General features: G+C 58.8%; 52 protein-coding genes and 3 tRNA genes (2 of these 55 only partly in view). 41 read left to right on the forward strand and 14 right to left on the reverse strand.

What is annotated here, in order from left to right; translation table 11 throughout:
- Nucleotides 1–466: the beginning of a Fe(3+) ABC transporter substrate-binding protein gene (locus ACQUTG_RS06140; protein ID WP_428918566.1), read on the reverse strand. It extends 551 nt beyond the left edge of the window; the window shows 466 of its 1,017 coding nt (coding positions 1–466); its start codon is at nt 464–466; the stop codon falls past the left edge of the window.
- Between the two features lie 209 nt (nt 467–675).
- Here ACQUTG_RS06140 and ACQUTG_RS06145 point away from each other — a divergent pair, with 209 nt between their 5' ends.
- Together ACQUTG_RS06145 and ACQUTG_RS06150 are read left to right on the forward strand one after the other, a co-directional pair.
- Nucleotides 676–1,251 (forward strand): hypothetical protein, encoded by a 576-nt coding sequence (locus tag ACQUTG_RS06145; RefSeq protein ID WP_428918567.1) that lies wholly within the window; start codon nt 676–678, stop codon nt 1,249–1,251.
- Between the two features lie 157 nt (nt 1,252–1,408).
- Nucleotides 1,409–2,722, forward strand: a complete 1,314-nt coding sequence (locus ACQUTG_RS06150) for an HD-GYP domain-containing protein (protein WP_428918568.1) — start codon at nt 1,409–1,411, stop codon at nt 2,720–2,722.
- On the opposite strand, the gene ACQUTG_RS06155 is transcribed toward ACQUTG_RS06150, so the two are convergent.
- Nucleotides 2,712–3,830: an organic solvent ABC transporter permease gene (locus ACQUTG_RS06155; protein WP_428918569.1), complete on the reverse strand. Its 1,119-nt coding sequence runs from the start codon at nt 3,828–3,830 to the stop codon at nt 2,712–2,714. The two genes, ACQUTG_RS06150 and ACQUTG_RS06155, sit on opposite strands and share 11 nt — an antisense overlap.
- A gap of 249 nt (nt 3,831–4,079) precedes the next feature.
- Between ACQUTG_RS06155 and ACQUTG_RS06160 the strand changes: the two genes are divergently transcribed.
- The 3 genes from ACQUTG_RS06160 to queF are packed head-to-tail and all read left to right on the forward strand — an operon-like array spanning nt 4,080 to nt 6,639.
- Entirely contained in the window at nt 4,080–5,030 is a 951-nt protein-coding gene (locus ACQUTG_RS06160) for an ABC transporter ATP-binding protein (RefSeq protein ID WP_428918570.1), read from the forward strand.
- On the forward strand, nt 5,027–5,800 hold the full coding sequence (locus tag ACQUTG_RS06165; protein WP_428918571.1) for an ABC transporter permease: 774 nt from the start codon (nt 5,027–5,029) through the stop codon (nt 5,798–5,800). Before ACQUTG_RS06160 ends, ACQUTG_RS06165 begins: the two co-directional genes overlap by 4 nt.
- 14 nt (nt 5,801–5,814) lie before the next feature.
- A complete protein-coding gene (gene queF / locus ACQUTG_RS06170; RefSeq protein WP_428918572.1) occupies nt 5,815–6,639 on the forward strand; it encodes an NADPH-dependent 7-cyano-7-deazaguanine reductase QueF in 825 nt (274 codons plus the stop codon).
- Between the two features lie 15 nt (nt 6,640–6,654).
- On the opposite strand, the gene ACQUTG_RS06175 is transcribed toward queF, so the two are convergent.
- Together ACQUTG_RS06175 and ACQUTG_RS06180 are read right to left on the reverse strand one after the other, a co-directional pair.
- Nucleotides 6,655–8,112, reverse strand: coding sequence for an adenylate/guanylate cyclase domain-containing protein (locus ACQUTG_RS06175; RefSeq protein WP_428918573.1), 1,458 nt, complete (start codon nt 8,110–8,112; stop codon nt 6,655–6,657).
- Between the two features lies 1 nt (nt 8,113).
- Nucleotides 8,114–8,425 (reverse strand): Mpo1-like protein, encoded by a 312-nt coding sequence (locus ACQUTG_RS06180; protein ID WP_428918574.1) that lies wholly within the window; start codon nt 8,423–8,425, stop codon nt 8,114–8,116.
- 139 nt (nt 8,426–8,564) lie between these two features.
- Here ACQUTG_RS06180 and ACQUTG_RS06185 point away from each other — a divergent pair, with 139 nt between their 5' ends.
- From ACQUTG_RS06185 to secF, 7 genes are all read left to right on the forward strand, one after another.
- A complete protein-coding gene (locus tag ACQUTG_RS06185) occupies nt 8,565–9,128 on the forward strand; it encodes a nitroreductase family protein (protein ID WP_428918575.1) in 564 nt (187 codons plus the stop codon).
- A 50-nt stretch (nt 9,129–9,178) separates the two neighbouring features.
- Nucleotides 9,179–9,265, forward strand: a tRNA-Leu gene (locus ACQUTG_RS06190).
- Between the two features lie 35 nt (nt 9,266–9,300).
- Nucleotides 9,301–10,404 (forward strand): tRNA preQ1(34) S-adenosylmethionine ribosyltransferase-isomerase QueA, encoded by a 1,104-nt coding sequence (queA, locus tag ACQUTG_RS06195; RefSeq protein WP_428918576.1) that lies wholly within the window; start codon nt 9,301–9,303, stop codon nt 10,402–10,404.
- 14 nt (nt 10,405–10,418) lie between these two features.
- Nucleotides 10,419–11,540 (forward strand): tRNA guanosine(34) transglycosylase Tgt, encoded by a 1,122-nt coding sequence (tgt, locus tag ACQUTG_RS06200; protein ID WP_428919246.1) that lies wholly within the window; start codon nt 10,419–10,421, stop codon nt 11,538–11,540.
- A gap of 29 nt (nt 11,541–11,569) precedes the next feature.
- On the forward strand, nt 11,570–11,932 hold the full coding sequence (gene yajC, locus ACQUTG_RS06205; protein WP_410330692.1) for a preprotein translocase subunit YajC: 363 nt from the start codon (nt 11,570–11,572) through the stop codon (nt 11,930–11,932).
- Nucleotides 11,933–12,023: 91 nt separating this feature from the next.
- Nucleotides 12,024–13,901: a protein translocase subunit SecD gene (gene secD / locus ACQUTG_RS06210; RefSeq protein ID WP_428918577.1), complete on the forward strand. Its 1,878-nt coding sequence runs from the start codon at nt 12,024–12,026 to the stop codon at nt 13,899–13,901.
- Nucleotides 13,894–14,847, forward strand: coding sequence for a protein translocase subunit SecF (secF, locus tag ACQUTG_RS06215; protein WP_428918578.1), 954 nt, complete (start codon nt 13,894–13,896; stop codon nt 14,845–14,847). The genes secD and secF overlap by 8 nt, the downstream gene beginning before the upstream one ends.
- Before the next feature lie 72 nt (nt 14,848–14,919).
- Here the strand turns inward: secF and ACQUTG_RS06220 are convergent, their stop codons facing one another.
- On the reverse strand, nt 14,920–15,720 hold the full coding sequence (locus ACQUTG_RS06220; protein WP_428918579.1) for an inositol monophosphatase family protein: 801 nt from the start codon (nt 15,718–15,720) through the stop codon (nt 14,920–14,922).
- 181 nt (nt 15,721–15,901) lie between these two features.
- Here ACQUTG_RS06220 and trmJ point away from each other — a divergent pair, with 181 nt between their 5' ends.
- From trmJ to der, 13 genes are all read left to right on the forward strand, one after another.
- On the forward strand, nt 15,902–16,768 hold the full coding sequence (gene trmJ, locus ACQUTG_RS06225; protein ID WP_428918580.1) for a tRNA (cytosine(32)/uridine(32)-2'-O)-methyltransferase TrmJ: 867 nt from the start codon (nt 15,902–15,904) through the stop codon (nt 16,766–16,768).
- Nucleotides 16,761–17,534: a serine O-acetyltransferase gene (cysE, locus tag ACQUTG_RS06230; RefSeq protein WP_428918581.1), complete on the forward strand. Its 774-nt coding sequence runs from the start codon at nt 16,761–16,763 to the stop codon at nt 17,532–17,534. Before trmJ ends, cysE begins: the two co-directional genes overlap by 8 nt.
- Nucleotides 17,535–17,611: 77 nt before the next feature.
- On the forward strand, nt 17,612–18,109 hold the full coding sequence (gene iscR, locus ACQUTG_RS06235; protein ID WP_428918582.1) for a Fe-S cluster assembly transcriptional regulator IscR: 498 nt from the start codon (nt 17,612–17,614) through the stop codon (nt 18,107–18,109).
- Between the two features lie 21 nt (nt 18,110–18,130).
- Entirely contained in the window at nt 18,131–19,279 is a 1,149-nt protein-coding gene (locus ACQUTG_RS06240; RefSeq protein WP_428918583.1) for an IscS subfamily cysteine desulfurase, read from the forward strand.
- 68 nt (nt 19,280–19,347) lie between these two features.
- Nucleotides 19,348–19,776 carry a nucleoside-diphosphate kinase gene (ndk, locus tag ACQUTG_RS06245; RefSeq protein WP_092002506.1) on the forward strand — a complete coding sequence of 143 codons (429 nt, stop codon included), beginning with the start codon at nt 19,348–19,350 and terminating at the stop codon, nt 19,774–19,776.
- A gap of 60 nt (nt 19,777–19,836) precedes the next feature.
- Nucleotides 19,837–20,949, forward strand: a complete 1,113-nt coding sequence (rlmN, locus tag ACQUTG_RS06250) for a 23S rRNA (adenine(2503)-C(2))-methyltransferase RlmN (RefSeq protein ID WP_428918584.1) — start codon at nt 19,837–19,839, stop codon at nt 20,947–20,949.
- Between the two features lie 76 nt (nt 20,950–21,025).
- Complete coding sequence (pilW, locus tag ACQUTG_RS06255; RefSeq protein WP_428918585.1) at nt 21,026–21,787, forward strand: type IV pilus biogenesis/stability protein PilW; 762 nt, start codon at nt 21,026–21,028, stop codon at nt 21,785–21,787.
- A complete protein-coding gene (locus ACQUTG_RS06260) occupies nt 21,777–22,772 on the forward strand; it encodes a RodZ domain-containing protein (protein WP_428918586.1) in 996 nt (331 codons plus the stop codon). The genes pilW and ACQUTG_RS06260 overlap by 11 nt, the downstream gene beginning before the upstream one ends.
- Nucleotides 22,773–22,807: 35 nt before the next feature.
- Nucleotides 22,808–23,926, forward strand: coding sequence for a flavodoxin-dependent (E)-4-hydroxy-3-methylbut-2-enyl-diphosphate synthase (ispG, locus tag ACQUTG_RS06265; RefSeq protein ID WP_428918587.1), 1,119 nt, complete (start codon nt 22,808–22,810; stop codon nt 23,924–23,926).
- 49 nt (nt 23,927–23,975) lie between these two features.
- On the forward strand, nt 23,976–25,256 hold the full coding sequence (gene hisS, locus ACQUTG_RS06270) for a histidine--tRNA ligase (RefSeq protein WP_428918588.1): 1,281 nt from the start codon (nt 23,976–23,978) through the stop codon (nt 25,254–25,256).
- Between the two features lie 41 nt (nt 25,257–25,297).
- On the forward strand, nt 25,298–25,954 hold the full coding sequence (locus ACQUTG_RS06275; RefSeq protein WP_428918589.1) for a YfgM family protein: 657 nt from the start codon (nt 25,298–25,300) through the stop codon (nt 25,952–25,954).
- Nucleotides 25,954–27,126, forward strand: a complete 1,173-nt coding sequence (bamB, locus tag ACQUTG_RS06280; protein WP_428918590.1) for an outer membrane protein assembly factor BamB — start codon at nt 25,954–25,956, stop codon at nt 27,124–27,126. Before ACQUTG_RS06275 ends, bamB begins: the two co-directional genes overlap by 1 nt.
- Nucleotides 27,127–27,135: 9 nt before the next feature.
- Nucleotides 27,136–28,557, forward strand: coding sequence for a ribosome biogenesis GTPase Der (gene der, locus ACQUTG_RS06285; protein ID WP_428918591.1), 1,422 nt, complete (start codon nt 27,136–27,138; stop codon nt 28,555–28,557).
- Between the two features lie 10 nt (nt 28,558–28,567).
- On the opposite strand, the gene pta is transcribed toward der, so the two are convergent.
- Genes pta through ACQUTG_RS06300 form a run of 3 tightly spaced genes read right to left on the reverse strand, consistent with a single transcriptional unit; the run spans nt 28,568 to nt 34,371 of the window.
- Nucleotides 28,568–30,718, reverse strand: coding sequence for a phosphate acetyltransferase (pta, locus tag ACQUTG_RS06290; protein WP_428918592.1), 2,151 nt, complete (start codon nt 30,716–30,718; stop codon nt 28,568–28,570).
- Between the two features lie 5 nt (nt 30,719–30,723).
- Nucleotides 30,724–31,935 carry an acetate/propionate family kinase gene (locus ACQUTG_RS06295; protein ID WP_428918593.1) on the reverse strand — a complete coding sequence of 404 codons (1,212 nt, stop codon included), beginning with the start codon at nt 31,933–31,935 and terminating at the stop codon, nt 30,724–30,726.
- An 18-nt stretch (nt 31,936–31,953) separates the two neighbouring features.
- Nucleotides 31,954–34,371, reverse strand: a complete 2,418-nt coding sequence (locus tag ACQUTG_RS06300) for an EAL domain-containing protein (protein ID WP_428918594.1) — start codon at nt 34,369–34,371, stop codon at nt 31,954–31,956.
- A 239-nt stretch (nt 34,372–34,610) separates the two neighbouring features.
- Between ACQUTG_RS06300 and ccoM the strand changes: the two genes are divergently transcribed.
- Entirely contained in the window at nt 34,611–34,766 is a 156-nt protein-coding gene (gene ccoM / locus ACQUTG_RS06305) for a cytochrome c oxidase subunit CcoM (protein ID WP_428918595.1), read from the forward strand.
- A gap of 56 nt (nt 34,767–34,822) precedes the next feature.
- On the opposite strand, the gene ACQUTG_RS06310 is transcribed toward ccoM, so the two are convergent.
- From ACQUTG_RS06310 to ACQUTG_RS06320, 3 genes are all read right to left on the reverse strand, one after another.
- A tRNA-Glu gene (locus tag ACQUTG_RS06310) sits at nt 34,823–34,898 on the reverse strand.
- Nucleotides 34,899–35,021: 123 nt separating this feature from the next.
- Nucleotides 35,022–35,930: a TIGR01777 family oxidoreductase gene (locus ACQUTG_RS06315; RefSeq protein ID WP_428918596.1), complete on the reverse strand. Its 909-nt coding sequence runs from the start codon at nt 35,928–35,930 to the stop codon at nt 35,022–35,024.
- Nucleotides 35,931–35,971: 41 nt separating this feature from the next.
- The gene (locus ACQUTG_RS06320) at nt 35,972–36,358 is read right to left on the reverse strand and encodes a sirohydrochlorin chelatase (RefSeq protein WP_428918597.1); all 387 of its coding nucleotides are present in this window, start codon (nt 36,356–36,358) and stop codon (nt 35,972–35,974) included.
- A gap of 97 nt (nt 36,359–36,455) precedes the next feature.
- On the opposite strand from ACQUTG_RS06320, the gene ACQUTG_RS06325 reads away from it, so the two are divergent.
- From ACQUTG_RS06325 to ACQUTG_RS06345, 5 genes are all read left to right on the forward strand, one after another.
- On the forward strand, nt 36,456–37,058 hold the full coding sequence (locus ACQUTG_RS06325; RefSeq protein WP_428918598.1) for a DUF924 family protein: 603 nt from the start codon (nt 36,456–36,458) through the stop codon (nt 37,056–37,058).
- A 159-nt stretch (nt 37,059–37,217) separates the two neighbouring features.
- Nucleotides 37,218–37,940, forward strand: a complete 723-nt coding sequence (locus ACQUTG_RS06330) for a murein L,D-transpeptidase catalytic domain family protein (RefSeq protein WP_428918599.1) — start codon at nt 37,218–37,220, stop codon at nt 37,938–37,940.
- Nucleotides 37,941–38,082: 142 nt separating this feature from the next.
- Nucleotides 38,083–38,158: transfer RNA gene (locus tag ACQUTG_RS06335), tRNA-Gly, on the forward strand.
- 133 nt (nt 38,159–38,291) lie between these two features.
- A complete protein-coding gene (locus tag ACQUTG_RS06340) occupies nt 38,292–39,092 on the forward strand; it encodes an MOSC domain-containing protein (RefSeq protein WP_428918600.1) in 801 nt (266 codons plus the stop codon).
- Nucleotides 39,093–39,094: 2 nt separating this feature from the next.
- Complete coding sequence (locus tag ACQUTG_RS06345; protein ID WP_428918601.1) at nt 39,095–41,038, forward strand: ATP-binding cassette domain-containing protein; 1,944 nt, start codon at nt 39,095–39,097, stop codon at nt 41,036–41,038.
- A gap of 52 nt (nt 41,039–41,090) precedes the next feature.
- Here the strand turns inward: ACQUTG_RS06345 and ACQUTG_RS06350 are convergent, their stop codons facing one another.
- Together ACQUTG_RS06350 and ACQUTG_RS06355 are read right to left on the reverse strand one after the other, a co-directional pair.
- On the reverse strand, nt 41,091–41,522 hold the full coding sequence (locus ACQUTG_RS06350) for a universal stress protein (protein ID WP_428918602.1): 432 nt from the start codon (nt 41,520–41,522) through the stop codon (nt 41,091–41,093).
- Between the two features lie 150 nt (nt 41,523–41,672).
- Nucleotides 41,673–42,494, reverse strand: a complete 822-nt coding sequence (locus ACQUTG_RS06355; protein WP_428918603.1) for a hypothetical protein — start codon at nt 42,492–42,494, stop codon at nt 41,673–41,675.
- A gap of 315 nt (nt 42,495–42,809) precedes the next feature.
- Between ACQUTG_RS06355 and fadB the strand changes: the two genes are divergently transcribed.
- From fadB to topA, 3 genes are all read left to right on the forward strand, one after another.
- Nucleotides 42,810–44,957: a fatty acid oxidation complex subunit alpha FadB gene (gene fadB, locus ACQUTG_RS06360; protein WP_428918604.1), complete on the forward strand. Its 2,148-nt coding sequence runs from the start codon at nt 42,810–42,812 to the stop codon at nt 44,955–44,957.
- Nucleotides 44,958–44,989: 32 nt separating this feature from the next.
- Entirely contained in the window at nt 44,990–46,165 is a 1,176-nt protein-coding gene (gene fadA / locus ACQUTG_RS06365) for an acetyl-CoA C-acyltransferase FadA (RefSeq protein WP_428918605.1), read from the forward strand.
- A 249-nt stretch (nt 46,166–46,414) separates the two neighbouring features.
- The gene (gene topA / locus ACQUTG_RS06370; protein ID WP_428918606.1) at nt 46,415–49,054 is read left to right on the forward strand and encodes a type I DNA topoisomerase; all 2,640 of its coding nucleotides are present in this window, start codon (nt 46,415–46,417) and stop codon (nt 49,052–49,054) included.
- Nucleotides 49,055–49,327: 273 nt separating this feature from the next.
- Here topA and ACQUTG_RS06375 read toward each other — a convergent pair whose 3' ends face one another.
- A complete protein-coding gene (locus ACQUTG_RS06375; RefSeq protein WP_428918607.1) occupies nt 49,328–50,203 on the reverse strand; it encodes an NAD(P)-dependent oxidoreductase in 876 nt (291 codons plus the stop codon).
- A 286-nt stretch (nt 50,204–50,489) separates the two neighbouring features.
- On the opposite strand from ACQUTG_RS06375, the gene ACQUTG_RS06380 reads away from it, so the two are divergent.
- The 7 genes in view from ACQUTG_RS06380 to ACQUTG_RS06410 are tightly spaced (each overlapping or abutting the next) and all read left to right on the forward strand, a layout consistent with a single transcriptional unit that may run on beyond the window.
- On the forward strand, nt 50,490–51,680 hold the full coding sequence (locus ACQUTG_RS06380; protein ID WP_428918608.1) for a type II secretion system F family protein: 1,191 nt from the start codon (nt 50,490–50,492) through the stop codon (nt 51,678–51,680).
- Nucleotides 51,677–53,386 (forward strand): GspE/PulE family protein, encoded by a 1,710-nt coding sequence (locus ACQUTG_RS06385; RefSeq protein ID WP_428918609.1) that lies wholly within the window; start codon nt 51,677–51,679, stop codon nt 53,384–53,386. The genes ACQUTG_RS06380 and ACQUTG_RS06385 overlap by 4 nt, the downstream gene beginning before the upstream one ends.
- Entirely contained in the window at nt 53,383–54,246 is an 864-nt protein-coding gene (locus ACQUTG_RS06390) for a hypothetical protein (RefSeq protein WP_428918610.1), read from the forward strand. Before ACQUTG_RS06385 ends, ACQUTG_RS06390 begins: the two co-directional genes overlap by 4 nt.
- Nucleotides 54,243–54,764, forward strand: a complete 522-nt coding sequence (locus ACQUTG_RS06395; RefSeq protein ID WP_428918611.1) for a hypothetical protein — start codon at nt 54,243–54,245, stop codon at nt 54,762–54,764. Before ACQUTG_RS06390 ends, ACQUTG_RS06395 begins: the two co-directional genes overlap by 4 nt.
- Complete coding sequence (locus ACQUTG_RS06400; protein ID WP_428918612.1) at nt 54,765–55,316, forward strand: hypothetical protein; 552 nt, start codon at nt 54,765–54,767, stop codon at nt 55,314–55,316.
- Nucleotides 55,313–55,783 (forward strand): hypothetical protein, encoded by a 471-nt coding sequence (locus tag ACQUTG_RS06405; protein WP_428918613.1) that lies wholly within the window; start codon nt 55,313–55,315, stop codon nt 55,781–55,783. The genes ACQUTG_RS06400 and ACQUTG_RS06405 overlap by 4 nt, the downstream gene beginning before the upstream one ends.
- A protein-coding gene (locus tag ACQUTG_RS06410; protein WP_428918614.1) for a secretin N-terminal domain-containing protein crosses the window boundary here: on the forward strand, nt 55,780–56,437 show its beginning. 1,601 nt of this gene lie beyond the right edge of the window; only the first 658 of its 2,259 coding nucleotides appear in the window; its start codon is at nt 55,780–55,782; its stop codon lies off the right edge, out of view. Before ACQUTG_RS06405 ends, ACQUTG_RS06410 begins: the two co-directional genes overlap by 4 nt.

The following is a 56,437-nucleotide window of genomic DNA, read 5'->3' on the forward strand; positions in this document are numbered from 1 at the left end:
TGCAGATGCGGTCGTTCCACTTGTCGTCGGCCAGTTCTTCGTAGGTGGTGATTTCACCTTCGTCCACACGTTCTTTGGATGTGAAGATCAGACGGCCGCGGGTGGTCAGGGCAAACCACTTGCCCTCCGGGTGGCGCAGGTTTTCAGGGATGTTGCTGTTCAGCACATCGCTGTCCACGCCCTGGACCAGGTCACGCTCGACCAGTTCGTTGATGCGGGAGATGTCCACGGTCATGACCACGTCCGCCGGGCTGTTGCGGCCTTCGCGCTCCAGGCGCTCGGCAAGGCCCTGTTTGGCGAAAACCACGTTGGACTCGATGCCGGTTTCTTTCTCGAAAGCGTTGAGCAGCGGCTCAAGCAGGTATGCCTGGCGGTATGAGTAGATGTTGACTTCGCCTTCGGCGGATGCGGAGAGTGGCATGGCCGCCAGGGCCATTGCTGCACTTGCTGCCAGTTTCATGCGCATGTTGGTGTTACCTCTGCCTGATATGAGTTTGTTTCGCTTGTAAGAGTCGCAAGCATGTAAAAACAGAAACCATTCTCATTTGGATTGGCGGCAGAGTCAATATCACCTTTGGAATATTTCAGGCAAAATGGTGGTATTCTTCAGAACACACTAAAAAGCTTGGACTTTTTCGGAATACAGGGACTTTCAGAATGGCTGGTAGTGCAGGGATGATACGCAGAGTCTTCTTTCTCTTTATTATACCGGTGGCGGTCCTGTTACCTGGCTGCGCCAGTTATTACAGCCATTTCGCCATGTTTCCCGCAGAGAACTCGCAGGGTGAGGCCCGCCAGGTGCGGGTGTCCTGGGACTCGGCGGAGTACCCGGACTGGTGGATTCTGGATGACCGCTCCACCGCCATGAAAGTGGAAACCCAGTGCAGCGCGCGGATATGGCGCCTGCGCGACGACTCCCATGACCAGGCGGGCGCCTGCGGCAATGGAATCCGGGCCTGTGCGGAGACTGGCGTGGATCGGGTGGTGGTCACCGGTGGGCATCTGGATCCGTCCGCATGTCTCGTGGTGAATCCGGATGACAATAATGCCCGGATTGCCGACATCGATGGCCGGCTGGAATTGCTGGTGGTCTGTGAGCCGGTGGTTCCCGGATTCGAGCGGGAGGGTGAGGTGATCAATATGGACTACCTTCGTGCCTCGTCTGTTCCCTACACCGTCTATACTCGAAAAGTGCCACGTGGATCCTTGCGAGCCAGCCTTCCGTCCTTTGAGGAGTCTGTTTGTGAGTAAGGATGACGACCGGTGTGAAACAGATCACGGAGTTACAGTCTGTTTACCTTCGGTTACTTTCTGGATCTTTTGCGGTACGAAACTGTAATGGACTCTTGTGTATGCTGGGTCAGAATGTCAAATATCTAAAAATGAATAATTTTCAGGGGTGACTCTCGTGGGCGTCCAACAGAGAAAAGTTGCGGTTCATGACTTGGAAGTGGGCATGTTTGTGTCCGATCTGGACCGGCCCTGGCACCAGACACCGTTTCCGATCCAGGGGTTCTACATCCGCTCCGAGGATGACATCCGGGCGCTGAAATCCCATTGCCGGTGGGTGATGATCGATGTAGCCGAAATCCGGGAGACCCGGGATTTCGACAAGGGCGATATCAAGCCGGCTTTCGGGCGCCGGACCCTCAAGCGTGGCGGTGACCGTGAGGAGCTCAAGCTACCGCCCCTGGCGATCCAGGAACCGGTCGAGTACGAAACCAGCACCACCCTGAAAAAAGAGATCAAAGTATCCCGTCGTCTTCTGGACGACGCCGAGCTTGCCCTCGAACGCGCATTCGAATCCCTGCAGGAGGGCGGTAGCGCCGACCTGCGGCCCGTTGCCGAAATTACCCGCAAGATGGTTGCCAGCGTGATTCGTCACCCCGACGCACTGCTGTGGCTCAGCCGGATTCGTTCCCACGACGACTATATCTACCGCCACTCGCTCAACACGTCGATCTGGGCGTTGGTATGTGGTCGTCATCTTGGCCTTAATGAAGGATTGCTGAATCATCTGGGCATGGGTTGCCTGTTGTCACAGGTGGGTAAAACCGTGCTGCCCCGTTCCCTGCTGAATCACGAGGGCCAGTTCAGTGCCGAGGATTACGCCCGTTACAGGACTTATGTCGAGAAAGGTCTCGCCATGCTCGAGGGCACCGGTGTATCCCGGGCAGTGCTCAGCGTGGTAGGTGGGCACCGGGAGCGTCACAATGGCTCCGGTTTCCCCCAGGGTGTCCGCGGTACCCGGATCCCGCTGATGGCGAAAGTGGCGGGTATTGCCGAGTATTTCGAATCCCTGATCGGCCCCCGGGAAGGCGGGGACGATCCCTTGACGCCAGCCAAGGCAGTGAGCCTCCTCTACGAGATGAGAAACATTGAATTCCAGGAAGACCTGGTGGAGAACTTCATCCAGGCGATCGGTGTCTATCCGACGGGCAGCCTGGTGGAACTCAGCGATGGCCAGCGTGGCATCGTGGTCTCCCACTCTCCGGAGCGCCGCCTGTGGCCGAAGGTGATGGTGATGACCGACCAGGAGCACCAGCCCCTGAAGTCCGCACACATCATTGATCTTGCCAAGTACAACGAAAGCCGGGATGTCAACGAAGCCCTGATCGTCAAGGAGTGCCTGCCGCACGGCTCCGAAGGTCTGGACCCCTCGCAGTATGACGTTACCGGCGCGGAATCCCGCTGGAGCCTTGGTCGTCTGATCAGCGGATAATCACCCGCAGGCTCTTGCGTACCCAGCGGTAGGTGTTTTCGGGGCGGAAGCTCATCACCAGCTCTGATTCACCGCCGCTTTCCCCACTGATGAAATAGTCCACCTCGGCGCTCTGCCAGTTCCACGCGTGTATGGTGACATCCTCCGGGCGGGTGCTGATGGCCTCGATCTTCGCAAGTGCGGTATCGTCTCCGATGCGTTGAACCCGCACGCTCTTGATTCCGGTGTCGCTGGCCGGGTGGCTGGCGACGTCCTCATCGAGGTAATAGCCATTGCTGACGTCGGTGGTGATATCCTGCAGCTCCCGGCGCAGGTACATTCGCGCATCTTCGTTGTCAATTTCATCCATGGTCCGGATAGCGTCGAGGATGCGATCACGTTTGGCCTGCAGGTCTTGACGGTATTCGAAGTCCGGGTCCCAGTCCTCCTCATTTTCCGGCCGTTCCGGGGCATTCTGGATCTGCTCAGGGGTAGGAGGTGACTCACAGAGCTCGTCGCCTTCAGGATGAAAGCAGATTCGGGCCAGCAGCTGGTTGGCGGGTGAGGGTGTCGTGCCTGTGGCGGTAAATTCCGTGGTGGGCACATTGAAGTCAATGGGGGTATCCAGTAAGGGCAGAGCCGCGTTCAGCTGGTCGATCACCCTCTGGCGGATTTCGATGCCTTCGTCTTCCTGCACACCCTGGGTCCAGTCCAGTGACATCAGGAGGCGGGTCATGTTCATCAGAGCGCCGTTGTCCAGCAGGTTCAGCTCTGTGCGGGTATGGGTGCGCAGCCCTTCGTCGTCGACTGTCGGCGTTTGCAGTGCCCCCCGAATGTCGGGAAAGAATTCCAGCAGGGTGACATGGGGTTTGGCCGGAACATCCTCTGCCAGGACCAGGTCGCCGACCTGAAAGGTCAGGGTCTCGCCGGGATAATAGCTGAACCCGCCATCGGCGCGGGTGGTGCCGCTCTGGCTTGCGGTCCGGAAGCTCAGGCCGCTGAAACCGTTATAGTTGAGTTGCCCGGTGTCCACGGCGGTGCCGCCGCTGTCATCACTGCCGAGGCAGCCGGTCAGGGCAAGGAGGCTCAGGAGGACGGTCAGGTGCGCAGTTCGGTGAACGGATTTCATGGTTCGGCGTACATCCCGGTCTTGAGGGCCGGCAGCAGAGATTCCGACCTGGTTTTGTAAGTTGTTGTAACCGCATTATAGGGATGCCAGTTGGTGGATATCGCGATTCCTGTCGCAGTTTGGCGGTTTTGCCGGGGCTCCAGGCATACCCTTGAATTTCACGAGGTTGCCACAATGAATAGCACTCTACTTTTTGACGTGCGCGGCTGTGCAGGCTGCTACCGAAATCCATCGGATCCGGGATGAGCTATGACCAATGCACTGGAAATTGAGGGCCTCACCAAGACCTATGGTGACGGCTTCCAGGCCCTGAAGGGGATTGATCTTCATGTCAGGGAAGGGGATTTCTTCGCGTTGCTGGGCCCCAATGGTGCCGGCAAATCCACGACCCTGGGCATCGTCTGCTCACTGGTGAACAAGACCGCCGGCAAGGTCCGGGTGTTCGGCCATGACATCGACACCAACCTGGCGGATGCGAAGCTGAATCTCGGGGTTGTGCCCCAGGAGTTCAACTTCAACCAGTTCGAGAAGGTGTTCGACATCGTGACCACCCAGGCGGGCTATTACGGGATTCCCCTCAATCGGGCCTCCGTGTCCGCCGAGAAATACCTCAAGAAACTGGGTCTCTGGGACAAGCGCAATACCCCGGCCCGTATGCTCTCCGGTGGTATGAAGCGCCGCCTGATGATCGCCCGGGCACTGGTGCATGAGCCCAAACTGCTGATTCTCGACGAGCCCACCGCCGGTGTGGATATCGAGCTGCGCCGTTCCATGTGGACCTTCCTCGAGGAAATGAACCGGGAAGGCACCACCATCATCCTGACCACGCATTATCTGGAAGAGGCAGAAGCCCTGTGTCGGAATATTGCCATCATCGACCATGGCAAGATTCTCAAGCACACCAGCAAGCGTGAGTTGCTGCAGCAGCTGAGCGTGGAAACCTTCGTGCTGGACACCGAGAAAGAGCTCTCCGGTGCACCGGAGCTGGAAGGCGTCAGCTGCCGGATCAATGACGAGGGCGCGCTGGAAGTGGATGTGGAAAAAGGTCAGGGGCTCAATGCAGTTTTTGCCCAGCTGGACCAGCTCGGTATCAAGGTGGTCAGCATGCGCACCAAAGCCAACCGGCTTGAGGAGCTGTTTATCCGGATGGTGGAAGAGAATGCCGCCGAAACCCGCAAGAACGTGGAGGGCGCGGCATGAGGCTTGATGCATTGTGGGTCGCGTTCTATACCATTGTACTTCGCGAGGTCCGCCGGTTTACCCGGATCTGGCCGCAGACGTTGTTGCCGCCGGCGGTCACCATGACCCTCTACTTCATTATCTTCGGCAATCTGATCGGTTCCAGGATCGGTGAGATGGGCGGTTTCAACTACATGCAGTTCATCGTGCCCGGTCTGATCATGATGGCGGTGATCACCAATTCCTACGCCAACGTGGTGTCGTCGTTCTTCTCCATGAAGTTCCAGCGCAGTATCGAGGAGCTGCTGGTGTCACCAGTGCCGAACTGGGTGATCCTTGCCGGCTATGTGACCGGCGGTATGGCCCGTGGCCTGGGTATCGGCGTGATTGTCACGGCGTTGTCCCTGGCGTTCACCCAGTTGTCGATCCACAGTTTGCCGATGGTGGTGGTAACGGTGTTTCTGACCTCCGCGCTCTTTGCCCTGGGTGGGTTTATCAATGCCATGCTGGCAACCAAGTTCGATGACATCTCGATTGTGCCCACCTTCGTGCTGACACCGTTGACCTACCTGGGCGGCGTGTTCTACAGCATCGACCTGTTGCCGGGGTTCTGGCAGGGCGTATCCATGGCGAACCCGATCCTGTACATGGTAAACGGCTTCCGCTTCGGCATACTGGGAGTTTCGGACGTTAATCCGTTCGTGTCTCTTGGTATGATTCTGGTCTTCATCGTTGTACTGGCGTTCATTGCCCTGCGCATGCTCGAGCGTGGCAAGGGCATCCGCCACTGATTTCAGGAACAAATATGGCTTTGCATAACGCGCCGCTGGGTAAATCCAGCGAATACCCGGATTCTTACGACCCGAACCTGCTGTTTCCGGTGGCGCGCGAGGAAAACCGCCGCCGGATCGGGCTGGAGGATGGTCGCTGGCCCTGGTTCGGTGAGGACCTCTGGCAGGCCTGGGAAGTGTCCTGGCTCAGGCCTGGTGGTGTGCCTGCGGTCGCCTGGGCAGAGATCGTCGTGCCGGCGGCATCGCCGTCCATTATCGAATCCAAGTCCCTGAAGCTGTATCTCAATTCGCTGAACCAGCATGTGTTTTCCACGCCGGAGCAACTGGTGGAGACGGTCGTCAGCGATCTCTCCAGCGCCTGTGGCGCCGCGGTCCGGGTGAACCTGCACAGTGTCGATGAGAGCGGGCAAGCGATCGGTCGCCCCGAGGGTTACCAGTTGATTGATGACGAGCCGGTCTCGGACGTGGTGTACCGGTACGCGCCGGAATCCCTGGCGGTCGAACCCGGGGCAGAGGTGGTGACCGAGCGGTTGTGTTCACACCTGCTCAAGAGTAACTGCCCGGTGACCGGGCAGCCGGACTGGGGCACGCTCCTGATCCGTTACACCGGGCCGAAGTTCGACCGTTCGGCTTTGCTGCGTTACATCGTCAGCTTCCGGAACAAGCAGGATTTCCACGAGCATTGTGTGGAGACTGTCTTCACCGATCTGATGGAGCATTGCCAGCCAGCGGAACTGGCCGTGTGCGCCCGCTACACCCGCCGTGGCGGTCTGGACATCAATCCGTGGCGGAGCACGCAGGCAGAGGGGAATGCGGGCCCGAGGCTGATCCGGCAGTAAGGGCACCGGCCCGGTTCAGCCGAGTTTGCCGGAATCGGGCAGTTCTTCTTCGGAGCGCAGGCGATCAGCGGCATCCTCAAGAGCCTCCAGGATGGCCTTGCGCTCCTTCTCTGTGATCTTGTCGGAGTCGAGGTACATGGCAAAGCCGCTGTGTTCATGCTCCAGGAAGCTGCGGTTCGGGCCCATGTCCCGTCGGAAGTCCACCACTTCGTAAATCGGGACCGGTTTGGCAAAGCCCTTGACCGTGATCTCGCCCTTGTCACGACACATGATCCTGTCCTTGATCAGAGAGAAGGTTTCATAGGACACCAGGATCTCTCCGGGCTCTGCCAGGGATTCGAGCCGGCTGGCGAGGTTCACTTCCTTGCCGATGATGGTGTAGTCCATGCGGTTTTCGGCACCGAAGTTGCCCACCGTGGTGTAGCCGGTGCTGATGCCCATACGGATCTGCAGGGGCGTCTTGATGCCCTGGCTGCGCCACTTCTGGCGCATGATTTTCATGTGCTTGCGCATTTCGATGGCCATGGATACGCAGGCAAAGGCGTCTTCTTTCTGGCCGCGGCTGGTGGGGTCCCCGAAGAACACCATGATGGAATCACCCACGAACTTGTCGATGGTGCCGCCGTATCTCAGTGCCACTTCGGACATGCCGTTGAAGTAGTGATTCAGCAGTTCGGTCAGCGCCTCCGGCTCCATCTCTTCGGAGAGCTCCGTGAAGCCTTTGATGTCGGAGAAGAAGACCGCGAGTTTCTTGCGCTGGGTTTCCAGCCGGACATCCCGTTCACCGGTAAAGATTGACTGCCAGACCTGGGGCGACAGGTACTTGGACAGCTTGTGGGAGAGGGCAATGGATTGTTCCCGCTGGTTCTGGATCTGGGTTTTGGCCAGCATCAGAGCCCGTGCCTGCTGGTGTGAATAGAAGGCGGTGACGCAAATATAGATGCCGGTGGCCAGGACGGCGCTGATGCTGGTCAGCAGCGGTGACTGGAAGGACTCGGCCGGCCCGGCAAAGGCGACGCCGGCAGCAATCGCGGATGCCATCAGGGTGGTGCCCAGCAGCCATTGGCGGATGCCACCGATGATCAGGCAGCTGAACATCATCATCAGTGCCACAGAAACTGCAGGAACCGCGACCAGGCCGGTGAGGCCGATGAATGTGCCACCGAACACGCAGTCCACCAACAGCATCTTCTGGCGGATTCGTGGGGAGCGGTTCAGGAAGGTTCTGCGGGTGAGGACATGGGCGATGTGCGGCCAGAGCAGGGCGCCGGCAACGAGCCACAGCAGCCATTGTTCAAATGCGCTCTGCAGGACGCCGATGACAATGATGACGGCAGTGACCGTGTAAGCAAGGATGCGCCCGCTGTAATCCGGCATCGGGGGGACAGCCGTAGAACTGCTGCCCTGCTCGTGGGGCAGCGCGTTACCGGCGCTGCTGCTCGCGTTTCGCAAGTCCACAGGGGCGCTCATCATCTCAGAAACGGATCCTGCCAATCAGCATGTCTCGGAACATCACCCAATCTCCCATGAGGCTGTACAGTGGGTATTTGAAGGTCGCCGGCCGGTTTTTCTCGAACTTGAAATGGCCCACCCAGGCAAAGCCATATCCGATAACCGGGAGTGCCAGCAACCACAACAAGTTGCCCGATGTGATCGCCCAGATTGCAACGATCAGGACCAGCAGGCTGCCGGCGAAATGCAGGCGCCGGCAGGTTACATCGCTGTGCTCTTCCAGATAGTAAGGATAGAATTCTGAAAAGTTGCGAAATTCGTTCTGGTCATTCATGGTGCTGCCACTTCATTTATAGTTGTTAACATGGGCCAACCAGAGTTGAAGGTTACCAGTATTACGTATAGGCCACAATTCGCGTGTGGCCTTCTAAACAAGGCTTTTTGAACACATTTTTTCCTGACAGCGAGTCGATATGACGTCCGTTACCGAGTTCCTTCTCAATCGCAGTTCCGAACCGCGCCTCACCGCGCCCGCCCCGGACCGGAAAACCCTGGAGCGCGCCTTTGCCTGCGCCGCGCGGGCACCGGATCACGCCCTGTTGCGGCCCTGGCGTTACCTGGTGGTCGAAGGCGAGGGATTGGAGCAGTTGGGTGAGCTGTTTGCGTCCACCTGTCCCAACAATGCCGACGAGCAGGACATTGAGAAGTTGCGCCGTGCGCCACTGCGGGCGCCGATGATCATTGTCGGCATCGCGTCTCCGAGCGAGCATCCCAAGGTTCCGGAGGTGGAGCAGTTGTTATCCGCGGGCGTCGGTTTGAGCTTTCTGGAGCTGGCGCTTCAGGAGGCCGGGTACGGAGCAATGTGGCGTACTGGCACGATGGCCTACCACCCGGCAGTCAGGGAAGGTCTGGGCCTGTCAGAGCAGGAATCCATCATTGGCTTTCTGTATACCGGCACAGTCGCTACGGAGAAGCCAAAGATACCCCGGCCGGAGGTTGCGGAGTTTGTCTCGGACTGGCCACCGGAACGCCGGTAATGTTATTGCTTTCGAAAATAACGTCAGTATAATCCCCCACACTCTCCGATGGCGGCGTGGTGAAATTGGTAGACACGACGGATTCAAAATCCGTTGGGGTAAAACCCGTGGCGGTTCGAGTCCGCCCGCCGCTACCATCATCTTTCCTGCAGTGTCGTAACCAGTCCATCCCATGAACGTCTCCGACTTTTATTTCGATCTCCCGGACGAGCTGATTGCCCGGTACCCGCTCAAGGAGCGCAGCGCCTCCCGTCTGCTGCACCTGGAGGGTCTGACCGGCAAGGTTGGCCATCTCCGGTTTACGGACCTGCAGGACCTGGCCCAGGAAGGCGACCTGCTGGTGTTCAATGACACCCGGGTAATCCCTGCGCGGTTGTTCGGCCGGAAGGAAACAGGTGGCCAGGTGGAAGTGCTGGTCGAGCGGGTAACCGGTGAACACGAAATCCTCGCCCATGTCCGTGCCTCCAAAGCCCTCAAAGCCGATCAGAAGGTTATTCTGGAAGATGGCAGCGTGTTGCGCATGGTCGAGCGCGAGGATGCGCTGTTCCGGCTGATGGCCGAAACCGCCGAGCCTGTTCTCGAAGTGCTCGAGCGTATTGGCCACATGCCGCTGCCTCCCTATGTCGATCGTCCTGACGAATCCTCTGACCGGGAGCGTTATCAGACGGTTTATGCCCGGGAAGCCGGAGCTGTGGCAGCTCCGACCGCAGGATTGCATTTTGACGAGGCGATGCTGGAGCAGCTTCGCGCGAAAGGTGTCGAAACCACCTTTGTAACGCTGCATGTGGGGGCCGGCACGTTCCAGCCGGTGCGTGTGGAGCGTATCGAGGACCACGTGATGCACAGCGAGGTTGCCCATGTGCCGGAGGAAACCGTCGAGGCTATCGAACGGACCCGGGCGCGCGGCGGTCGGGTCATCGCAGTGGGTACCACCTCGGTGCGTTCTCTGGAGTCGGCGAGTCGGGGTGGCCGTGTGCGGCCGTTCCGGGGGGAGACCGACATCTTTATCCATCCGGGTTACCGCTTCCAGACCGTCGATGCCCTGATCACCAATTTCCACCTGCCGGAATCGACCCTGATCATGCTGGTCAGTGCCTTTGCCGGTTACGACAATGTGATGGCGGCGTACCGGGAAGCCGTGGCCGAGCGCTACCGTTTCTTCAGTTATGGTGATGCCATGTTTATCACCGGCCAGGAACCCAGCCGGGGCATGCTTCTGGGTGCATCGACCAGCGCTGCCACTACCGAATCCGACGAGTCCGGAGAATCATCGTGACCAATTCCTGCTTCATGTCCTTCGAGAAAATTACTGAAGACGGTCGTGCCCGGCGCGGCCGCCTGACGTTTCCCCGGGGCGTGGTCGAGACGCCGGCATTCATGCCGGTGGGCACCTACGGAACCGTCAAGGGTATGCTGCCCCGTGATATTCATGAGATCGGTGCCCAGATTATCCTTGGCAATACCTTTCACCTGATGCTCAGGCCGGGCACCGAGGTGGTCAAGGCCCACGGTGATCTGCATGACTTTACCCAGTGGCAGGGCCCGATCCTGACTGACTCCGGCGGTTTCCAGGTGTTCAGCCTGGGCGAGATGCGCAAGATCACGGAAGAGGGCGTGACCTTCCGGTCACCGGTGGACGGCTCGAAAGTGGAGCTGTCGCCGGAAATCGCGATCCGGGTTCAGCGCGACCTGGGTTCGGATATCGTCATGATCTTTGACGAGTGCACGCCTTACCCGGCAACCGAGAAGCAGGCCAGCGAATCCATGCAACTGTCTCTGCGCTGGGCGGAACGAAGCAAAAACGCCCATGAAGGCAATCCGGCGGCATTGTTCGGTATTGTCCAGGGTGGCATGTACGAAGGGCTGCGTGACCAGTCCCTGGCCGGGCTTACGGAGATCGGTTTTGACGGCTACGCCATCGGCGGGCTGTCAGTGGGGGAGCCGAAGGAAGACATGATCCGGATTCTGGATCACCTGCCGCCGAAAATGCCCGAAGACAAGCCGCGCTATCTGATGGGTGTCGGTCGGCCAGAGGATATCGTCGAGGCGGTCCGCCGGGGTGTCGATATGTTCGACTGCGTGATGCCGACACGGAATGCCCGTAATGGGTACCTGTTCACATCCACCGGCATCATCAAGATCCGCAACGCCCGTCATCGCCATGATACCGGTCCGCTGGACGAGCGCTGTGACTGTTACACGTGCCAGAAATTTTCGAGAAGTTATCTGCATCATCTGGATAAATGTGGAGAAATGCTTGGCGCCCAGCTTAATACGATCCACAACCTGCGGTTCTACCAGAACCTTATGGCCGGATTGCGTGGGGCCATTGAAGCAGGTACATTGTCGGACTTTATTAGCGACTTCTACGCCCTTCGCGGCGAATCGGTGCCGCCTCTGGCCGGTGCCTGAACGAATTGCCAAACCAACGGAGATAATAAATGAAATCAATGAAGTTTCTTGTTGCTGGACTGATGGCTCTGATGCCGGCGCTGGCTATGGCTCAGGATCCCGCAGCCCAGGGCATGGGTGTGATGGGCCAGGTGATCTTTTTCGCCGGCTTTATCCTGATTTTCTACTTCCTGATCTGGCGCCCCCAGTCCAAGCGCGCCAAGGAGCACAAGGCGCTGATGTCCGGCCTGAACAAGGGTGATGAGGTTGTCACCTCCGGTGGTGTCGCCGGCAAGATCACGAAGGTGACTGATGACTTTATCGTGATCGAAGTCGCCGACAACGTTGAAGTCAAGGTTCAGAAGGTTGCCGTTGCCGCAGCGCTGCCGAAAGGTACCCTGAAGGATATCTGATCCAGGCTTTTCGCCTTCCCAGAACCTGCCTGTCTGATTCTTTCTGGCTGACAACCAAGGCCGGCCTCAGGGCCGGCTATTAAGGGAACCCATGCTGAACAAGTATCCGCTCTGGAAAAACCTGGTTATCCTGGTCGCGCTCGTGATCGGGTTTATCTACGCTCTGCCCAACCTTTTCCCCGATGATTTCGCCATCCAGATTACCGGCGCCCGCAGCAGCACCGAAGTGAACGAGCGTGTGCTGGAACGTGCGGTCCAGGCACTGGAATCCGAAGGCATCACGGTGAAGAGCAGCTCTCTGCAAGAGCGTGATGCCCTGATTCGCCTGACCAGCTCCGATGACCAGCTCAAGGCCCGCCCGACCGTCCAGCAGGCGCTGGGCAACGAATACCTGGTGGCATTGAACATGGCCGCGTCCACCCCGGACTGGCTGAAAGCCGTCGGTGCCGGACCCATGAAACTGGGTCTGGATTTGCGAGGTGGTGTGCACTTCCTGCTGGAAGTGGACATGGATACGGCGCTGCAGCAGCGTCTGGAAGCCTTGTCCAGCCAGATCAAGCGGGAGCTGCGTGAAGAGCGGGTTCGGTATCGTGGCGGTGATGTTGATGCCGGTGACCGCCAGATTGTGCTGAGCTTCCGGGACGAGGAGTCTCGTGCCGAGGCCTTTGACCTGGTCCGCAACCAGTACAATCAGTTCCTGATGGACGAGCAGATGCAGGGTGACGAGTTCCAGTTGGTGCTGTCCCTTTCCGAAGCGGAAGTGAAGTCGATCCAGGAGTATGCCCTCGAGCAAAACCTGACGACCATCCGTAACCGTGTCAACGAACTGGGCGTGGCTGAGCCGCTCGTTCAGCGTCAGGGCACGGACCGGATCATCGTGGAGCTGCCGGGCGTTCAGGATACCGCCCAGGCTAAGCGGGTACTGGGTGCTACCGCGAACCTGGAGTTCCGCCTCGAAGCAAGGCAGGACGCACCGGCCAGCGAAACGGAGGAGTACAGCTTCCGGGATAATCCCCAGCGCACTGCGCGCCTTGAGCGCGATGTGATTACCACTGGTAACAATGTGGCCAACGCCCAGCAGGCGTTTGACGAGAACGGCCAGCCACAGGTCAACATCACCATGGACTCCGTGGGCGGTGATCTGATGAACCGTGCCACCCGCAACGCCATTGGTCGCCGGATGGCCGTGTTGTTCATCGAATACCGTACCGAAACCGAAAGCCGGATGGTGGACGGTGAGCCCACCATGGTCGAGAAGCGGGTGGTAGAGAAAGGTATTATCAGCCTTGCCACCATTCAGTCGGCTCTGGGCAGCAGCTTCCGGATTACTGGCCTGGATTCCATTCCGGAAGCTTCCGAGCTGGCCCTGTTGCTGCGTGCCGGTGCCCTGGCGGCGCCCATGTACTTTGTTCAGGAGCGGACCATCGGTCCGAGCCTGGGTCAGAAAAACATCGATGCCGGCGTGATGTCGGTGGCGCTCGGTTTCGGCCTGGTCCTGCTGTACATGATTGTCTATTACCGTGGGTTCGGACTGATTGCCAACGTCTCGCTGACCCTCAACCTGATGTTGCTTATTGCCTGCATGTCCATCCTGTCGGCAACGCTCACCCTCCCGGGCATTGCCGGTATCGTGCTGACCGTTGGTATGGCCGTGGATGCGAACGTGCTGATCTTCGAGCGAATACGTGAAGAGCTGAAAGCAGGGGTGGCGCCACAACTGGCCATTAATGCCGGCTATTCGCGGGCGTTCGTTTCGATCTTTGATGCCAACATCACCACGCTGTTGGTCGCGGTGATCCTGTTCGCCATGGGCTCCGGCCCGGTCAAGGGCTTCGCCGTCACCCTGTGCATCGGTATTCTTACCTCGATGTTCTCCGGGCTGATGGTCAGTCGCAGCATCGTTAACCTTGTGTATGGCGGTCGGAAGATCGAAAAGCTGTCGATTGGAGGGAAGCTGGCAAATGTCTGAGCAGGAGAAGAAACCGTTTGATTTTATGGGGTTCCGGAAGGCTGCTTCCGTCGTCTCCATCGCGCTGATCATTGTCTCGATTGCCTTGCTGGCAGTTCGTGGCCTGAACCTGGGCATGGACTTTACCGGGGGCACCTCCGTCGAATTCGAATATGCGGAAGCGCCGTCCCTGGACAATATCCGTGGTCAGCTTGACGAAGCCGGCTTCGAGAAGTTTGTGGTCCAGAATTTTGGTTCCGATACCACGATCCTGATCCGTCTGGCGGAAGCAGGTAATGATGAGCTTGCCGTCGAAGTCGCCGACGCCCTTCAGAAGGGTGGTGCGCAGTTCGAGCTGATCAGTTCCGAGTTCATCGGTTCCCAGGTGGGTGAGCAGCTCAAGGAAGACAGTGGTCTGGGCCTGTTGCTGGCCCTGGCGGTGGTGCTCATTTATGTGGGGATGCGCTTCCAGTTCAAGTTCGGTATCGCCTCGGTGATTCCGCTGGCCCATGATGTGATCATTGTTCTGGGTGTGTTTGCCCTGTTCCAGTGGACCTTCGATCTGACCGTACTGGCTGCCCTGCTGGCGGTAATCGGTTATTCCCTGAATGACACCATCGTAGTCGCGGACCGTATCCGGGAAAATTTCCGCAAGATGCGGGTCGGGGATGCCTGGGACATCATCAACACCTCGATTCATCAGACCATCAGCCGGACCATCAATACATCCGGTACTACATTGGTGGTGCTGTTTGCGCTCTATCTGTTCGGCGGTGAGGCGATCAACAACTTCGCCCTGGCGCTGATTATCGGCGTGCTGGTTGGTACCTATTCCTCCATCTATGTCTCTGCCAACCTGTTGATCGCGCTGGGCGTGTCCCGGGAGGACATGATGCTCCCGGTCAAAGAGGGTGCGGCCGGGCAGGAAGAGGAAGAAGAACCACCGGAATGGCTCAACCGGATGTAAGCCCTCCGGGCATAAAAAAAACCGCCACTCCGAGGAGTTGGCGGTTTTTTTATGGCTTGCCGAAGCTGTTGATCAGCGCGGCAGGCGGCCCCGGAAGGGGTGCAGGGTTTTCAGAACTTCCCGGAACAGCTTGGGATTGGCCACGACCAGTTGCCGGGCGTTACCGGTAGACGGGTTGCCGGAGAAGTCACCGGTCAGTGCGCCGGATTCCATGGCCAGGGTCACGCCCAGGTCCAGATCGGCCGCTTCCGGGCGGAAGATGACGGCAGCATCAAGGCTGCCCGAGGCAACCCGGGCAATATCCAGCACTACGCAGCCGGAACTGCGAAACATGGCTGAATCGTGGGCGATGACCGCGGCCATTTCACCCCACAGCTGTGAGTTATCGCTCTTGCGCGCCTGATCCAGCAGGTTGGTGGCAATGGCGGCCTTGTCGAAATGCCTGATTTCCGAAGTGCGTACCCGCCGGCTGTTGAGGGCTGCGCCGTGACCCCGGGACGCGGAATATTCTTCGCCGGTAATCGGGTTCACGATCAGCAGGTTTTCAGTGCGGTTGTTCCGCTTCTGGGACAGGGCCAGAACGAAATCCGGAATCCCGCGGAGAAAGTTTTCGCGGCCCAGAACCGGAAAGATATGCCAGCTCTTCTCGCTGGTGCCGGCGCTGGCCTCGTTCAACGGAGCAATCTCGTGGTCCTTATAGGACTTCTCGAGCTGCTCCTTGAAGTTGTCATAGATGGACTGTTCAACCCGATCCAGCTGGCGGCGACGTTCGCTCTCGTCCTTGCCGTTGGGTTCCTGGCGCTCGAAATGGGCTTTCAGGTAGTCGGACCCCTGACGCGCAACGCGCAGGGCCATTTTGATTGCTGGTTGCATCTGAGTGTTCATTATCCAGGTGTGTGGAGGCCGGGTATGATAGCAAAAGATCACCTCCCTTGTATGTTTTTTGACTCCGGAAAACCACGGATGACGGCTATTCCGGAGAGGTCGGAGGAGCGTGGTTCTGCTATCATGTCGCGCTTGGTTCACTCTGCACACAGAAACGGGCTTTTTGATCATGCACAAACCCGCGCTCCCTATGGAAGGCTCGGACACCTATAACGACCGGATCCGCATTGTTCTGGTGGAAACTTCCCATTCGGGAAACATTGGCGCGGTTGCCCGGGCCATGAAGAACATGGGACTGGGGAACCTGTGGCTGGTCAATCCGAAATCCTTTCCGGACGAAGCATCCTATGCCCGCGCCGCCGGTGCCTCGGATGTGCTCGACCGTGCACAGGTAGTCGCCAGCCTGGAAGAAGCCATTGACGATTGCGTGCTGGTGATGGGCACCAGTGCCCGCGGCCGCAAGGTGCCCTGGCCGGTGATGCCGCCCCCCGAATCGGCCAGGGCTGCAGCGGAAGCGTCTGCCGGTGGTAGCGTTGCGCTGGTGTTCGGGCGCGAGAGCAACGGTCTGAGTAATGATGAGCTCCAGCATTGTCACCACCACATTCATATCCCGTCCAACCCGGAATACAGCTCCCTGAATCTGGCCATGGCGGTACAGGTGATGTGTTACGAGTTGCGGATGCTTTATCTTCGTAACCTTGAAGGTGGCGAAGGTAGCCCATACCTCAAGCCCATGTCGGCACCGGGCGATGCCGGCTGGGATGTGTCTCCGGCTTCGGTCAGGGATGTGGAAGGGTTCTTCGGACATCTGGAACAGATGCTTGTGGACGTGGAGTTTCACCGCCGTGAGAATCCGCGCCAGCTGATGATCCGCTTGCGGAGGCTTTTCCAGCGGGCCAGACTTGATCAGATGGAAGTCAACATTCTCCGTGGCATCCTGACGGCGGCCCAGAAGGCTGCCGGCAAGGCACCAAATCAACGCCGATCCACTGATGGTGAGCCATCGGCGACGGGACAGGAAAATGGCCATGTTTGAACAATTGCGGGAAGACATTAACAGTGTTTTTCACCGGGATCCGGCGGCGCGGAACACGTTCGAGGTTCTCACCAATTACCCGGGCCTCCATGCTTTGCTGTTTCACCGGTTTGCCCACTGGCTCTGGAAGCTGGGGCTGAAATGGCTGGCCCGCACGGTATCAACCCTGGCCCGCTGGTTCACCGGCATCGAGATCCATCCGGGAGCAACCATCGGCCGACGATTCTTTATCGACCACGGCATGGGTGTGGTAATTGGTGAGACTACGGTTATCGGTGATGATGTGACCCTCTACCAGGGCGTGACTCTTGGGGGCACCAGTTGGAACAAGGGCAAGCGCCATCCGACCATCGGAGATGGTGTTGTCGTCGGCGCAGGTGCCAAGATCCTCGGGCCGTTTGAAGTGGGTGAGGGTGCCAAGATAGGTTCCAACTCTGTCGTGACCAAGGCGGTACCCGCCGGCGCCACGGTGGTTGGCATACCGGGGCGGGTGATCGTCAAACGCAAATCCGAAGACGATGTCCGCCGCAAAGAGATGGAAGAGCGCATGGGTTTCGATGCTTACGGGGTGACCGAGGAAATGCCGGACCCGGTGGCACGGGCCATGCGTGCACTGCTTGATCACATGCATGCGGTCGATGACCGCATCGAGAACATGTGCAAAGCGATCCGCAAGGTTAACAGTGAATACCAGAATGGCGAGCTGCCGCCGCTGGATGAGGAGGACTTTGACTGTGTCCGGGATGACACGGATACGCGGGGTTGAATACTTGACTGAAATACTGGGTCAATTCATACTCGCATCTGTTAATCGAGATTCATTCCCGTCGCGGGGCTGACGCCATGAAACTGACCACCAAAGGCCGCTATGCTGTTACGGCGATGTTGGACCTGGCCCTTCACGGGGATCAGGGGCCGGTCAGTCTGGCGGATATATCATCCCGGCAGGAAATCTCGTTATCCTACCTGGAACAGCTTTTCTCCCGTCTGCGCCGGCAGAAACTGGTTGTCAGTATCCGTGGCCCGGGTGGTGGTTACCGCCTGAGCCGTGATGCTGATCGTGTCTACATCGCCGAGGTGGTGGATGCGGTCAGTGAGTCCCTGGATACCACCCGCTGTGGTAACAAGGGTGACTGCCAGAATGGGGAGAAGTGCCTTACCCACCATCTCTGGTCTGATCTGAGCGATCAGATTCATCAGTTTCTCAGCGAGATAAGTCTCGGGGATCTGATGAAGAAGCATGAAATCCGTCAGGTTGCGGATCGCCAGAACCGTCTCCAGGGCGGCAAGGATTCTGAAACCATCAACACCGACCGTCTGACCGACCAGGCGCCGGCCTGATACAGAACGTTCTTACATATCATGAAAAAGCCCGTATATCTGGATTACGCGGCCACGACGCCCGTTGATCCCGTCGTTGCCGGTGAAATGGCCAAATACCTCACGCTGGATGGTGTGTTCGGGAACCCCGCTTCCCGTTCCCATGCCTATGGCTGGCAGGCCGAGGCGGCGGTTGAGGCTGCCCGCCGGCAGGTTGCCGACCTGATTTCCGCCGATCCCAGGGAGATTGTCTGGACCTCCGGCGCTACCGAGTCCGATAACCTTGCGATCAAGGGCGCGGTGGGCGATCGCAGGGGTGTCCATATCATTACCTCGAAAATCGAGCACAAGGCAGTTATCGATACCTGCAAATGGCTAGAAGATCGCGGCGTGGAAGTCACCTGGCTGGACCCCGATCCGGAGGGGCGGATTCCTCCGGGCCGGGTCATCGAGGCGCTCCGGGAGAACACGGTCCTGGTGAGCCTGATGCTGGTGAACAACGAACTGGGCTGCGTTACTGATATTGCGTCGATTGGCAGTGAACTCCGTGAGCGGGGTGTTCTGTTCCATGTGGACGCTGCCCAGGCTGCCGGCAAGATGCCCATTGACCTGAACCGGACCCCGGTAGACCTGTTGTCTTTGTCCGGACACAAGGTCTACGGACCCAAGGGTATTGGTGCGCTTTATGTGCGCCGGTCCCCGGATGTGCGGATCGAGGCCCAGATGCACGGCGGAGGCCACGAGCGGGGAATGCGTTCCGGGACCCTGCCGACTCACCAGATTGTTGGGATGGGCAAGGCCTTTGCGATTGCCGCGGATGGGCTTGAAGCGGAGATGGCCAGGCTCGAATCCCTGCGTACCGCTTTCCTGAAAGGCCTGGAGGGTCTTGAAGGTGTAACCGTGAACGGCAGCGAGTCCCATCGCGTACCGGGTCTGGTCAATCTTTCGTTTGACGGAGTGGAAGCGGAATCGCTGATGCTCGGCCTGCGGGATCTGGCGGTTTCCTCCGGCTCTGCCTGTTCGTCCGCAACCATCGAGCCTTCTTTCGTGTTGCGCGGCATCGGCCTGAGCGACGAGCAGGCGCACCGGGCGCTGCGGTTCTCCATGGGGCGTTTCACCACTGAGGAAGAAGTGGCCTTTGCCAGTTCGCAAATCGTTGATGTTGTTAGGCGCCTGCGCGCAGTGCGGTAGGCAGTAGCCCCCGGACTGCGTATAATCGCAGGCCAGAATTTTAACCTGAACCATACTGGAGACTTACCATGGCAAATGAGCGCACGCTCTCTATCATCAAACCCGACGCAGTCGCCAAGAACGTGATTGGCGAAATCTACAGCCGTTTCGAGAAGGCTGGCCTGCAGATTGTTGCCGCCAAGATGATGCACCTGACCCAGGAGCAGGCTGAAGGCTTCTACGCTGAGCACAAAGAGCGTCCGTTCTTCAATGATCTGGTAGCGTTCATGACCTCTGGTCCGGTTGTGGTTCAGGTTCTGGAAGGCGAAGGCGCCATTCTGAAGAACCGTGACCTGATGGGTGCCACCAACCCGAAGGAAGCCGAAGCTGGCACCATCCGCGCCGATTTCGCATCTTCCATCGATGCCAACGCCGTTCACGGCTCTGATTCCGCGGCCTCTGCCGAGCGCGAAATCGCCTATTTCTTTAATGACAACGAGATCTGCCCGCGCGGCTGATCCGGTTGTAAGGGGCAGTCTTCGACTGCCCCGAATTGGTTATTTGATCGAGGTTATGAAATGACAGCTGCTGCTGAAAAAACCAATCTGCTGGGGATGCCCAAGGTCAAGCTGGAGGCCTTCTTCGAATCCCTGGGCGAGAAGCGCTTCCGTGCGCAGCAGGTGCTGCAGTGGATCCACCAGCGCGGCGTGGATGACTTCGACCAAATGACCAATATGAGCAAAGCGCTCCGGGAAAAGCTCAAAGCGGTAGCCGAAGTTCGCGGGCCAGAGGTGGTCTACGACGAAAGCTCCAAAGATGGCACCCGCAAGTGGGTCATGCGCATGGATAACGGCAACAGTGTCGAGACCGTCCTGATCCCGGATGGGGAGCGGGGCACCCTGTGCGTCTCTTCCCAGATCGGTTGCAGCCTGGATTGCACCTTCTGCTCCACCGGCAAGCGGGGGTTCAATCGGAACCTGACGGCAGCGGAGATCATCGGCCAGGTGTGGGTGGCCCGCAAGGCCTTCATGCCGTTCGACCCCAACGCCGATCGGCCGATTACCAACGTGGTGATGATGGGCATGGGAGAGCCACTGCTCAACTTCGACAACGTCGTTGATGCCATGAACCTTATGATGGAGGACCTGGCCTACGGTATCTCCAAGCGCCGGGTCACTTTGAGCACCTCCGGTGTGGTGCCGGCATTGGACCGTTTGGGCGAGGTTACCGATGTTTCACTGGCCATTTCGCTCCATGCCCCTAATGATGAGTTGCGTAACCAGTTGGTACCGTTGAATAAAAAGTACCCGATAGCGGAGTTGCTCGCGGCAACGCGGCGGTATCTCAGCCGGCTGCCTGACAAACGCAAGGCAACCATTGAGTACACCGTGATCGAGGGGATGAATGACCAGCCGGAACACGCCCGGCAACTGGCCGTCCTGTTGAAGGGGCTGCCCTGCAAGATCAACCTGATTCCTTTCAATCCGTTCCCGGAAAGCGATTTCCGGCGTCCGAGCATGAATGCCACCCGCCGGTTCCAGACCGTCCTCAACGAGGCCGGATATATCGCCACTATCCGGACTACCCGGGGTGATGATATTGATGCAGCCTGTGGGCAGCTCGTTGGCCGGGTCGAGGATCGCACCCGCCGCAGTCAGCGGTACATTGAGGTACAACAGGTGAACCCCTGATTCACAAACCAGATGCGAGGACTGCAGAACAGTGGCGACTAAACCGGTGATCAGACGTTTATTCCTTGTAGCTTTGATGTCATTGGCCACAGGGCTCGCCGGATGTGTCACCACTACTGACAGTCGGTTCTCCCGGGAAGCCGATCGCCAGGAAGCTGTTGATAACTACGTGCAGTTGGCCACCGCTTATATTGGCCAGGGGAACATTGACCGTGCCCGGCACCACCTCGATCGGGCCCTCAAGCTGGAACCGGGATCCCCCGCGGCACTGGCTGCGATGGGCCTGATTTACAATACCGAAGGTGAAGCGGAGCTCGCCGAATCCAGTTTCCGCAAGGCAATCAGTGCCGATGGAAGCTATACCCGGGCGAGGGTGTACTATGGCGCCTTCCTGTATGGTCAGGGTCGATTCGCGGATGCCCGTGATCAGTTCCGGGCAGCCTCAAGGGATACCGAGTACCAGGATCGTGGCTCGGTATTTTTCAATCTTGGCATGGCCCAGGAGCGTCTCGAAGAGACGGATAATGCCGTCACGTCCTACCGCCGCGCCATTGAGCTGTCCCGGGGAGATGCCCGGCCGCTGCTTGCCTTGTCGCGGGTACTGGTGGAGCAGGGCGAGTATGAGGCGGCCTCGCGTTATTACAGCCGACTTTCCACAGCCATCGCCCGGAATCCGCGCATGACGCATTCCGCGGAAAGTCTGTACACGGGCATTCGTATCGCCCGCTATTTCAATGACAGGGACCAGGAGGCGAGCCTGGCGATGTTGCTGAAGAATGAATACCCGGAGTCAGTGGAATACCAACAATATAAGGTACTGATTTCTAATGGCCAGTGATGAAAATCCCCAACCAGTGGTAGGTGATCCTGTCGGGCAGCAGCTCAAGCGCGCCCGGGAAAAAATTGGGCTTGGTGTCGACGACATAGCCCGCGCGCAACATCTGAGGCCCGCGATTATTCAGGCCATCGAGAACAGTGAGCATACCCGGATTGACAGCGAGCTGTTCCTTAAAGGCTATGTCCGGGCGTACGCAAGCCAGGTGGGGCTTGACCCCGAGAGCCTGATCAACGATCTCGATCGCGAACTGGAACCGCTTCGAATCGAGCGGGAAAAGCAGCATGAGGCCAATCCGCTGGTGGACATCGAGCGCCGTCGGCGCCAGAAACGCCGCATTGCCAAGATGCTGCTCCTGATCGTGGCTATTGCTCTGGCGGGCTTTCTCGCTTACCGCTTCATCCTGCAGAATGACGTTGCGTCAACCAGCACTGAGGCTCCGGACCAAGCGTCGGAAATTCAGCCTGAATCGGATGTGGCAGAGGCTGATTCTCCGTCCGGATCGGATACTCAGGTGACCGAGGATGTTGTCGAACCTGGTGCGGTTGAAGAGCCACTGGCTGCTCCCGAGATCGGGAGCGTTTCCGGCGACACCGTAGGCGGAGAGCCTCCCGAACTCGTGGCCGGGGAAGCTACCGTTCAGGAACCGGCTCAGGAACCGGCTGTCGAACAGCCGGTTCCCGTTGTTGAAGAGCCGGAACCACTGGTAGAGAATCCTGAAGAGCCGGTAGCAGTTGCGAATACAGCCCGGCTCCAGATGACCTTCACCGCGGATTGTTGGGTGCAGGTGAGTGATGCGGACGGCAACCGCCTGGTCGCATCCCTGCAACGTCAGGGTGACAGAATAGATGTGTCAGGCGACGCGCCGCTCCGGGTTGTTATCGGAGCCGTGGACGCGGTAGGTTCCGTCCGTTTCCAGGGAGAGCCGGTCGACCTTGGTGACTTCCGGGTTGCCAACAACCGAACCGAATTCACACTGTCCCTCTGACAGGTACAGTCGATCTTTTTATTGGTCAGTCAGACATGAAACACGAATCCCCGATCAAGAGACGTAAATCCCGCCAGATCATGGTTGGAAATGTACCGGTGGGTGGTGATGCGCCGATCGCGGTACAAAGCATGACCAACACCAACACATGCGATGTGGACGCCACCGTGGCACAGATCCGCGCCCTGGAAGAGGCCGGTGCCGATATCGTCCGGGTCTCGGTGCCCTCCATGGATGCAGCCGAGGCTTTTGGCAAGATCCGTGATCAGGTTTCGGTTCCCCTGGTGTCCGACATCCACTTTGATTACAAGATCGCGTTGCGCGTTGCCGAGTTGGGTGTGGACTGCTTGCGCATCAATCCGGGCAACATCGGTCGCGACGATCGCGTGAACGCGGTGATCAGTGCCGCCAGGGACCGGAACATTCCGATCCGGATCGGCGTCAACGCCGGTTCTCTGGAAAAGAGCCTTCAGCGCAAATACGGTGAGCCTACCGCCGATGCGCTGGTTGAATCCGCCATGCGCCATATCGACATCCTGGATCGTCATGATTTCCAGGATTTCAAGGTCAGTCTCAAGGCCTCCGAAGTGTTCATGACCGTCGATGCCTACCGGAAGATCGCCAGCCAGATCGAGCAGCCGTTGCACCTTGGTATCACTGAAGCCGGTGGTTTCCGTTCTGGCACGGTGAAGTCGTCCATCGGCCTGGGCATGCTGTTGATGGACGGTATCGGCGACACCATCCGGGTGTCCCTGGCAGCCGACCCGGTCCAGGAGATCAAGGTTGGTTTCGATATTCTCAAGAGCCTTCGCCTGCGCAGCCGCGGCATCAATTTCATTGCCTGCCCGAGCTGCTCCCGTCAGAACTTTGATGTGATCCAGACCATGAACGATCTGGAGGCCCGGCTGGAGGACGTCAACACCTCCCTGGACGTTGCCATTATCGGTTGTATCGTCAACGGTCCGGGGGAAGCCAAGGAAGCCGACATCGGCCTCACCGGTGGCAGTCCCAGGAATCTGTTCTATATGGGCGGCAAGCCGAACCAGAAACTGGATAACGCCACCCTGACCGATGACCTGGAACGTTTGATCCGGGAAGAAGTGGCACGCAGGAAAGAGCAGGAAGAGGCCATCATCGCACGGTCAGACGACTGACCAGTCTCTCGTTCACCAGTTAACCATCAGAAACAGTTAAGGGTTTCACTTGGCTAAAATTCAGGCAATTCGCGGGATGAACGATATCCTGCCGGAACAGACGCCGGTATGGCAGTTTGTGGAAGCGGCCGTGCGGAAGGTTCTCCGTCAGTATGGCTACCAGGAAATCCGGATGCCAATTGTCGAGCAGACGGATCTGTTCAAGCGCTCCATCGGTGAAGTCACCGACATTGTCGAGAAAGAGATGTATACCTTCGAGGACCGGAATGGCGACAGCCTGACTCTGCGGCCCGAGGGCACTGCCGGTTGTGTGCGCGCTGCGGAGGAGCACGGTCTGCTGTTCAACCAGACCCGTCGCCTGTGGTATACGGGCCCGATGTTCCGGCACGAACGGCCCCAGAAAGGTCGCTACCGCCAGTTCCATCAGATCGGGGTAGAGTGCTTCGGCATGAGCGGCCCGGACATCGATGCCGAATTGCTGATTCTGACCGCGCGCCTGTGGCAGGCATTGGGACTCTCCGGCCATACCCGGCTGGAAATCAATTCCATCGGCACCTCCGAATCCCGGAAGACCTACCGCTCCGCGCTGGTGGACTACCTGAGCCAGTACAAGTCGGAACTGGATGCAGACAGCCAGCGCCGGATGGACACCAATCCACTGCGCATCCTGGACAGCAAGGATACCGGTACCCGCAAGATTCTCGAGAATGCCCCGCGCCTGGACGATTATCTGGACGATGAATCCCGGGCCCATTTCGAGCGTCTGCGTGAGTTGCTGGATGCGGCAGGTATTGAGTATACGGTTAATCCGGCACTGGTACGGGGGCTCGACTATTACGGCAAGACCGTTTTCGAGTGGATCACCGACAGTCTCGGAGCCCAGGGTACTGTCTGCGCCGGTGGCCGCTACGACGGGCTGGTGGAACAGTTGGGCGGCAAGCCCACATTTGCCGTCGGCTTCGCCATGGGGATAGAGCGCCTCATCCTGTTGCTGGAGACCCTGGACCTGATCCCGGATCATGTGAACAGCAACGCCGACGTCTACGTGACCGCCATGGGTGAAGGGGCCGTGGCCCCGGCCCTGGCACTGGCGGAGCAGCTTCGCAACGAACTCCCGGACTGTGTGGTGGTGACCCATTGTGGCGGCGGCAGTTTCAAGAGCCAGATGAAGAAAGCGGACAAGAGCGGGGCCCGATATGCCGTTATTCTTGGCGAGAATGAAGTGGCCGGAGGTACGGCCGGCCTGAAACCGCTGCGGTCTGACGAGTCGCAAAGGGAAGTTCCCCAGGCGGAGCTGGCTCAGGCATTGGCGGACGTACTTTCAAACTGAATCCAACGTTATAAAAGCAATAATTTCCAACAGGAGTCATCATGGCTGAACTGCGCACCGAAGAAGAACAGGTCCAGGCGATCAAGGATTGGTGGAAGAGAAACGGCAGCTCCCTGCTGATTGGTATCGGTGCCGCACTTGCCATCGTGTTTGGCTGGCAAGCCTGGCAGAACCATCAGGCACAGCAGCGGACGGAAGCGGCAAACCAGTTTGCCAACCTGCTGAACGCATTCAGCAATCAGGCGGACGAGACCTCCGGTGAAACGGTGGCCTTTGTCGCGGAAAAGCTGCGGGAAGACTATACCGACAGCGCTTACGCCGTCTACGGCAACCTGATCCTTGCCAGGCAACAGCTGATGGAGCAGGGCGATGCCGAAGGGGCTGTCGAGTCGCTCAAGTGGGCTCTGGAAAAGGCCAGGGATCACGCCGCCCTGACGCTGGTTGTGCAGAATCGCCTGGCCCGTGCCCAGTTCGCTGCCGGCCAGCTTGAAGAGGCACTGGCCACGATCGACGGCGTCAGCAATGCCGGAACCTTTGCGCCCATCCTTTCGGAACTGAAGGGTGACATCCTGCTTGCCCAGGGGGACCGGGAAGCGGCCAAAGAAGCCTATCTGGCCGCCCGCGAACAGAGCTCCCAGGGCCGTAGCGGCATTCTTGAACTGAAGCTGTCTGACCTGGGTGTCAGGGAGGATGCCTGATGCCGGGCCTTCGTTTCAGCAGCCCGAAACCGCTCCTGTTGGCAGGACTGTTTGCCTTGGCGGGACTCAGCGGATGCAGCACCACAGACACCTTTGAACAGCCCGCACCGGTTCCGGAGATTGATCCGACTGTGAAATTCAAGCAGGTCTGGAGCATGTCCGTGGGTGACGGTCACGATGGCGACTTCCTGTACCTGGCACCGCTGAATGCCGGCGATACCCTGTACGCAGCATCCGCAGATGGAGAGCTGGTTGCGGTGGCCCCGGAAAACGGCGAGGTGTTCTGGGAGCGGGAACTCAAGGACCGGATCTTCGCGGGCATCGGTGGCGATGCCAACCAGTTGTACCTGGTGACCAGGGAAGCCGATTTGCTCGCGCTCTCCCGTGACGGGGGCGAAGAGCAATGGCGGGCACCACTCCCGACGGAAGTCCTGGCAGCGCCCCAATCGAACGGATCTATCGTGGTCACCCAGACTACCGACGGGCGTGTGCTGGCGTTTGACGCTGATGACGGAACCAGGCTCTGGCAGTACGAGGGTCAGGTTCCCGTGCTTTCGATGCGGGCCGCGGCAGCTCCGTTGGTGGGCGGCGATATCGTTATTGCCTCCTTTGCCAACGGCAAGTTGATTGCGCTGTCCGGCGATTCCGGGCGTCCCCTCTGGCAGTATGAGGTTGGCCAGCCCCAGGGGCGCACCGAACTTGAGCGTCTGGTGGATATCGGCGGCCAGCCGCTGGTGCTGGATTCCGCCCTGATGGTGGTGGGTTACCAGGGCAAGCTTGCGCTCCTGGATATCCGGACCGGCCAGGAAATCTGGAGCAAGAAGGCATCCAGCCTTTACTCACCGATGATTGGCAATGGCTCGATTTATCTTGCTTCGGCCAACGGGGACATTGTCGCCCTGCGGGGTTCCGATCGCCGGGAATTATGGGTGCAGGACCGCCTGTCCTGGCGCCAGCTGACCCAGCCGATGGTATCGGGAGATTACCTGGTGGTGGGTGACTATGAGGGTTACCTCCATGCCATATCCCAGGAAGACGGCAGCCTGCAGGGCCAGCTTGAGTTCGACGATGAGGGTATCCGCGTACCGGCACAACGCCTGAGCAATGGTAATCTGCTCGTTTTTGGAAACAGCGGCCGCCTGGTGAATTTCGAACTCAGGCCAGTAGAGTAACGCACCATTATGACCCCAGTAATCGCCCTTGTCGGCCGGCCGAACGTCGGCAAGTCGACCCTGTTTAATCAGATGACCCGTTCCAGGGACGCCCTCGTGGCGGATTTCCCCGGGCTCACCCGTGACCGTAAGTACGGTGAGGGCAACTACGAGGGCCAGCGGTTTATCGTGATCGATACCGGTGGTCTGACTGGCGATGAGGTTGGCCTTGATGCCGAAATGGCTCGCCAGTCCATGCAGGCGGTCGAGGAAGCGGACATCGTGTTGTTTCTGGTGGATGGCCGTGCCGGCCTGACCGCCGGGGACGAGATGATTGCCGATCACCTGCGCCGGAGCGGCAAACAGGCGCACCTGGTGGTGAACAAGACCGACGGCCAGGATCCGGATGTCGCGGCTGCGGATTTCTATGGCCTGGGCTTTGAATCCGTGTACCTGATTGCCGCGTCCCATAACCGGGGCATCCGGTCCATGCTGGACGAGTTGCTGCCGCGCCCCGAAGATGCCGAAGAGGAAGACCGGGCTGATAAATACCCGGGAATCCGGATCGGAGTGGTTGGCCGCCCGAACGTGGGTAAGTCCACCCTGGTGAATCGGATGCTCGGCGAGGATCGCGTGGTGGTGTACGACATGCCCGGAACCACGCGGGACAGTGTCTACATTCCCTACGAGCGCCAGGGCAGTCAATACACATTGATCGACACCGCCGGTGTGCGCCGCCGCAAGAATGTTCGCGAAGTGGTGGAGAAATTTTCCATCATCAAGACCCTGCAGGCCATCGATGATGCCCATGTGGTGATTCTGGTGATCGACGCCCGGGAAGGGTTGGTGGACCAGGACCTGCACCTGATCGGTTTCGTCCTGGACGCTGGTCGTTCACTGGTGATTGCCGTGAACAAGTGGGACGGCATGGATCCGGACGATCGGGCCAGGGTCAAGGAGCAGGTGCAGCGGCGTCTGGATTTCCTGGATTATGCGGACAAGCATTACATTTCCGCACTGCACGGTTCCGGTGTGGGGGTCATGTATGAATCCGTGGAAGCCTGCTACGAATCGGCGATGGCCAAGTGGCCGACCAACCGCCTGACGGCGATCCTGCAGGATGCGGTCGCCCAGCATCAGCCGCCGATGGTCCATGGGCGCCGAATCAAGCTCAGGTACGCCCACCAGGGTGGGTCAAATCCCCCGGTTATCGTGGTCCACGGCAATCAGACCGAGGCCTTGCCCGGTGCCTACAAACGGTACCTGGAGAACACCTTCCGCCGGGTGTTGCAGGTGACAGGTTCCCCGATCCGTTTCGAGTTCCGCTCCAGCGAAAACCCGTTCGCCGGCAAGGTGGACCGCCTGACGCCGCGCCAGAAGGTCAAGAAGGACAATGACCTGAAGAAGGGGCGCCGCGTTCGTAAAACCCGCCAGAAAAGCCTCAAGCGCTAACCGGGCAGGCTCACGCCAGCCCGGCATCCTCCACCTGTTTTGCCTGTACCGCCGTAAGGGCGATGGTGAAGACAATGTCTTCCACCAGAGCCCCACGGGAAAGGTCATTCACGGGCTTTCGCAGGCCCTGCAGCATTGGGCCGATACTGACCACGTTGGCACTGCGTTGAACAGCCTTGTAGGTCGTGTTGCCGGTATTGAGGTCAGGGAATACAAACACGGTGGCCCGGCCGGCCACCTTGCTACCCGGTGCCTTGCTGCGCCCGACGCTCTCGATGGCAGCGGCATCGTATTGTAAGGGGCCGTCGATAAGCAGGTCCGGTCTCCGCTCACGGGCGATCCGGGTGGCTTCGCGGACCTTGTCCACGTCCTGACCGCTGCCGGATTCACCGGTGCTGTAACTGATCATTGCCACCACCGGCTCGATGCCGAATGCCTCAGCCGATTGCGCACTCTGAATGGCGATATCCGCGAGTTCTTCGGCGTTCGGGTCCGGATTGATAGCGCAGTCTCCGTAGACCACAACCTGTTCTGGCAGCAGCATGAAGAACACCGAGGAAACCACGCGGGCCTGATCGTGGGTCTTGATCAGTTGCAGGGCAGGGCGAACGGTATTGGCGGTCGTATGGACGGCGCCCGAGACCAGGCCGTCGGCCTCATTCAGGGCAACCATCATGGTGCCCAGCACTACGTTGTCTTCCAGCATGGCCTCGGCCATCTGCGGGGTCAGACCTTTGTGTTTGCGGAGACTGACCATGGCGGCCACGTAACGGCTGCGCACGGCAGCAGGCTCAATGACCTCGATGTCATCCGGAAGGGTCAGTCCCAGGGTCGCGACTACGCTGTCGATCTCTTTCCTGTCACCGATCAGCACGCAGCGGGCGAGCTGCCGCTCATGGCAGGTGATCGCGGCCTGTATCGTTCTGCGTTCGGTGCCCTCGGGCAGGACAATGCGTTTGTTGGCGGCCCGGGCCCGTTCGGACAGCTGGTACCGGAACGCCGGCGGAGACAGCCGGCTCTGGCGCTCCACTCGCAGGTGCTCACGCAGCCACTCCGCATCGATTCGGGGGGCAACCGCATCCATGGCCTGTTCGATTCGCTCCGGATCGTCCAGCGGAATGGCGGTCGACAGGTTGGCAAGCATGTGGGCACTTTCATAGGTGTTGGTGTCGGAGCCCAGTACCGGCAACCCGGTATCCAGGGCCCGCCGGCACAGATCGATGACGGACTGTGCCGGCATCAGGCCTCCGGTCAACATCAGTCCGGCCAACGGCACCCCGTTGAGCGCTGCCAGAGCGGTCGTGACAATGATGTCCTCACGGTCACCGGGGGTCACCATCAGAGTGCCGGGTTTGAGGGTATCGGTCATGTTTCTGATGGTTCGGGCGCACACCGATACAGTTTTCACCCGCCGCTTCTCCATGTGACCGGCGTTGAGTACTTCAACACCCAGCTCCCGAACGATGTCGGAAACTCTTGGGGCCAGTAACTCCGGTTGCCAGGGCACTTCAGCGAGTAAACGAAGCTGGCCTTTGCTGAATACCTGGCATTCTTTCTGGTAGTCGATTGCCGCTGCCGGCTCTTTGTCCCGGTGCAGCGTCAGGCCGGATTGTTCAGGTTCTCCCACCTTGTTGAGAATCACGGCAATGACATCGGGATCGTTGGGGTCGGCATAGAGCCGGCGGGAAAAGTCCAGTTCCTCATCCAGCTCCTCCGGGCTGCAGCTTTTCGGGGTACTGACCAGGATAACTTCGGAGCCCAGGTTTCTTGCTACCTCGACGTTCAGGCGGGCAATGTAGGCTTCGCTCCGGTCGGGCACCAGGCCCTCGATCACCACCACATCAACCTTGCTTGCCACCTTGTGGAATTCGCCAACCACATTCTCCATCAGCAGATCGGACTGGTGCCGGTTGAGCAGCTGCTGGGCTTTCTTCAGCGGAATGGGTTCCGGTGTATCCAGGTGGCTGCGGTCACGGACGAAAGCAACTGAGGAATCCTGGCCGGCGTTATGCCGGGCTTCGGCCTCGTGTACCGACTGGCTGAAAGGCTTATAAAAGCCGACGCTGACGCCCACGCGCTCAAGCGCCCGGAGCAGACCCAGGCAGACCGAGGTGAGGCCGGCGTCCATGGAGGTAGGGGCGATAAAAAGACTTTTGGCCATAGCGATTATCCTGGTGTTTCGGATCCGTTTGAGGCGATGGCAAGACGAGCGGCTTCCCGGGCAATCACCCGTTCTTCATTGGTGGGAATCACCAGCACCGGGAACTTCGATTCCGCGCTCTCGATATGGCCGTCACTGTATTCACCGCTACAGCGGTTCAGCTGGTCATCAATGTCGAAGCCAAGGAGCTGCAGGTTATCCAGGGTTTGCTCCCGAACCCGAGCGCTGTTTTCACCAATGCCGCCGGTGAATACCAGGGCATCCAGATGGCGCAGGGAAGCCATCATTGCACCAATGTACCGGGCCAGCCTGAAACAGAACACTTCGATCGCGATCAGTGATGGCTCATGGCCGTGTTCGGCCAGGTCACACAGTTTCCGCATATCATTGGTCTGGCCGGACAGTCCAAGCAGCCCGCTTTCATGGTTCAGCACGTGGTGCAGCTGGTCCTGGGCGACCCCCTTTGATTTCAGATAGTCAAACAGGCCGGGGTCTATATCGCCACTGCGGCTGCCCATGACCAGACCTTCCAGTGGGGTAAGTCCCATGCTGGTGTCGGCACTGAGGCCGTCACGAATGGCGGTAATGCTGCAGCCGTTGCCAAGGTGGGCCGAAATGATGGAAGTGGTGGCCGGGGTCTTGCCCAGCCGTCTGGCCGCTTCTGTCAGCATGAAGCTGTGACTGATGCCGTGAAAGCCATAGCGACGCACTCCCCAGTCCCGATAATAGGAGTGGGGCACCGCGTAGAGGTAGGCTTTTGGCGGCAACGTCTGGTGGTACGCCGTATCGAACACGGCAACGTTCGGAACGTTCGGGTAAAGACTCAGGGTACTGTCGATCCCCGAGAGGTTAACCGGGTTGTGCAGGGGCGCCAGGCTGGCGCACTCGTTAATGGCCTGGCGGACCTCATTGTCTATCAGCACGGCTTCCCGGAAATTCTCACCACCGTGGACTACCCGGTGCCCGATGGCGGTGGGTGTGCCCGCCAGCAGGCCGGAGTCTGACAGGGCCCGGGTCATAGCCTCCAGGGCTTGCCGATGGGTCGCCCCGGCCGGTAACCGAATGTCGCCTTCGATTCCGTCGATCCATGCCACTGCATCGTCGTGGTTCAGGCGTTCCCCCAGCCCGGTGGCGGTACATTTCAGGCTGTTCCCGTCAAACAGGGCGAGCTTGAGTGTGGAGCTGCCGCAATTGACCACCAGTATTGTGTTGTCCATAAACCGTTTCCCGTAGTTTCAGACCGGTATCCGGTGATTCTCTCGTAGCCAGGCCTCAAACTCCCTGGCCGGTTGGGGCCGGCTGTAAAAATAGCCCTGGGAATAGTCGCAGTGTTCCTGCCTGAGGAACGTGGCCTGGCCTTCTTCCTCCACGCCCTCTGCAATCACCTTGAGACCCAGGCTGTGGGCCATGTTGATAATGGCCCGGACAAGGGAGGCATCCTCCGGTTCCTTGATGACATCGTTGACGAAGGACTTGTCGATCTTGAGCACGTCAAAAGGATAGCTTTTCAGGTAGCTCAGCGCAGAATATCCGGTTCCGAAATCATCGACAGACAGCCGCACTCCCGCCTGATCCAGTTGATACAGGATGGTTGCCGTTTCAATGGAATTGTCCAGAAGCAGTCTTTCGGTAATCTCGAGTTCGAGCAGTTCGGGTTTCAGGCCGCTGCTGCGGAGGGCACCCATTACCGTCTCCAGAAAGCCGGGATCACGGAACTGGCGTGGAGATACGTTCACGGAAATGCCGATGTCCTTTCCGGCCGTTTTGTGCCAGCCGACAGCGGTCCGGCAGGCCTCCTGCAGAACCCACTCGCCCACGGGCGTGATCAACCCGGTTTCCTCGGCAAGCGGAATGAATCGGTCGGGCATAACCAATCCGAGAGTCGGGTTGTTCCAGCGCAAAAGGGCTTCCGCTGCCTGCGGCTCACCGCTATCGGTCTGCACTATCGGCTGGTAGTGCAATTCGAACTCATTAAATTCCAGGGCCCGGCGCATCAGCGATTCCATCTGGAGCCGCTCGTGGGACACTTCGCTCATTTCCGGCGAGAAGTGGGCGTAGGCGCTCTTGCCATTATGCTTGGCTTCGTACATGGCGGCATCGGCGTGCTGGAGCAGGGTGCCGCTGTTGTCCGAATCCGAGGGGAATATGGCGATGCCGATACTGGTTGTTACGAACACTTCCTGAGCGTTCAGGGTAAACGGCGGCGAAAAGGTCTTCAGAATCCGCTCCGCGACCTGGGAACAGGCGTCCGGGCCGGGCAGCCCCGGCAGAACAACCAGGAATTCATCACCCCCGAGGCGGGCGACCGTGCTGGTGCCCCGGAGGCAGCTCGAGATTCGTCGGGCGGCTTCGATCAGGAGATTGTCGCCGGCATCGTGGCCGAGGGTATCGTTGATGTGTTTGAAGTTGTCCAGATCGAGGAACATGACGCCCACCAGGGTATTCTCGCGGCGGGCCTGGGCCAGGGCAAGTTTGAGGCGGTCCAGTGCGAGCATCCGGTTGGGCAGGCCGGTGAGGATGTCGTAGTTGGCCTGGCGAAGCAGTTGCTGCTCATAGCGTTTACGAATGCTGACATCCTCGCCGAGGATCAGGTAGCCGGTGATCTCGGCGTCATTGTCCTTTATCGGCGTGACCACCAGCTGTTCCCAGAAGCGGTCGCCGCTCTTGCGTATGCTGTTGACCTCACCCTGCCAGACGCCAACCCGCTGTACCTGTAACCGGATGGATTGCCACAGGTGCTGGCGCTCACGGTTCTGGGCGCCCTCGTTTCCCAGCTCCGCAGGGTGCTTGCCAAGGATGGAGTTACGGTCAAATCCGGTCAGTTGAGTGAACTTCTGGTTGACGTACTCAATGTGCCACTGGCGGTCACAGATCAGAACCGAGGACGGGCTCTGCTCGATGGCCTTGGAGAACTTCCGGATCTCGGCGGCATCCCGTTTCTGTCTCGCAATATCGGTGTTGAGGCGCTCACGCATCTGATTGATGGCATCCACCACCTGTCCGAGCTCGTCCCTCTGGTTGGCCGGTGAATCCGGGCGATCCAGATTCAGGGGTTGGGACAGGTTGGAAAGTGAAAAGTCCCGGGCATAGGCGGCCATATCCGAGAGATGTCGGGTCACCAGATGCCGGAAGATCCAGAGGATGAGAACGGAGACAAAGAAGGTTTTCAGGAATTGGGTGGTCAGAATCACGCCAATCTTCTGTTTCATTTCGCGGTATACACGGTCCAGATTGGCGGTGATGGTCAGTTCACCGAGTTTGAAATTCCGGTCGCCATCGTGCACCAGCGTGAAGCTGTGGGTTTTGGTCTCCGCCCCCCTTGGAACACTGCCCATCACCAGTTCGGAGTCGGGTTCGATCCGCAGCCTGAGGTGGGCAATGTCGGGTAGGCTGAGGATGCCCTCCATCTGGGTTTGCAGGAGTTTCTGGTCCAGAGCCCAGAGACTCCTGGCCAGACTTGAGGCATAGCCGGATTCAATGACCTTCAGGCGCTGGTCGATCAGGCCAACATCCTTACGATAGTCCGTATAGAGTTGAATGCCTGAAGCGATCACTGTGAAGACGGAACTGAACAGCAGAATCCACGCCAGCAGCTTCAGGGACAGGGGCGAGCTTGTGCGTAATCGCTGGAAATGTTTCGAAAAATTCGGCATGTCGTGAGTACAGCCACCCTGAAGGGATAGGAAACCGTAGCCTTCGCCACAACCCCGAATATAGCAGTTGTCTTTGGCAAATTCCCTGCAAATGCAGGAAAACTGGAGAGAATTGTGTGATTGATTAGTGTTTTTGCGTATCTGTGCGCGAAAGGCTGGTTTGACCTGGGTCAATACCGTGCATTCAGGGCCGGCGTAACCTGAGCTTAATCAAGTTTGATAAGTGAAGGAGAGCAGCTATGTATATGGACGCCGTGGTAATCGCAGGAATTGTAACTGTACTGCTGATGGTGGGCTTTTTCGTGGGCGTGGGCGTCTTCGTGATGAAAGATCAGAAGCAGCATGGACACCAGGATAAAAAGCATCAGGGCAAGCATGGCGGAAAGCCGGTCTGACGGATTCAGGTGCCATTCAGCAGGGAAGCTGAACCCTTACTCAAGCAGGAAAAAATTGGCGTCCCCTAGGGGGTTCGAACCCCTGTTGCCGCCGTGAAAGGGCGGAGTCCTAGGCCACTAGACGAAGGGGACGCAACGTTTTCAAAAGCTTGCCTCGTCGAGGTGGCGCGTATATTAAGTAAGCCCCGGGGCGGTGTCAACGCTTTTTACCAAAAAAATTTCGGGCGCCTGAGGGGCGCCCGAAATCTGTCGCTACTAGTGCCTGCCGACGGCATCCCTCAGGGCAGGTTCCAGCTCATCGAATTGGAAGGTAAAGCCCTCGGCCATCAGTTTGGCTGGTCTGGCATTCTGCCCGGTCAATAGTAGCCGGGACATTTCGCCCAGGGCTATCTTCAGGACCGGTGCCGGCGCCGGGAAAGGGGTGGGACGATGGAGCACCCTGCCCAGAGTCCTGGTGAATTCGGCATTGGTAGCCGGATTTGGGCTGACGACATTGTACGGGCCCCGGGCGGATTCAGTGTCGACCATCCAGATCAAGGCGTTGACAACATCGGTGCGGTGCACCCAGGGCATATACTGCTGGCCGCTTCCCAGTCTGCCACCCAGTCCGAGCTTGAAGGGCGGCAGCATTCTGTCCAGGAAACCTCCGCCGGGCCCGGCGACAACGCCGGTCCGCGACAGACAGATGCGGGTGTCACCGCTGTCCAGTGCCATGGCTGCGTTTTCCCAGTCCCTGCAGAGCTGGTGGGTGAATTCGTCGTTGGGAGTGGTGTCTTCGGTCACAGGTGCGGCCCCCTGGTCTCCGTAAAAGCCGACAGCAGAACCGGATACCATCACTTGCGGTGACCTTTCCCAGGTTCTGATGACATCGACAAGCTCTTCGGTCAGCCGGATCCGGCTATCCCTGAGTGCCTGTTTGCGGCTGGCGGACCAGCGCTTGTCTGCAATGCCTTCCCCGGCCAGGTTTATCACCGCATCGAAGCCCTGACCGGAACGCAGTGATTTCAGGCTGTTGACTGTCTCGACCCGACCGCATATCGCCTTGACGCTCTCCGCCGGTTGTCGACTGAACACGGAGAGCTGGTCACCCCGCTCGAGTAACCGAGGGCAGAGCTCCTTGCCGATAAAGCCGGTGCCGCCGGTAATGAGAATCCGTTTTGCCATACCCTTGCCTCCTTACCTGTGCATCCTTCAATGCCCCCTATTCAGGGCGCCGAACTCCTCGCCTGGTCCAGTTGCAGGGCTACGACGTCCTTGATGGCCTGGCCAAGCAGCGGATTTTCGCCAATGGGTGGCGCAAGATGGATTTTTACGTCATGGTCTTTTTCGAGGTCCGCGATCATTGCCGGGACGTCCTTTCTCAGGTGTCGGCCAGCAGCCAGGAACAATGGAACGACCGTATACTCGGTAATGTTCTCGGTGAGTCCTTCAGCAATGGTCTCCTCCAGGGAGGGTGACGCCAGTTCCATATAGGCAATTCGTGAGCCTGCAACGGCCTGAAGGGTCGGTGCGGCGAGCTGTTCAAAGGTTTCACACCAGCGCTTGTCGCTGCTGCCATGGGCCAAAAGAACAATGCGATGGCTGCTAGTCATTCATACTCCTGGGTAATCAGTTAGGGGAACCCCGTCGTAATCCTGCACAATTGTGCGCCTCATAAGAGGCTCCTTAAAGATATCAGGGCGTGGATTAATGTTCGATTGGAAAGAGATTCTGGATTTCTGGTTCGGGGAGCTTGACGATCAGGGGCTACCGGACCGTTTTCATCGCAACCGCTGGTTCCGGTCGGACCGGAAGTTTGATCAGGAAGTGCGTCGGCGGTTTCTCTCCATGGTGCTTTTTGCTTCCGAACAGGGTCTGGACCACTGGCGAACCGAGCCGGGTGGGGTCCTGGCCGAAATTATCCTGTTGGACCAGTTCTCCCGAAACATTTTCCGGGGTGGGGCGCTCGCATTCGAGCAGGACGTCCTGGCACGGAAACTCTGCCGACAGGCGATGCACAAGGGACAGGACATGGAACTCGTGCCGGTACAGCGCGCTTTTCTCTATATGCCACTGCAGCACTCCGAGCGTCTGGAAGACCAGAACCTCTCGGTGGAGTGTTACGGTCAGCTCGCGGCGACCACCCGCGGCATTCTTGGCGATTTCATGGCGAGCTTCCTGGAATCGGCGGAAGAGCACCGGGCCATTATCCGGGAGTTCCGGCGGTTTCCCCACAGGAACCGGGCGCTCGGGAGAACCTCGACTCCCGAAGAGAAAGAGTATCTCGAAGGAGGGAAGTCTTTCGGGCAGTAACTTTCCGATTGCGTTCTGCCGGCATTTGTTACCGTTTTGTATAAAAAGTGTACGATTAGACCGGCATCTCATTTGGTCCTGATAGAATGAGCCAGAATTCAGGTAATCCGGCCAGCACATCAGCCGGATTTGCCCCTCATTTTGTTACGGTGATTGAAGATGCTGAAATGCAGTCGGGACATTGCTTTGTCCCTGTGTTTGCCACTGATGGCGATCGCGAGCCTGCAGGCTCAGTCAGAAACGCTTGATGACAGCCTCCTCGAACGTATGGCCCAGTCCGCGCCCCGGCTCGATCCGCAGGTGCTCTCCATGGCAGTCAACGCATCCCGATGCGCGATCGGCAGCGGCGTGGCAATGCCCGAGCGACTCGCCGTCATCGACTTTTCCCTGCCGTCCAGCGAGGAGCGGATGTGGATCTTCGATGTCCGTAGCGGTGATCTTGTGCTCAGAGACCTGGTGGCCCATGGTCGTAAATCCGGCAACTTCCGCTCCACCGCGTTCTCGAATGTCGAGGGCAGTAACATGTCCAGTATCGGTCTGTTTCGCGCCAGTGAGTCCTACTATGGCAAGCACGGGTACTCCTTGCGCCTGGATGGCCTGGAGCCGGGTGTGAATGATCATGCCCGTCAGCGTGCCATTGTGATTCATGGAGCGGACTATGTGAGTGATAGCTGGGTGGATCAGTACGGCCGTATCGGCCGCAGTCTGGGTTGCCCGGCCGTGGATAACCAGATCATTGAAGAGGTGGTCGACAATCTCAAGGGTGGCCAGCTCGTCTTCAAGTATTATCCTGATCAGCAGTGGTTGCAGAGTTCGAGTTTCCTGCATTGTGAGGATACCCAGATGGCTGCCGCCGCCGGCAACGAGGCAGGGCAGAGTTGATCTCCCTGCCTGAAAATTCAACGAATTGCATGGCGTTTGAGCAATCTTCCCGCTCCTGTAAAAAAATTTGAAAAAAGAGGTTGACGGCCGGAGTCTGATCCGTAGAATACGCCTCCGTTGACGGCAATAACCGTTCAGCAATGCGGGAATAGCTCAGTTGGTAGAGCACAACCTTGCCAAGGTTGGGGTCGCGAGTTCGAATCTCGTTTCCCGCTCCAGATTTCGAAACCCGGCTTTGAAAAAAGCCGGGTTTCTTCGTTTCAGGGCCACGGTCAGTCGCAGCGCCCGAACCACCTCTCGGTTATACTCGGCAGCCATACCCAATTCTTCTCAGGACGGGAGGCGCTCAGCATGAGAATCCATTCGCTTTATGTCTATCCGGTGAAATCGCTGGCCGGCATCCAGGTTGATTCCTTTGATATGGATGATTTCGGGCCGGCAGGGGATCGGCGATGGATGATCGTGGATGAAGAGCGTCGTTTCGTTACCCAGCGCAGCTATCCCCAGTTGGCACGGATCCAGGCCCGGTTTTCGGAGGGCCATGTCGAAGTGGATATTCCGGGGGAGGGCGTCTTTCGACTTCAATCAACCGATGAGTCGGTCCCCGTGTTGGTCTGGCGTGACTGGGTAAAGGCCCGGCTGGGAGAATCGGAAGCCAACGAAGCGCTGTCCCGCTTCTGCGGCCAGTCTTTCCGGTTTGTATACATGGCGGATGAGACCTTCCGCCGGGTCGATGCGGATCGGGTCGGTGAATATCGCCGGGTCGGATTTGCAGACGGCTTTCCATTCCTGATAACGAACCTTGCATCGCTGGAAGAACTGAACAGCCGGCTCGAGCAGCCGGTCACAATGCGCCGGTTCCGACCCAATATCGTGGTTGAAGGGGCCGAGCCCTGGGCTGAAGATGGCTGGCGCGAGCTGCAAATCGGCGCCCGCCGGTTTCGGCTGGTAAAGCCCTGTTCCCGCTGTATCATGACCACCGTTGATCCGGATCGGGGTGTAAAAGAACCCTCAGCCCAGCCGCTTCGGACACTCTCAGGGTACCGTCGTACCGGCGAGGGCGTCATCTTTGGCATGAATGCCATTCACGACCAGCCCGGCAGCGTAAGTGTCGGTGACCCTGTAAGCATTATCAAAACGGAGAATACCTGAACGTGCCTTTGTTAACTCTGGATTCGGTTTCCCTTGCCTACGGTATGCACCCTCTGCTCGATCATGCCTCAGTGGTGATCGAAGCCGGTGAGCGTGTGTGCCTGCTGGGTCGTAACGGTGAGGGCAAGTCCACCCTGCTGAAGATCGTCAGTGGCGAAGTCACTCCGGACGGCGGCACCGTGCGCCTGGATGACGGTGCCGTACTGGCGGTGTTACCACAGAACCTGCCGTCTGACGACGCCCGAACCGCCTATGATGTGGTTTCCGGCGCTTTCCCGGAAACCGGGGAGTTGCTGGCCGAATTTCATCGGCTCTCGCAGCAGGCTGACGAAGCCAGCCTGGAGAAAATGACAAAGGTGCAGGAGCGTCTCGAGGCACTGGACGGTTGGCGCCTGGACCAGAAGGTCACCACCATTCTCGGGCAATACGGCATCGATCCTGACCGGCGTCTGAACACGCTTTCCGGGGGCTGGCAGCGCCGTGTACTGTTGGCGCGGGCCCTGGTGGCCGAGCCCGACATCCTGCTCCTGGATGAGCCGACGAACCATCTGGATGTGCCCGCCATTGCATGGCTCGAGGAGGCGTTGTCCCAGTTCCGCGGAGCCATGTTGTTCGTCAGCCATGACCGGGCCTTCATCCGCCGTATGGCAACCCGGATTGTTGAGCTGGATCGCGGCAAGCTGGTCAGCTTTGCGGCGACCTACGATCGCTACCTGGAGCTCAAGGAAAAAGCACTGGAGGAAGAAGAACGCCAGAATGCACTGTTTGACAAGCGGCTCAAACAGGAAGAAGCGTGGATTCGCCAGGGCATCAAGGCGCGCCGGACCCGTAACATGGGGCGCGTGCGGGCACTCAAGGCCATGCGGGAAGAGCACCGTCAGCGCCGGGTTCGGGGTGGAACCGCCAGCTTCGCCGTGGAGCAGGCTGACCGTTCCGGCAAGCTGGTGGTGGAAGCCCGCGACGCTGGATTCGCTTATCCTGATGGCACCAAGGTAATCCGGGACATGGAGCTGACCATCCTCCGGGGTGACAAGATCGGTCTGGTCGGTGAAAACGGCACAGGAAAGACAACCCTGGTACGTTTGCTGCTCGGTGATCTCAAGCCAACAGACGGAACCATCCGTCTCGGCACGAATCTGGAAGTGGCGTATTTCGATCAGTTGCGCGGTGAGCTTGATCTGGAGCGCAACGCCCTGGATAACCTGTCCGAGGGGCGGGAATTCATTGAAATCAACGGCCAGAGCAAGCACGTTTTGGGTTACCTGCAGGAGTTCCTGTTTACTCCGGAGCGGGCAAGGTCTCCGGTTCGCGTGTTCTCCGGTGGCGAACGGGCCCGTCTGCTTCTCGCCAAGCTGTTCAGTAAACCGGCCAATATCCTGGTGCTGGATGAGCCTACGAATGACCTGGATGTGGAAACCCTCGAGCTGCTGGAAGAGCAGTTGGCGGAGTTCAAGGGCACCGTCATCGTAATCAGTCACGACCGTGAATTCCTGGATAACGTGGTTACCGAGACCATCTTCCTGGACGGCACCGGCAAGGTTAGGGAATACGTGGGGGGATACTCGGACTGGCGTCGTCAGGGAGGTCGGTTTCCCTCGGAGCAGGGCGGTAACCGACCAGATAAGCAGGATAAGCAGTCAAAAGCGGTGGAACCGGCCAGTGCGGATTCCGGCAGCGAAAAAGCTTCCGCTGGTCCGGCGGCACCCAGGGCGAAACCCGCCAAGCTAAGTTACAAGCTCAAGCTGGAGCTGGAGCAGCTCCCTGCCAGGATTGAAGCGCTCGAACAGGAGGTGGCTGAGCTGCAGGAAACCATTTCAGGATCCGATTTCTACGCCGGGCCAGCCGAGGAAGTCGCGGCTACCCTGCAGAAACTGACGGAGGCGGAGCAAAGCCTGGAACAGACCATCGAACGCTGGATGGAGCTCGAAGAGCAGGCTGGCCAGTAAATGGAACGAGGGCGGCTGCATCGGCCGCCCTCCCTTTTCAGGCTTCTACGGATCAGTGAATCCGCACCGCCAGAACGTCACATTCGGTGCCGTGGAGGACGCCGTTGGCAGTCGAGCCAAGCAGCAACTGAAAACCTTTGCGTCCGTGGCTGCCGACAATGACCAGGTCCACATCCTGTTCTTTCGCCAGCCGATGGATCTCGGATTCCGGCCGACCCACGGTAACGACCTGGTTCTCTTTCCCTACACCGTATTCATCCCCGTATTTGCCCAGCTGCTCCTTGGCAGCCTTGTCCAGCTGATCCTGAAGCTCGGTCAGGTCCATGGGAATGTCGCCGCCATAGGCATAGCCCACCGGTTCAACAACGTGTACGAGCATCAGTTCGGCGCCATGGGCGCTGCTGATCGCTTTTGCCTTGTTGAGTACCTGCGGAGCTTCTTCCGTCAGGTCAATGGCAACGAGCATCTTTTTGTAGGCGGACATCGCATCACTCCTTCGCATCGGGCTTACATAGGAAATAGTAGTCCAAATCTAACCGAAAGAGTGTAGCGGGAAACTGACAGGTATCAATACAGAGGCAGGAAAAAATGAAGCCTGACGGGGAATTACACCCCGTCAGCGGTCGGTGGTCGATCAGGAAGCGGAATTTTGCAGCAGGTCAATGGTGGTTGCCAGGCTGTTGAGAATGCCCTTTGAGTATCGGTCGATCACAAAGCCGACATTATTCTCGTTGTAGTTGATGTAAGAGCCCCGGATGAACTGCCATTTTGAGCTGATGTCGTCCAGCAGGGTCTTGAGTTCGCCCTGGGCCGGACCTTTCCTGACGGTTGCCAGCAACTGATCGAACTCCATGGCCTGTTCGTCGAGCGAGGTCTCGGTGTCCGAGCCCTGGAAGGTCTGGGTGACGGCTGAGTTGCTCCGCACCGAGTACTTGGCCATCATCTGGGCCATTTTGACCGCGGCCATGCGTGCCGCTTCCAGCCGCGGGTTGGTATCGGTTTCACTGCTTTCCTGGGCGATTGCGTATAGCTCCGTGGCCATGTTGTTCATGGTGAGAGCCTGGTTTGCCATGTCTGAGACCAACCGCAGGTCCGGGTAACCGCGATTGCGCACATCGTTGATGTTGTCCCGCATCAGGGCCTTGAACTTGTCAAACTCCTGGTTGAGAGACTCGAGCTGATCATCGGAGAGCACGCCGGCCGTGCTCTGGCTGAGGTTGTTCATAGCGTCGTTGGCGGAGTTGATGCCGACAACGATTTCATTCAGGGTTTCTGTATCTCCGGTCCCGCTGAAGCGGTAGTAGGCATCCAGGGCCATGTAATTGCTGATTCGGAAGTCGTGCAGATCAGACAGGAAGCTGCCGGAGGTTTCCTGGGCTTTAGCACCCAGGGACGCAATCGCAAGCGCGATCAGGCCGATAGCAAGGGATACAAATCGCAGGCGGGCGTCTTTCATCGGATAACTCTCCGTAATACTGTGTTGTTATTGTCGACCAAAGTCGTACTTCGAAGGTAAATTAACTATTCTGGCCAATCAAGCGCTTTTGCCGACAGGGAAGGCTGCAATTGTGAATTTACACGCCTTCAGCAAGAAACAAATTGACAAACGCTTGGTTTTTTTTCATCGTGTGCCCTCACGATTCAAACGACTGTATGAATTTTTGGATCGGAAGATCGGGCAGTGACCGAAATCTCGCTGCACGGGCGGCCACCGGGAAGGATACGTTCCGGTGGCTGTCAGCAGTTCCAAACACAGACTGGAGATCAGTTGATGATTTACGAAGGTAAAGCCATCACGGTTAAAGAGATCGAAGGCGGGATCGCTCAGTTGGACTTTGACTTGCAGGGCGAGTCAGTCAACAAGTTCAACCGTCTCACCATTGAAGAGCTTGGTGCCGCAGCCGAAGCACTCAAGTCCCAGAAGAATCTGAAGGGCCTGGTAGTCACCAGCTCCAAGGACAGCTTCATTGTCGGTGCGGATATCACCGAGTTCACCGAGCTGTTTGCCGGTTCCGAGGAAGACCTCGTGGCCAACAACCTCAAGGCTAACGAAGTATTCAACGCGATTGAGGACCTGCCGGTCCCGACCGTTACCGCCATCAACGGTATCGCGCTGGGTGGTGGTTTTGAAATGTGTCTGGCAACCGACTACCGGGTTATGGCCCCGAAGGCCAAGGTAGGTCTGCCGGAAGTCAAGCTGGGCATCTTCCCGGGCTTTGGCGGCACCGTGCGTCTGTCCCGTCTGGTTGGCGTGGACAATGCCGTTGAGTGGATTTCCGGTGGTACCGAGAACCGTGCCGATGCCGCTCTGAAGACCGGCGCTGTGGATGCGGTCATTGAGGCTGACAAACTGGTGGATGCTGCTATTGCCATCATCAACCAGTGCAACGAAGGCAAGCTGGACCACATGGCTCGCCGGGAAGAGAAGAAGGGCAAGGTCAAGCTCAACGCCATGGAAAGCATGATGGCGTTCGAGATCTCCAAGGCGTTCGTGGCCGGCAAGGCCGGCAAGAACTACCCGGCGCCGGTGGAAGCCATCAAGACCATGCAGAAGCATGCCAGTCTGACCCGCGACAAGGCGATCGAAGTGGAAGCCAAGGGCTTCGCCAAGATGGCCAAGACCAACGTCGCCGCGTGTCTGGTCGGCCTGTTCCTGAACGACCAGGCCCTGAAGAAGAAGGCCAGTGCCTGGGAGAAGGAAGCCTCTGATGTGAACCTGGCCGCCGTACTTGGCGCCGGTATCATGGGTGGCGGTGTGGCATTCCAGTCCGCACTGAAAGGCACGCCGATCATCATGAAGGACATCAATCAGGACGGCATCAAGCTGGGCCTGAATGAAGCCAAGAAGCTGCTGTCCAAGCGTGTTGCCAAGGGCAAGATGAACGCCGACAAGATGGGCGACGTCCTGAACAACATCACGCCGACCCTGAACTACGGTGATTTCAAGAGCGTAGACCTGGTTGTTGAGGCAGTTGTTGAAAACCCGAAGGTGAAAGATGCGGTTCTGCGCGAGACCGAAGACGCAGTTCGCGAGGACACCATCCTGACCTCCAACACCTCCACCATCTCCATCAACCTTCTGGCCAAGAACCTGAAGCGTCCGGAGAACTTCTGTGGCATGCACTTCTTCAACCCGGTGCACATGATGCCGCTGGTCGAGGTTATCCGTGGCGAGAAGACCAGTGACCGTGCTATCGCGACCACCGTTGCCTATGCCAAGGCCATGGGCAAGACGCCGATCGTGGTCAACGATTGCCCGGGCTTCCTGGTTAACCGTGTTCTGTTCCCGTACTTCGGTGGTTTTGCCGCGCTGGTGCGTGACGGCGCCGATTTCCAGAAGATCGACAAGGTCATGGAGAAGTTCGGCTGGCCCATGGGCCCGGCCTACCTGCTCGACGTAGTAGGCATGGACACCGCCAGGCACGCCAACGAAGTCATGGCAGACGGCTTCCCGGATCGCATGAAGGCCGACTTCAAGTCCGCCATCGACGTGATGTTCGAGAACGACCGTTACGGCCAGAAGAACGACAAGGGCTTCTATCGCTACGAAGAAGACAAAAAGGGCAAGCCGAAGAAGGTTGTCGACGAAGAAACCTACAAGCTCATCGAGCCTGTGGTTAAAGGCAGCAAGGACTTCGACGAGGAAGAAATCATTGCCCGTATGATGATCCCCCTGTGCCTGGAAACCGTTCGCTGCCTGGAAGACAACATTGTTGAAGACCCGGCCGATGCAGATATGGGCCTGATCTACGGTATCGGTTTCCCTCCGTTCCGTGGTGGTGCTCTGCGCTACATCGACGACATGGGTGTCGACAAGTTCGTCGAACTGGCAGACAAGTACGCAGATCTTGGCCCGCTGTACGCGCCGACCGAGAAGCTGCGTGAAATGGCCAAGACCGGCAAGAAGTTCTTTGGCTAACCCTAACGAGATTTCCGAACGGAGAAAGATCTATGAGCCTTAATCCGAGAGACGTTGTCGTCGTCGATTGCGTGCGGACTCCGATGGGTCGTGCCAAAAACGGCTGTTTCCGCAACGTACGTGCCGAGACCCTGTCGGCTGCGCTGATCGAAGCACTGTTTGAGCGCAACCCGAAGCTCGATCCGAAAGAAGTGGAAGATGTGATCTGGGGCTGTGTAAACCAGACCAAGGAGCAGGGCTTTAACGTGGCCCGGCAGATTTCCCTGCTGACCCGTATCCCGCACGAGTCCGCAGCCCAGACCGTGAACCGTCTGTGTGGCTCCGCCATGAGCGCCATTCACACTGCCGCCCAGGCGATCCAGACTGGCAACGGTGACATGTTCATGGTTGGTGGTGTCGAGCACATGGGCCACGTTCCCATGACCGAAGGTTTCGACCACAACCCGGCTGCGTCCAAGTACTCCGCCAAGGCCTCCAACATGATGGGCCTGACTGCGGAAATGCTGGCGAAGATGCACGGTATCACCCGTGAGCAGCAGGATGAGTTCGGTGCCCGTTCCCATCGCCTGGCCCATGAAGCCACCGTTGAAGGCCGCTTCAAGAATGAAATCGTGCCCATCGAAGGCCACGACGAGAACGGCTTTGTGAAGCTGATCGAGGAAGACGAGACCATTCGCCCGGAAACTACGGTTGAATCCCTCGGCCAGCTGCGTCCGGCGTTTGATCCGAAGAACGGTACCGTAACTGCCGGTACTTCTTCCCAGCTGACCGACGGCGCTTCTGCCATGGTGCTGATGTCCGCTGAGCGGGCAGAAGCTCTGGGCCTGACCCCGATTGCCAGGATCCGCAGCATGGCCGTGGCTGGCTGTGATCCCGCAATCATGGGTTATGGCCCCGTGCCGGCCACCAAGAAGGCACTGAAGCGTGCAGGCCTGAAAGTTGAAGATATCGACTTCTGGGAACTGAACGAGGCCTTCGCTGGGCAGTCGCTGCCGGTTCTGAAAGACCTGAAACTGCTGGGTGTTATGGAAGAGAAGGTGAACCTGAACGGCGGCGCGATTGCCCTGGGCCATCCGCTGGGCTGCTCCGGTGCCCGCATCTCCACCACACTGCTGAATGTCATGCAGGCCAAAGGCGGTAAGCTTGGTGTTTCCACCATGTGTATCGGCCTGGGGCAGGGCATTGCCACTGTGTGGGAGCGTATCTGATTCCGGTCACGGAACTGATCGCTCTGTGAACAGGAGGCCCGGCAACTGCCGGGCCTCGCTGTTTGTGAGTTGTGAAAAAAGCCCCCAAGAAAATAAAGAATGGGTTGTCTTGCCAATCTTGACCCTGTAAAACAGTGAGCCTATACAGAATGGCGGCTCCTGCGTGTTTTCTAGCCGCCTGATTTTACAGCGAGTTTACGGTTTGCTGAATATTTGACCGATTTGTCGCCAAGGAAACAGATCTCCGATATGGGTAAAAGTCTCGTAATTGTCGAGTCGCCAGCGAAAGCGAAGACCATCAACAAGTACCTGGGCTCCGACTACATCGTTAAGTCCAGCGTGGGGCACATCCGGGACCTGCCGGTAAGCGGCAGTGGCTCCCAGACCGACCCCAAAGAACGGGCGCGCCAGGCAGCGCTGACCCGCAAGATGAGTCCTGAAGAGAAGGCCGAGCACAAGAAGCGCAAGGCCCGTGAGCAGCTGGTAGCCCGCATGGGGGTCGACCCGGACCACGACTGGCAGGCCCGCTACGAGATCCTTCCCGGCAAGGAAAAGGTGGTCAGTGAACTCAAGCGCCTGGCCAAGTCCGCCGACCACATCTACCTGGCAACGGATTTGGACCGCGAAGGGGAGGCGATTGCCTGGCACTTGCAGGAGACGATTGGCGGCGATTCCGATAAATACCGGCGCGTGGTCTTCAACGAGATCACCAAGCGCGCCATCCAGGAGGCATTCAAGGATCCGGGGAATCTGGACCGGAACCGGGTGAATGCACAGCAGGCCCGCCGGTTCCTGGACCGGGTTGTAGGTTACATGGTGTCGCCGCTGCTATGGGCCAAGATTGCCCGCGGCCTGTCCGCCGGCCGGGTCCAGTCGGTGGCCGTGCGCCTGATCGTCGAGCGGGAGCGGGAAATCCGCAAGTTCATCCCGGAAGAGTTTTGGCAGTTACACGCGGATCTGGCGCCAGAAGGCGCGAAGGATCCGGTGCGCTTCGAGGTGACCCGGTACAACGATCAGCCCTACCGGCCGGTCAATGAAACCCAGAGCAACGAGCACGTTGCGCGCCTGAAGGAAGGTGGCTTCAAGGTCGCCAAGCGGGAAGACAAGCCGACCCGGTCACGCCCGTCTGCTCCCTTTATTACCTCGACGCTGCAGCAGGCGGCAAGTAATCGCATGGGGTTCAGCGTCAAGAAAACCATGATGCTGGCCCAGCGCCTGTACGAGGCGGGTTTCATTACCTACATGCGTACCGACTCCACCAACCTGAGTCAGGACGCGGTCTCCAGTTGCCGGGAGTTCGTCAAGAAGCAGTTCGGGGACAAGTACCTGCCCGAGAAGCCCCGGGTCTATGGCAGCAAGGAAGGCGCCCAGGAGGCCCACGAGGCGATTCGTCCGACCGAGGTGAGCCGTCGTCCGTCCGATATTACCGGTCTGGAAAAAGACGCAGAGAAGCTCTACGACCTGATCTGGCGCCAGTTCATTGCCTGCCAGATGGCCGATGCCGAGTTCCTGAGCACGTCCATCGTGGTGGCGAACGATGGCTATGAGCTCCGCACCCGTGGTCGCATCGTCAAGTTTGACGGCTTCCTCAAGGCTGCCCCCCAGTCCAGCAAGAAAGACGAGGATGTGGCGCTGCCGGATATCCAGGTCAACGAAACCCTGGATCTGAAAAAGCTCGACCCGAGCCAGCATTTCACCAAGCCGGCACCGCGTTACACCGAAGCGAGCCTGGTAAAAGAGCTGGAAAAGCAGGGCATTGGCCGGCCGTCCACCTATGCCTCGATCATCTCCACCATCCAGGATCGCGGTTACGTGCGCCTGCAGAACCGGCGGTTCTACGCGGAAAAAATGGGTGAGATCGTCACCGAACGCTTGTCCGAGTCCTTCCCGAACCTGATGGATTTTGATTTCACCGCCCGCATGGAAGACGAGCTGGACGAGATCGCCGAGGGCGATGAGGACTGGAAACAGGTCCTCAATGATTTCTATGCCCGGTTCCGGCAACAGCTGGAATCCGCGGAAAAAGCCGAAGGCGGCATGCGTGCCAACACCCCCACGGAAACCGATATTCCGTGCCCGTCCTGCGGCCGCAACATGCAGATCCGGGTGGCCAGCACCGGCGTGTTCCTCGGTTGCTCGGGCTATTCACTGCCGCCCAAGGAACGCTGCAAGACCACCATCAACCTGATTCCGGGCGACGAGGTGGTCAGTGCCGACGAGGACGTGGAAGGCGAGGGCGAAACCCGCCTGCTGCGCAAGAAGCGTCGCTGCCCCAAGTGTGGCACCGCCATGGACAGCTACCTGATCGACGAGAAGCGCAAGCTGCACGTGTGTGGTAACAACCCCGACTGTTCCGGTTACGAGGTCGAGGAGGGCACCTTCCGCATCAAGGGCTACGACGGCCCGACCCTGGAGTGCGACAAGTGCGGCTCCGAGATGCAGCTCAAGACCGGCCGCTTCGGCAAATATTTCGGTTGCACCAACCCGGACTGCAAGAACACCCGGAAACTGCTCAAGAACGGCGAGCCGGCACCCCCCAAGATGGACCCGGTTCCCATGCCCGAGCTCCAGTGCCAGAAAGTGGACGACACCTACGTGCTCCGTGACGGCGCCTCCGGCCTGTTCCTGGCGGCCAGCAAGTTCCCCAAAAACCGGGAAACCCGCCCGCCACTGGTGAAGGAAATCAAACCGCACCGCAAGGAAATCGATCCGAAATACGATTACCTCATGGATGCCCCGGAAACCGACCCCGAAGGCAACCCCACGGTGATCCGCTACAGCCGGAAATCGAAAGAGCAGTACGTCATGTCCGAGAAGGATGGCAAAGCCACCGGCTGGTCCGCCTGGTACGTCAACGGCAAATGGCAGCCGCGGGAGAAGGGTAAGTAAACTGCCGGGGAAACTGCCAGGCCGGGGTCTCATGCTCAGGGGTCTGATGAACTCCGTTCATCTGACCCCAACTTAAGGTCTGCTCAGGGGTCTGATGAACTTGTTCATCTGACCCCAACTTAAGGTCAACCCCGGGGTCAGAAGAAAGCTTTCTTCAGACCCCTACTTTCTCAGGGGTCAGATGAAGGCTTTCATCTGACCCCAGTGCCAGGCCATACTCCGGGGTCTGATGAACTCCGTTCATCTGACCCCATCTTCATCAATACCCCGCACTCACCGAAACTTCCTTAACCGCTGAATCAACGAGGAAGTATCCCACCGACTCCCCCCCATCGCCTGAACATCCGCATAAAACTGATCCACCAGCGCCGTCACTGGCAGCGTCGCGTTGATCTTGTTCGCTTCCTCCAGGCAAATCCCCAGATCCTTGCGCATCCAGTCCACCGCAAAGCCATGGTTGAATTCGCCCTCGATCATGGTCCCGGAGCGATTCTCCATCTGCCAGGACTGCGCCGCGCCCTTGGAGATCACATCCACCACCCTGGCCACATCCAGGTTCGCCTGCTCGGCAAAATGCAGCGCCTCTGACAACCCCTGAACCAGGCCGGCGATGGCAATCTGGTTAACCATCTTGGTCTTCTGCCCGCTGCCGGCAGGCCCCATCAGATTGACCGCTCGGCCATAATGGTCCATCACTGGCTTCGCCCTGGCAAAAGCCGCTTCCGGCCCGCCACACATAACGGTCAGTTTGCCGTTCTCCGCCCCCTGCTGGCCGCCGGAAACCGGTGCATCGATAAAGGCCTGATTCCGCTTCGCGGCGGCCGCCGCCAAACGCTCGGCCACGCCCGCCGATGCCGTCGTGTGATCAATCAGGATCGCGCCCTCGGGTGCATTGGCGATGATGCCGTCCTCACCCTCGAACACCTCGATAAGATCCTTGTCCGCACCCACGCAGGTCATCACAAAGTCTGCGCCTTCAACGGCCTCCGCGATCGTCTTGCAGGCGGTTCCCTGGTATTCGCTGGCCCATTGCTCGGCCTTGGCGGACGTCCGGTTCCAGACCCTTACATTCAGGCCGGCTCTGGCCAGGTGCCCGGCCATCGGGTAGCCCATTACACCGAGTCCGATGAAGGTTGCAGTGGTTGTCATAGTGTTCTCCGCGTTCTGTAAGTTATTGATTATTTGGCTTGGTTGAGAGAAAAGTTTTGAATTAATCCAGGCGTGAGGATAGCGCAGATCGAACTGAGTTGGGACCAGGTCACACTGTTACAAAACATAGCACTATGTTGCCAATGGATACCCGTTTTGTTGTGTAACTTTGTTAAGTTTCCGCAAGCTTTTGGTAATAACAAGAATTTTTTTATTTAGAAACAGAACGTTCTGAGCGTGACAACGATAGTGTCCGCTTCAAACAGGGAACTCAGGGAGAGGGTCTGTGCCGCTATATCGCTATCGAGCGATCACTGCCGAGGGGCGCGTCGTAACCGGTGAGTATGCCGGTGATGACGTGGCCTCTGTCCGCCGTTATCTCCTTTCAGCCAATCTTTTCCCCGAGAAAGTTTCCCGTGCCCTGAACCTGCTGCCGCAGCGATCAGGATTACGAACCGGTCGACTCCTCTTCATTCATTCCTTCGAGCTTCTCCTGGCTTCCGGCCTGGATACCGTCGATGCGTTGGCCGTCGCCACGTCGAAGGTAAAGAACAGGGCCTTGAAACAATCCCTGGAAGACGTTGTGGCCTCGGTTCGCAATGGTCGGTCACTGGCGGACGCGTTCAATGATCATGTCAGAGTGTTCGGACATCAATGGATAGCGGCACTCAAGGCGGGTGAAGCGTCCGGCAACCTGAAAGAGTCGGTTCATCTGTATCGTCAGCTGAACGAGAGGCTCGATGAGATTTCCCGCAAGGTATCAGCGGCGATGACCTATCCACTGATACTGGTGGCAATGATCGTGGTCGTTCTTGCGGTCCTGCTGACCGTCGTGGTTCCGAGACTGTCCGAAGGTTATCACTCTCTTGGGGGCGAACTACCGGCGCTGACCCGGTGGGTATTGTTTGCCAGCGAATCATTTCCCTACCTGGCCGGCGGCCTGCTGTTGCTGTTTGTTCTCGGGCGCCAGGCGTTCAAATACACCATGGCCGCGACCACCCGCGCAGGCTATAAGCGAAGGCTGTTGGACAGTATTCCTCTGATGGGCAAGGTGCGCATCGAGTTCCGCACGGTGAATGTCGCCGCAACCTTGTCAATGCTGATGCTCGCAGGCCATTCATTGCATGAGGCCCTGAAACTCATAGCGGTGACGGAGACCGACCCGGACCTTGTTTCGCGGCTCCGCAGTGCAGCCGTGTCTGCTGAGGAAGGCCATGGGGTGGTGTCGTCCCTGCAAGCCAACGACCTGCTGCCGGATACCGCCCTGCAGCTGCTGGAGGCGGGTGAACGCACCGGCGAACTGGGCCGGACCCTGGAACAGGTCTCCCGGTTCTATCTCGGCTCGCTGGATTTGTCAGTCGGTCGGTTTGTCAGCGTTCTCGAGCCCATCCTCATGTTGGTTATCGGACTGGTTATCGGGGTTGTCGTTATCGCCGTTTATCTGCCGATTTTCTCAATGACACAGGTGATTGGATGAGCGCAGACGCAATCACCCGGTCGCTGGTCGCGGCCCTGGTCACAAGAGGGATGCTGTCAGGCCCCACCGATGAATTGTTGTCTGTGGCAGGTGAGCGCGGTGAGGAACTCGTTGCCCGTGGCCTGGTGTCTGATGCCCATCGATTGGAGGCGCTGGCCGCTCTACTGCATCTTGATTATGCGGAAATTCCGGCGGATTTCGCCATTCCCGAACCGTTGATCGAGCTGGTGTCGCCCGAGCGGATTCAGCAGTTCGCCAGTATCCCGCTCGAACTGGATAGCAACGGTACACTGAAACTCGCAGTTGCCTATCCCTACGACCCGGAACTGGAAGACGTTCTCCACAGGCTGACCGGCAAAGGTATCCGGCTCGTGCTGTGCCAGGCCCTGCGAATTCAAGAGGTACTTCGGTTCAACCGGCTGGACAGCCGGATACTGGATTTCGTGTCCAGTCATCTGCAGGAGCACAAGGACCGGACAGAAGAGGGCGGTCTTCACTTTGATCTGGCCGTGGATGCCCGCGATCCTGTGGTTCAGCTGGTCAACCAGGTATTCAAGGACGCGTTACAGCATCGGGCCAGTGATATTCATATTCACTCGGCAGCGTCCGGTGTTGTCATCAAATACCGGGTCGACGGTGTGCTGCTGCCATCAAAAGTCTCGATAGGAGGCCGTCACGTTGATCAGCTGATCTCCCGGGTAAAGGTGATGGCCGGAATGGATATCGCGGAGCGCCAGATACCCCAGGATGGGCGATTCAGCGTCTGTGCCGGGGAGTCAGAGACGGATATGCGGGTTTCGGTTCTGCCCACGGCCATGGGCGAGGATGCGGTCATCCGTCTGTTGGACCGGAGTTCGGTTGTTGAGGATTACAAGGGGTTTGGAGTCGGCGATCTCGGACTGACATCTATCGCCGTCGCCAGCATCGCAAAAGTGATTCGGGAACCCCATGGTCTTTTCCTCGTGACCGGCCCGACAGGAAGCGGGAAGACGACCACGCTGTACGCCGCGCTCAACGATGCCAATGACGGGGCCGGGAAAATCGTCACCATTGAGGATCCAGTCGAGTACCAGCTTCCCGGTATCACCCAGATACCGGTGAACGAAAAGAAAGGCCTGACCTTTGCCACCGGACTGCGTTCGATCCTCCGCAGTGATCCCGACCGGATCATGGTCGGGGAAATTCGTGACGCGCAAACCGCTGACATTGCGGTGCAGGCCGCGCTGACCGGCCACCTGGTGTTCTCTACGGTCCACGCAAACAGCGCCCTGGATGTTATTGGCCGTCTCGAACATATGGGTGTCAACCGCTTCAATCTGCTCGGCTCCCTCAAGTTCATCCTTGCCCAGCGCCTGCTGCGACGAGTCTGTTCCGACTGCTCGAAATCCCGGGCCATCACGGAGGATGAGCGCTATGAGTTCGAGCGTGTGGGCCTGGTACCCCCAGAAAGCCTGAGACAGGCGGACGGCTGTACCCATTGCGCGGGGGCCGGGTACTCGGGACGTTTTCCCATCACAGAGTTCCTGAGGCTGGACCCGGCCTTACGACAACTGTTCATGGACCACGCTTCCCTGCCTGAAATCGAAGCAAAATGTCGGGAACAGGGCCAGCAGTCGCTGCGCTTTACGGCACTGGAAGCCTGCACTGATGGCCGTACCACCCTGGCCGAGGTTCACCGGGTTATCGGACAGGAGTGGTCATTGTGATTTTCGGAACCCGCAGAAAGGTGTTTGTCGGGCTTGGCCGGAAAGAGGTCTGCGTGCACCTCCCCGGTCCAGGCCGCAAGGAAGACATCGACAAAGCTTTTGCCATGGACTCAGGCGATGACGTGCTGTCTCCTGACTCCCTGGCGACGGTTCTCGAGACGGCGGCAGGTTGGATACAGAAAACACTCGGGTCGTCGAAACCTGTCGAGGTGCATTGGGTGATTTCCGACCCCTGGGTACATCAGCGGGTATTCAAGGTGGACAGGCTTCCGGGCGGGAACAAGGCAACGCAGGAACTGGTGCAGTGGCGGTTCGGCCAGGATCTGGGCGGGGCGGGCGCAATGCTCAAGGTTGCCTGGCAGCTTCGCTCGGCGGCAGGGGAGCCTGCGGTTCTTCATGGCATCGGGCTTGAAAACGAGTTGTATGAGGTGCTGTGTCAGCCATGGCTGAAACGTCGGTGGCCGGTTGCCAGCATGGTCACGCTTCTGAACGGGCTCGAAGTGACACAGGACCGGATAACTCTCGATAAGGCGCCGCTGACCGTGGTTCTGACTGACGAATACTGGCTGACCTCGAGACCCGGCGCGTCGGGAGTGCGTTGTCGCTGGTTCGGTGACGACCCGGGCTGCGAGTCATTGTTGAGGGACATTGCCCGGGGAGTCAATGAGGAAGGTCGGGAACGGATCGTCGTTTTTGGCAGTGATACCGCCCCCGATGTGTGCGAACGCATCAAGTCACGGTTTGCTGGCGCCTTGACCGCGGATGGCCTGGTTTTTGTTGACCTGTACCGTGGTCAGGATTCCCGGTGCGAGGGCCTGATCTCCGGCCTCCGGAGTTGGGCAGGGGGCCGCGCATCATGATGGCGATGGACTTCCAGGCCCCGGTTCAACGGCGCTTCCGCTGGCTCCGTGTTGGACTCCTGACTCTGGTTGGTATGGCCGCGCTGTCGCTGGTGGCGGCGCTATTGATCGCGGAAAGGTACCGGGATGGCCTGGCAGAAACCGAGCGGGGTATCGCCGAGATCCGCGCCGACCTGTCGGCGTCGGTGTTGGGGGAGATCGATCTGGAGCAACTGACCCATCAGGCCGGGAAACTCAGGAATGTCGTTGCCCATATTGGAGCGCCCCTGCCGGACGTGTTGAGCTCGGTGGCTGCCGCCATTCCTGCCAATGTCCGGCTCGAACTGCTCGAATACGACGCCCGGGAGGGCGCCGGGACGGTTCGGGCGGTTTCACCGGACCCCCATGCCCTGGCGGATTTTGTCCGCACCCTGGAATCAAGCCCTTCGGTTCGCCGGGCGGTGGTCGCCCGCCAGGAAACCCTGCCCGGGCCGGAAGAGAATTATCGCCATGACATCCACCTGGTCGCGGAGCCCTGAATGGATAACTTGACGCTAAGGGCAGAGTTGGCGCGGCCTGCCTACCTGTGGCTTGCCCTGTTGCTGGTTTTGCTGGTGAGCACCACGGCCATCGTGGTGGCTGTTTCCATCGTTCCCGCCCGGGAGGATTTGCAGGAGGCGAGGGAAAGTTACGCGACGATGTCCGAACACCTGAGGCTCGCCAGCGAGCTCAGTTCGCTTCGCGAGGACGTTAGTTACTGGGCGTCAGTGGTGCCTGGCATGGCCGCGAAGCTTGGCTGGAGAGGGTCCGCATCGGATTTCTCCGGCGCGATCCTCGATGCGGCGACGCTGGCCAATATCCGGCTGGACAAGGAGGTTAACGAAGTGAGGGCCGCAGATACCCACCGGATCTACTCGAAGACCCTGTATTTCAAGGCTGAATACGCGGCTGTCGACCGGTTTATCGCGGAGCTGGCCCGCCTGGATCTGCTGGTCGTGCCCGGCAAGGTTTCACTGGCACCGGCCGGGGAAGGTGATGATCGGCTGGGAGTCACCCTCGCACTGACCGGCTATGCGGAGATAGAACGATGAGTCGACTTTACGTGATCGGTCTTGGAGCGTTTGCCTGGCTGGCAGTGCTGGCATCGTTGGCCGGTGTGGCTACGCCAGGGGTCGCCGGGCACCAACAGTCCGGACACCTCATTGCCCTGGAGGACCTGGTTGTGGGTGGCGTTCCGACAAACGCAGGGCAGAATTCGCCAGTTTTGGAGAGCCGGAATCCGTTCCGGTTTGCACCGACGTTCCTTGAGGACGCCTATAGCCCGATGCCGGAATCACCCTCGGAGCAGCCACTTCTGGCCGGGCTCAACCTGACCCTCGAGGGCGTCCAGCTACGCGGGGGCAAATTCACAGCCTTCGTGAGCTATCAGGGTCAGCGTCGGCCTCTGCGCACCGGTGATCGTATCGGCGACCAGCTGGTGGTCGCACACATAGAGCAGGACCGGATCCAGGTTGTTGGAAATGGCAATGAGGCCCGCTGGATCTATCTCACCCAATGACGATTCGACATGAAACAGATAACGGGGAACACACCAACGTGAGGACACGATTGACGCTGACACTCCTGCTGGGCTTGCTGCTGGCAGGCTGTGCTGCCCAGGTGCACATGGAACCGGAACCGACGGCGTCCGGAGACTGGTTACAGACAGTGATGGATTACCGGGCCAGGGCAGCGGAGCATCCCCGTGACGCGGCTGTCCGTATGGCGCGGGAGAAAGCGGAGTTGGCCGCCGCGGAGTATTACCTGGAGGAGGGTAAAGAACGGATGGCAGCGGGCAACGTTGAAAATGCCATCGTCTCGTACCGCAACGGCCTGGTAGCCCGGCCCGATGACCCACAGCTGCGCCGGTCCCTGTCCGAGGCCATGGGCGCCCGGGAAGCCCGGCATGCCTATGACCAGGCGCTATCGCTGATCGAGATGAACCGGCTGAGCGAGGCCACCAGCCGCCTGGAAGAAGCCCTGGATCTGAACCCTGATTTCAGCCAGGCCCGCCGGAAACTGGAGGAAGTGGCGGCGAAGAAAGACCTCTACCAGCGTTACCGCTCCCAGCTCTCTTCCCGGGAGCGCATCACCCTGAACTTCAACGGTACCGACATCAAGGATGCCTTCCAGTATGTCGCGGAAGCCAACGACCTGAACATCGTGTTCGATA

The organism is Marinobacter sp. DUT-1, from assembly GCF_050379415.1.
In the GTDB taxonomy this organism is placed as follows: domain Bacteria; phylum Pseudomonadota; class Gammaproteobacteria; order Pseudomonadales; family Oleiphilaceae; genus Marinobacter.

Bases quoted from the DNA above. Each gene is read 5' to 3' on its own strand.
- ACQUTG_RS06405 (WP_428918613.1), top strand. From the start codon at position 55,313: ATGAGTCGACTTTACGTGATCGGTCTTGGAGCGTTTGCCTGGCTGGCA.
- ACQUTG_RS06355 (WP_428918603.1), bottom strand. From the start codon at position 42,494: ATGAAAGACGCCCGCCTGCGATTTGTATCCCTTGCTATCGGCCTGATC.
- pta (WP_428918592.1), bottom strand. From the start codon at position 30,718: ATGGCCAAAAGTCTTTTTATCGCCCCTACCTCCATGGACGCCGGCCTC.
- queF (WP_428918572.1), top strand. From the start codon at position 5,815: ATGGCTTTGCATAACGCGCCGCTGGGTAAATCCAGCGAATACCCGGAT.
- ACQUTG_RS06260 (WP_428918586.1), top strand. From the start codon at position 21,777: ATGGCCAGTGATGAAAATCCCCAACCAGTGGTAGGTGATCCTGTCGGG.
- ACQUTG_RS06155 (WP_428918569.1), bottom strand. From the start codon at position 3,830: ATGAAATCCGTTCACCGAACTGCGCACCTGACCGTCCTCCTGAGCCTC.
- iscR (WP_428918582.1), top strand. From the start codon at position 17,612: ATGAAACTGACCACCAAAGGCCGCTATGCTGTTACGGCGATGTTGGAC.
- ACQUTG_RS06275 (WP_428918589.1), top strand. From the start codon at position 25,298: ATGGCTGAACTGCGCACCGAAGAAGAACAGGTCCAGGCGATCAAGGAT.
- ACQUTG_RS06400 (WP_428918612.1), top strand. From the start codon at position 54,765: ATGGATAACTTGACGCTAAGGGCAGAGTTGGCGCGGCCTGCCTACCTG.
- ACQUTG_RS06350 (WP_428918602.1), bottom strand. From the start codon at position 41,522: ATGTCCGCCTACAAAAAGATGCTCGTTGCCATTGACCTGACGGAAGAA.
- ACQUTG_RS06330 (WP_428918599.1), top strand. From the start codon at position 37,218: ATGCTGAAATGCAGTCGGGACATTGCTTTGTCCCTGTGTTTGCCACTG.
- ACQUTG_RS06185 (WP_428918575.1), top strand. From the start codon at position 8,565: ATGACGTCCGTTACCGAGTTCCTTCTCAATCGCAGTTCCGAACCGCGC.
- fadA (WP_428918605.1), top strand. From the start codon at position 44,990: ATGAGCCTTAATCCGAGAGACGTTGTCGTCGTCGATTGCGTGCGGACT.
- topA (WP_428918606.1), top strand. From the start codon at position 46,415: ATGGGTAAAAGTCTCGTAATTGTCGAGTCGCCAGCGAAAGCGAAGACC.
- ACQUTG_RS06180 (WP_428918574.1), bottom strand. From the start codon at position 8,425: ATGAATGACCAGAACGAATTTCGCAACTTTTCAGAATTCTATCCTTAC.
- pilW (WP_428918585.1), top strand. From the start codon at position 21,026: ATGTCATTGGCCACAGGGCTCGCCGGATGTGTCACCACTACTGACAGT.
- ACQUTG_RS06175 (WP_428918573.1), bottom strand. From the start codon at position 8,112: ATGATGAGCGCCCCTGTGGACTTGCGAAACGCGAGCAGCAGCGCCGGT.
- ACQUTG_RS06320 (WP_428918597.1), bottom strand. From the start codon at position 36,358: ATGACTAGCAGCCATCGCATTGTTCTTTTGGCCCATGGCAGCAGCGAC.
- ACQUTG_RS06385 (WP_428918609.1), top strand. From the start codon at position 51,677: ATGAGCGCAGACGCAATCACCCGGTCGCTGGTCGCGGCCCTGGTCACA.
- cysE (WP_428918581.1), top strand. From the start codon at position 16,761: ATGTTTGAACAATTGCGGGAAGACATTAACAGTGTTTTTCACCGGGAT.
- queA (WP_428918576.1), top strand. From the start codon at position 9,301: ATGAACGTCTCCGACTTTTATTTCGATCTCCCGGACGAGCTGATTGCC.
- ACQUTG_RS06325 (WP_428918598.1), top strand. From the start codon at position 36,456: ATGTTCGATTGGAAAGAGATTCTGGATTTCTGGTTCGGGGAGCTTGAC.
- yajC (WP_410330692.1), top strand. From the start codon at position 11,570: ATGAAATCAATGAAGTTTCTTGTTGCTGGACTGATGGCTCTGATGCCG.
- ACQUTG_RS06300 (WP_428918594.1), bottom strand. From the start codon at position 34,371: ATGCCGAATTTTTCGAAACATTTCCAGCGATTACGCACAAGCTCGCCC.
- bamB (WP_428918590.1), top strand. From the start codon at position 25,954: ATGCCGGGCCTTCGTTTCAGCAGCCCGAAACCGCTCCTGTTGGCAGGA.
- ACQUTG_RS06165 (WP_428918571.1), top strand. From the start codon at position 5,027: ATGAGGCTTGATGCATTGTGGGTCGCGTTCTATACCATTGTACTTCGC.
- ACQUTG_RS06295 (WP_428918593.1), bottom strand. From the start codon at position 31,935: ATGGACAACACAATACTGGTGGTCAATTGCGGCAGCTCCACACTCAAG.
- ccoM (WP_428918595.1), top strand. From the start codon at position 34,611: ATGTATATGGACGCCGTGGTAATCGCAGGAATTGTAACTGTACTGCTG.
- der (WP_428918591.1), top strand. From the start codon at position 27,136: ATGACCCCAGTAATCGCCCTTGTCGGCCGGCCGAACGTCGGCAAGTCG.
- secF (WP_428918578.1), top strand. From the start codon at position 13,894: ATGTCTGAGCAGGAGAAGAAACCGTTTGATTTTATGGGGTTCCGGAAG.
- ACQUTG_RS06340 (WP_428918600.1), top strand. From the start codon at position 38,292: ATGAGAATCCATTCGCTTTATGTCTATCCGGTGAAATCGCTGGCCGGC.
- ndk (WP_092002506.1), top strand. From the start codon at position 19,348: ATGGCAAATGAGCGCACGCTCTCTATCATCAAACCCGACGCAGTCGCC.
- ACQUTG_RS06220 (WP_428918579.1), bottom strand. From the start codon at position 15,720: ATGCAACCAGCAATCAAAATGGCCCTGCGCGTTGCGCGTCAGGGGTCC.
- ACQUTG_RS06160 (WP_428918570.1), top strand. From the start codon at position 4,080: ATGACCAATGCACTGGAAATTGAGGGCCTCACCAAGACCTATGGTGAC.
- rlmN (WP_428918584.1), top strand. From the start codon at position 19,837: ATGACAGCTGCTGCTGAAAAAACCAATCTGCTGGGGATGCCCAAGGTC.
- tgt (WP_428919246.1), top strand. From the start codon at position 10,419: ATGTCCTTCGAGAAAATTACTGAAGACGGTCGTGCCCGGCGCGGCCGC.
- ACQUTG_RS06375 (WP_428918607.1), bottom strand. From the start codon at position 50,203: ATGACAACCACTGCAACCTTCATCGGACTCGGTGTAATGGGCTACCCG.
- fadB (WP_428918604.1), top strand. From the start codon at position 42,810: ATGATTTACGAAGGTAAAGCCATCACGGTTAAAGAGATCGAAGGCGGG.
- trmJ (WP_428918580.1), top strand. From the start codon at position 15,902: ATGCACAAACCCGCGCTCCCTATGGAAGGCTCGGACACCTATAACGAC.
- ACQUTG_RS06395 (WP_428918611.1), top strand. From the start codon at position 54,243: ATGATGGCGATGGACTTCCAGGCCCCGGTTCAACGGCGCTTCCGCTGG.
- ACQUTG_RS06145 (WP_428918567.1), top strand. From the start codon at position 676: ATGATACGCAGAGTCTTCTTTCTCTTTATTATACCGGTGGCGGTCCTG.
- ACQUTG_RS06315 (WP_428918596.1), bottom strand. From the start codon at position 35,930: ATGGCAAAACGGATTCTCATTACCGGCGGCACCGGCTTTATCGGCAAG.
- secD (WP_428918577.1), top strand. From the start codon at position 12,024: ATGCTGAACAAGTATCCGCTCTGGAAAAACCTGGTTATCCTGGTCGCG.
- ACQUTG_RS06240 (WP_428918583.1), top strand. From the start codon at position 18,131: ATGAAAAAGCCCGTATATCTGGATTACGCGGCCACGACGCCCGTTGAT.
- ispG (WP_428918587.1), top strand. From the start codon at position 22,808: ATGAAACACGAATCCCCGATCAAGAGACGTAAATCCCGCCAGATCATG.